At 63.6% G+C, this 57,520-nt stretch carries 51 protein-coding genes (2 of these 51 cut by a window edge); 16 read left to right on the top strand and 35 right to left on the bottom strand.

The annotated features are described in order from the left end of the window. Positions 1 to 254, bottom strand: the 5' portion of a protein-coding gene (locus tag VNH11_24390) for a hypothetical protein (protein HVA49528.1). 100 nt of this gene lie to the left of the window's left edge; only the first 254 of its 354 coding nucleotides appear in the window; its start codon is at positions 252 to 254; its stop codon lies beyond the left edge, outside the window. Between the two features lie 357 nt (positions 255 to 611). On the opposite strand from VNH11_24390, the gene VNH11_24395 reads away from it, so the two are divergent. Both VNH11_24395 and VNH11_24400 read left to right on the top strand, forming a co-directional pair. Beyond that, positions 612 to 1,412, top strand: coding sequence for a Mur ligase family protein (locus tag VNH11_24395; GenBank protein ID HVA49529.1), 801 nt, complete (start codon positions 612 to 614; stop codon positions 1,410 to 1,412). Positions 1,413 to 2,157: 745 nt separating this feature from the next. Continuing rightward, entirely contained in the window at positions 2,158 to 3,627 is a 1,470-nt protein-coding gene (locus VNH11_24400; protein HVA49530.1) for an ATP-binding protein, read from the top strand. Positions 3,628 to 3,719: 92 nt separating this feature from the next. On the opposite strand, the gene VNH11_24405 is transcribed toward VNH11_24400, so the two are convergent. Beyond that, positions 3,720 to 3,908: a hypothetical protein gene (locus tag VNH11_24405; GenBank protein ID HVA49531.1), complete on the bottom strand. Its 189-nt coding sequence runs from the start codon at positions 3,906 to 3,908 to the stop codon at positions 3,720 to 3,722. A gap of 487 nt (positions 3,909 to 4,395) precedes the next feature. Here VNH11_24405 and VNH11_24410 point away from each other — a divergent pair, with 487 nt between their 5' ends. Then, positions 4,396 to 5,940 (top strand): protein kinase, encoded by a 1,545-nt coding sequence (locus VNH11_24410; GenBank protein ID HVA49532.1) that lies wholly within the window; start codon positions 4,396 to 4,398, stop codon positions 5,938 to 5,940. Between the two features lie 10 nt (positions 5,941 to 5,950). Here VNH11_24410 and VNH11_24415 read toward each other — a convergent pair whose 3' ends face one another. Further along, the gene (locus VNH11_24415) at positions 5,951 to 6,616 is read right to left on the bottom strand and encodes an FHA domain-containing protein (protein ID HVA49533.1); all 666 of its coding nucleotides are present in this window, start codon (positions 6,614 to 6,616) and stop codon (positions 5,951 to 5,953) included. A gap of 82 nt (positions 6,617 to 6,698) precedes the next feature. After that, positions 6,699 to 7,637: an SDR family oxidoreductase gene (locus tag VNH11_24420; GenBank protein ID HVA49534.1), complete on the bottom strand. Its 939-nt coding sequence runs from the start codon at positions 7,635 to 7,637 to the stop codon at positions 6,699 to 6,701. A gap of 102 nt (positions 7,638 to 7,739) precedes the next feature. Here VNH11_24420 and VNH11_24425 point away from each other — a divergent pair, with 102 nt between their 5' ends. Together VNH11_24425 and VNH11_24430 are read left to right on the top strand one after the other, a co-directional pair. Next, positions 7,740 to 8,501, top strand: a complete 762-nt coding sequence (locus VNH11_24425) for a YdcF family protein (protein ID HVA49535.1) — start codon at positions 7,740 to 7,742, stop codon at positions 8,499 to 8,501. Between the two features lie 40 nt (positions 8,502 to 8,541). Next, complete coding sequence (locus VNH11_24430; GenBank protein ID HVA49536.1) at positions 8,542 to 8,802, top strand: DUF4339 domain-containing protein; 261 nt, start codon at positions 8,542 to 8,544, stop codon at positions 8,800 to 8,802. A gap of 50 nt (positions 8,803 to 8,852) precedes the next feature. Here the strand turns inward: VNH11_24430 and VNH11_24435 are convergent, their stop codons facing one another. Then, entirely contained in the window at positions 8,853 to 9,785 is a 933-nt protein-coding gene (locus VNH11_24435; protein HVA49537.1) for a GGDEF domain-containing protein, read from the bottom strand. Positions 9,786 to 10,069: 284 nt separating this feature from the next. On the opposite strand from VNH11_24435, the gene VNH11_24440 reads away from it, so the two are divergent. Further along, entirely contained in the window at positions 10,070 to 10,528 is a 459-nt protein-coding gene (locus tag VNH11_24440; protein HVA49538.1) for a PilZ domain-containing protein, read from the top strand. A gap of 16 nt (positions 10,529 to 10,544) precedes the next feature. Here the strand turns inward: VNH11_24440 and VNH11_24445 are convergent, their stop codons facing one another. From VNH11_24445 to VNH11_24485, 9 genes are all read right to left on the bottom strand, one after another. Continuing rightward, entirely contained in the window at positions 10,545 to 10,727 is a 183-nt protein-coding gene (locus VNH11_24445) for a hypothetical protein (GenBank protein HVA49539.1), read from the bottom strand. Between the two features lie 780 nt (positions 10,728 to 11,507). Continuing rightward, complete coding sequence (locus tag VNH11_24450) at positions 11,508 to 11,774, bottom strand: hypothetical protein (GenBank protein ID HVA49540.1); 267 nt, start codon at positions 11,772 to 11,774, stop codon at positions 11,508 to 11,510. Between the two features lie 108 nt (positions 11,775 to 11,882). Beyond that, positions 11,883 to 12,608, bottom strand: a complete 726-nt coding sequence (locus VNH11_24455) for an NIPSNAP family protein (GenBank protein HVA49541.1) — start codon at positions 12,606 to 12,608, stop codon at positions 11,883 to 11,885. 122 nt (positions 12,609 to 12,730) lie between these two features. Beyond that, positions 12,731 to 14,521 carry an Hsp70 family protein gene (locus tag VNH11_24460; GenBank protein HVA49542.1) on the bottom strand — a complete coding sequence of 597 codons (1,791 nt, stop codon included), beginning with the start codon at positions 14,519 to 14,521 and terminating at the stop codon, positions 12,731 to 12,733. Continuing rightward, positions 14,518 to 15,057: a DUF2760 domain-containing protein gene (locus VNH11_24465; GenBank protein HVA49543.1), complete on the bottom strand. Its 540-nt coding sequence runs from the start codon at positions 15,055 to 15,057 to the stop codon at positions 14,518 to 14,520. The genes VNH11_24460 and VNH11_24465 overlap by 4 nt, the downstream gene beginning before the upstream one ends. 94 nt (positions 15,058 to 15,151) lie before the next feature. After that, a complete protein-coding gene (locus tag VNH11_24470; GenBank protein ID HVA49544.1) occupies positions 15,152 to 15,922 on the bottom strand; it encodes a lysophospholipid acyltransferase family protein in 771 nt (256 codons plus the stop codon). Continuing rightward, a complete protein-coding gene (gene dapF / locus VNH11_24475; GenBank protein HVA49545.1) occupies positions 15,894 to 16,754 on the bottom strand; it encodes a diaminopimelate epimerase in 861 nt (286 codons plus the stop codon). The genes VNH11_24470 and dapF overlap by 29 nt, the downstream gene beginning before the upstream one ends. 8 nt (positions 16,755 to 16,762) lie before the next feature. Continuing rightward, on the bottom strand, positions 16,763 to 17,011 hold the full coding sequence (locus VNH11_24480) for an FHA domain-containing protein (GenBank protein HVA49546.1): 249 nt from the start codon (positions 17,009 to 17,011) through the stop codon (positions 16,763 to 16,765). A 280-nt stretch (positions 17,012 to 17,291) separates the two neighbouring features. Beyond that, entirely contained in the window at positions 17,292 to 18,959 is a 1,668-nt protein-coding gene (locus tag VNH11_24485) for a sigma-70 family RNA polymerase sigma factor (GenBank protein HVA49547.1), read from the bottom strand. A 710-nt stretch (positions 18,960 to 19,669) separates the two neighbouring features. On the opposite strand from VNH11_24485, the gene VNH11_24490 reads away from it, so the two are divergent. Continuing rightward, positions 19,670 to 21,091 carry a hypothetical protein gene (locus tag VNH11_24490; protein HVA49548.1) on the top strand — a complete coding sequence of 474 codons (1,422 nt, stop codon included), beginning with the start codon at positions 19,670 to 19,672 and terminating at the stop codon, positions 21,089 to 21,091. Between the two features lie 180 nt (positions 21,092 to 21,271). Here the strand turns inward: VNH11_24490 and VNH11_24495 are convergent, their stop codons facing one another. Then, a complete protein-coding gene (locus VNH11_24495; GenBank protein ID HVA49549.1) occupies positions 21,272 to 23,188 on the bottom strand; it encodes a hypothetical protein in 1,917 nt (638 codons plus the stop codon). Positions 23,189 to 23,471: 283 nt separating this feature from the next. Here VNH11_24495 and VNH11_24500 point away from each other — a divergent pair, with 283 nt between their 5' ends. Together VNH11_24500 and VNH11_24505 are read left to right on the top strand one after the other, a co-directional pair. Next, on the top strand, positions 23,472 to 25,523 hold the full coding sequence (locus tag VNH11_24500; GenBank protein HVA49550.1) for a response regulator: 2,052 nt from the start codon (positions 23,472 to 23,474) through the stop codon (positions 25,521 to 25,523). 35 nt (positions 25,524 to 25,558) lie between these two features. Next, complete coding sequence (locus VNH11_24505) at positions 25,559 to 25,873, top strand: hypothetical protein (GenBank protein ID HVA49551.1); 315 nt, start codon at positions 25,559 to 25,561, stop codon at positions 25,871 to 25,873. A gap of 126 nt (positions 25,874 to 25,999) precedes the next feature. On the opposite strand, the gene VNH11_24510 is transcribed toward VNH11_24505, so the two are convergent. The 5 genes from VNH11_24510 to VNH11_24530 all read right to left on the bottom strand — a co-directional run bounded on the left by VNH11_24510 (position 26,000) and on the right by VNH11_24530 (position 29,344). Beyond that, entirely contained in the window at positions 26,000 to 26,992 is a 993-nt protein-coding gene (locus VNH11_24510; protein ID HVA49552.1) for a PDZ domain-containing protein, read from the bottom strand. Positions 26,993 to 27,044: 52 nt separating this feature from the next. Beyond that, a complete protein-coding gene (locus VNH11_24515) occupies positions 27,045 to 27,179 on the bottom strand; it encodes a hypothetical protein (GenBank protein ID HVA49553.1) in 135 nt (44 codons plus the stop codon). A 97-nt stretch (positions 27,180 to 27,276) separates the two neighbouring features. Next, on the bottom strand, positions 27,277 to 28,674 hold the full coding sequence (locus VNH11_24520; protein ID HVA49554.1) for a DUF1501 domain-containing protein: 1,398 nt from the start codon (positions 28,672 to 28,674) through the stop codon (positions 27,277 to 27,279). Positions 28,675 to 28,727: 53 nt separating this feature from the next. After that, positions 28,728 to 29,150, bottom strand: a complete 423-nt coding sequence (locus VNH11_24525; GenBank protein ID HVA49555.1) for a type II toxin-antitoxin system VapC family toxin — start codon at positions 29,148 to 29,150, stop codon at positions 28,728 to 28,730. Continuing rightward, positions 29,147 to 29,344: a hypothetical protein gene (locus tag VNH11_24530; GenBank protein ID HVA49556.1), complete on the bottom strand. Its 198-nt coding sequence runs from the start codon at positions 29,342 to 29,344 to the stop codon at positions 29,147 to 29,149. Before VNH11_24530 ends, VNH11_24525 begins: the two co-directional genes overlap by 4 nt. A 129-nt stretch (positions 29,345 to 29,473) precedes the next feature. Between VNH11_24530 and VNH11_24535 the strand changes: the two genes are divergently transcribed. Next, positions 29,474 to 29,719 (top strand): hypothetical protein, encoded by a 246-nt coding sequence (locus tag VNH11_24535; GenBank protein HVA49557.1) that lies wholly within the window; start codon positions 29,474 to 29,476, stop codon positions 29,717 to 29,719. Positions 29,720 to 29,729: 10 nt separating this feature from the next. On the opposite strand, the gene VNH11_24540 is transcribed toward VNH11_24535, so the two are convergent. Both VNH11_24540 and VNH11_24545 read right to left on the bottom strand, forming a co-directional pair. Then, positions 29,730 to 32,684, bottom strand: a complete 2,955-nt coding sequence (locus tag VNH11_24540; GenBank protein ID HVA49558.1) for a PSD1 and planctomycete cytochrome C domain-containing protein — start codon at positions 32,682 to 32,684, stop codon at positions 29,730 to 29,732. A 50-nt stretch (positions 32,685 to 32,734) separates the two neighbouring features. Next, positions 32,735 to 33,367: an HNH endonuclease gene (locus VNH11_24545; GenBank protein ID HVA49559.1), complete on the bottom strand. Its 633-nt coding sequence runs from the start codon at positions 33,365 to 33,367 to the stop codon at positions 32,735 to 32,737. 329 nt (positions 33,368 to 33,696) lie between these two features. On the opposite strand from VNH11_24545, the gene VNH11_24550 reads away from it, so the two are divergent. Further along, positions 33,697 to 33,996, top strand: a complete 300-nt coding sequence (locus VNH11_24550; GenBank protein HVA49560.1) for a hypothetical protein — start codon at positions 33,697 to 33,699, stop codon at positions 33,994 to 33,996. A 35-nt stretch (positions 33,997 to 34,031) separates the two neighbouring features. Here VNH11_24550 and VNH11_24555 read toward each other — a convergent pair whose 3' ends face one another. From VNH11_24555 to pgk, 6 genes are all read right to left on the bottom strand, one after another. Beyond that, a complete protein-coding gene (locus VNH11_24555; GenBank protein HVA49561.1) occupies positions 34,032 to 35,636 on the bottom strand; it encodes a hypothetical protein in 1,605 nt (534 codons plus the stop codon). Between the two features lie 83 nt (positions 35,637 to 35,719). Beyond that, positions 35,720 to 36,043, bottom strand: a complete 324-nt coding sequence (locus VNH11_24560) for a hypothetical protein (protein HVA49562.1) — start codon at positions 36,041 to 36,043, stop codon at positions 35,720 to 35,722. Positions 36,044 to 36,192: 149 nt separating this feature from the next. Next, positions 36,193 to 37,215 (bottom strand): LamG-like jellyroll fold domain-containing protein, encoded by a 1,023-nt coding sequence (locus tag VNH11_24565; protein ID HVA49563.1) that lies wholly within the window; start codon positions 37,213 to 37,215, stop codon positions 36,193 to 36,195. A gap of 2 nt (positions 37,216 to 37,217) precedes the next feature. Continuing rightward, complete coding sequence (locus VNH11_24570) at positions 37,218 to 38,207, bottom strand: hypothetical protein (protein HVA49564.1); 990 nt, start codon at positions 38,205 to 38,207, stop codon at positions 37,218 to 37,220. 9 nt (positions 38,208 to 38,216) lie between these two features. Next, on the bottom strand, positions 38,217 to 38,645 hold the full coding sequence (locus VNH11_24575) for a hypothetical protein (GenBank protein HVA49565.1): 429 nt from the start codon (positions 38,643 to 38,645) through the stop codon (positions 38,217 to 38,219). Between the two features lie 549 nt (positions 38,646 to 39,194). Then, the gene (gene pgk / locus VNH11_24580) at positions 39,195 to 40,589 is read right to left on the bottom strand and encodes a phosphoglycerate kinase (protein ID HVA49566.1); all 1,395 of its coding nucleotides are present in this window, start codon (positions 40,587 to 40,589) and stop codon (positions 39,195 to 39,197) included. A gap of 123 nt (positions 40,590 to 40,712) precedes the next feature. Between pgk and VNH11_24585 the strand changes: the two genes are divergently transcribed. Both VNH11_24585 and VNH11_24590 read left to right on the top strand, forming a co-directional pair. Further along, a complete protein-coding gene (locus VNH11_24585; GenBank protein ID HVA49567.1) occupies positions 40,713 to 41,156 on the top strand; it encodes a DUF393 domain-containing protein in 444 nt (147 codons plus the stop codon). Between the two features lie 5 nt (positions 41,157 to 41,161). Next, entirely contained in the window at positions 41,162 to 42,613 is a 1,452-nt protein-coding gene (locus VNH11_24590) for an amino acid permease (GenBank protein HVA49568.1), read from the top strand. Positions 42,614 to 42,622: 9 nt separating this feature from the next. On the opposite strand, the gene VNH11_24595 is transcribed toward VNH11_24590, so the two are convergent. The 4 genes from VNH11_24595 to VNH11_24610 all read right to left on the bottom strand — a co-directional run bounded on the left by VNH11_24595 (position 42,623) and on the right by VNH11_24610 (position 46,398). Next, on the bottom strand, positions 42,623 to 42,925 hold the full coding sequence (locus VNH11_24595; protein HVA49569.1) for a hypothetical protein: 303 nt from the start codon (positions 42,923 to 42,925) through the stop codon (positions 42,623 to 42,625). Between the two features lie 81 nt (positions 42,926 to 43,006). Next, on the bottom strand, positions 43,007 to 44,401 hold the full coding sequence (locus VNH11_24600; GenBank protein ID HVA49570.1) for a HEAT repeat domain-containing protein: 1,395 nt from the start codon (positions 44,399 to 44,401) through the stop codon (positions 43,007 to 43,009). A 16-nt stretch (positions 44,402 to 44,417) separates the two neighbouring features. Beyond that, positions 44,418 to 45,122 (bottom strand): HEAT repeat domain-containing protein, encoded by a 705-nt coding sequence (locus tag VNH11_24605; protein ID HVA49571.1) that lies wholly within the window; start codon positions 45,120 to 45,122, stop codon positions 44,418 to 44,420. A gap of 28 nt (positions 45,123 to 45,150) precedes the next feature. Then, positions 45,151 to 46,398, bottom strand: a complete 1,248-nt coding sequence (locus VNH11_24610) for a Gfo/Idh/MocA family oxidoreductase (protein HVA49572.1) — start codon at positions 46,396 to 46,398, stop codon at positions 45,151 to 45,153. Positions 46,399 to 46,676: 278 nt separating this feature from the next. Between VNH11_24610 and mutS the strand changes: the two genes are divergently transcribed. Beyond that, positions 46,677 to 49,277 carry a DNA mismatch repair protein MutS gene (gene mutS, locus VNH11_24615; GenBank protein ID HVA49573.1) on the top strand — a complete coding sequence of 867 codons (2,601 nt, stop codon included), beginning with the start codon at positions 46,677 to 46,679 and terminating at the stop codon, positions 49,275 to 49,277. Positions 49,278 to 49,422: 145 nt separating this feature from the next. On the opposite strand, the gene VNH11_24620 is transcribed toward mutS, so the two are convergent. Together VNH11_24620 and VNH11_24625 are read right to left on the bottom strand one after the other, a co-directional pair. Next, entirely contained in the window at positions 49,423 to 50,175 is a 753-nt protein-coding gene (locus tag VNH11_24620) for an ATP-binding protein (protein HVA49574.1), read from the bottom strand. A gap of 50 nt (positions 50,176 to 50,225) precedes the next feature. Beyond that, positions 50,226 to 53,060: a DUF499 domain-containing protein gene (locus tag VNH11_24625; GenBank protein HVA49575.1), complete on the bottom strand. Its 2,835-nt coding sequence runs from the start codon at positions 53,058 to 53,060 to the stop codon at positions 50,226 to 50,228. Positions 53,061 to 53,259: 199 nt separating this feature from the next. Between VNH11_24625 and VNH11_24630 the strand changes: the two genes are divergently transcribed. Together VNH11_24630 and VNH11_24635 are read left to right on the top strand one after the other, a co-directional pair. Next, positions 53,260 to 56,346: an N-6 DNA methylase gene (locus VNH11_24630; protein HVA49576.1), complete on the top strand. Its 3,087-nt coding sequence runs from the start codon at positions 53,260 to 53,262 to the stop codon at positions 56,344 to 56,346. Positions 56,347 to 56,525: 179 nt separating this feature from the next. After that, positions 56,526 to 57,050, top strand: coding sequence for a hypothetical protein (locus VNH11_24635; GenBank protein HVA49577.1), 525 nt, complete (start codon positions 56,526 to 56,528; stop codon positions 57,048 to 57,050). A gap of 94 nt (positions 57,051 to 57,144) precedes the next feature. Here the strand turns inward: VNH11_24635 and VNH11_24640 are convergent, their stop codons facing one another. After that, positions 57,145 to 57,520, bottom strand: partial view of a hypothetical protein gene (locus tag VNH11_24640; GenBank protein HVA49578.1) — the final stretch only. Its footprint extends 410 nt past the window's final position; 376 of the gene's 786 nt are visible here — the last part of the coding sequence; its start codon lies off the right edge, out of view; its stop codon occupies positions 57,145 to 57,147.

Here is a 57,520-nt window from a genome sequence, read left to right on the forward strand (position 1 = left end):
GGTGCGACACTCGGCGCGGGCGCCGCCGCGGGCGGCTTGCGCATGGCAGGCTTGCGGGCCGGGGCTTTCTTGACCTTTTTGACCGGGGCTTTTGCAGCCTTTTTGGCCGGCGCCGTCTTGCGGGCCGCTTTTTTCGCGGCCTTCTTGACCGTTTTCTTGGCTTTCTTGGCCGCTTTCTTCGTCCCCTTTTTGCCAGCCGCCTTTTTGGGTGCCTTGACGGCCCTCTTGGCCGCCTTTTTCTTCGCCTTCGCCATTGAGTTTTCTCCACAAGATGTGTGCGCCCCGCAATAAGCTGAGTGGCAGTCTAACGACGAAGCTGCCGGCATGCAACTTTTTTGCGAATTTCTCGGCGAGCGCAGGCGGCCACGTCGTTGCCGCGCCGCAGCCACAGGAAAAGCGAAGGCCGCCGGGTTACAAGAATCCGCCTTGACAGGCGGCGGAAATTCGCGACAATCCCGCCCGCAATTCAACCAACCGGCACACCCGTCCGGCGGAACCGCTTCGCCAGAGTGAGGGTGTGCCGCAGTGGCACATCGCGTCGCCGCCTTGGTCGGCCTATCGGAGGCTTTCAACGGCGAGTTTTTTGGACAGTGGCATGGAGGCCGCAGGCCATGGATGGCACCGCTTATCACGACTACGCTCTCGGCCGAGATTGCCCGAGCTTGGGCGGCCACCCCTCACGGCACCTGAAAACCATCGGCGTGAGCGGCGCCGTGGGCCAAACGACCACCAGCTATTTGATTCCCGGCGTGCTGGCGGCCGGTGGCTGCGCCACCGGAGTGCTGGGCAGACTGGGTTACTTCGACGGCTGCCGCTGGCGCACCGCCCCGGACGGCACGCCCTCGCCCGATTCGCTCGCCCAGTGGATGGCGAAGATGGTCGCCAATCGCTGCTCGCACGCCGTCTTGGAACTTGCCCACGACGCGTTGGCCGGACAGCTCCTGGCCAACATCGAGCTGGACGTGGCCTGCGTCACCGATGCGGGCCTTGGAAACGGCTTTGGCCCGCGGCCGAGGCGAGACGAGCGGACGGCGGCCGACCTGCTCGACTGCCTGGCGCCCGAGGGGTTTGCCATCGTCAACATCGACGACCCGGCGGCCGAAAGCGTGCTGGCGCGAATCGACGGGCCGGTGCTCACGGTGGGCATGACGCGACCGGCGGAGGTGACGGCCGAGGTCGTCGAGCGGTTTGCCGGCGAGCAGACGTTTCTGCTCTCGATCGAGAACGAAACCGTCCCCGTGCGGACGCGGCTGACGGGCAAAGAGAACGTCGTCAGCTGCCTGGTGGCGGCGGCGGTGGGGCTGGTGTACGGCATCGATCTGCCGGCGATCGTGCGTGGGCTGGAAGCCATCGAGCGCATCCCCGCACGCCTGGAAGGACTGGAACGCGATCGGACGAAGCGGGCAGCGTGAATGAGAACCAAGGAAAGGAACCATGTGAGAAGCTCCATCGTCAGCGTGCGGGTTTGCGGGAACCCAAGCGCTACCCTCCCTCCTGGGTTGGAGCATAAGCTTGTCGGGCCAGCGGTCTCTGGGTCGGCCGCTCCGGCAAGTGCTTCGCGATGGAGCTTCATTGACTGAGCACCGGAGCGGCGCTCGCCGCCGCTCCGGTTGCTCAGGGAACACCGCTGCCTCCGAGAGGGCGCACCGACGCCCTCTCGGACGGCGGCATTAGGCGAAAGGCGCCTGTCCCGTGTCGCGCACCTTTTCGTTGACAGGGTTCGCACCTGGGAGTGGGCGGCGAAACCACGGATGGCAGTTGCGCGCGAAGATACTTAGCCTTGCCGGAGAAAGCCCAAGCGGCCCGCGCCAAGCCGCCCGCTGGGAAACCGGTGAATCATCCGGGCGACGCCGGCCGCCGACCGCGACGAAGTGTTTTGACGCCTCTATCGGGTGGTTCTGCGACAGATTCGTCGCAGAATCACCCATAATGGGTTGATTTCGGCGGATCGAGCCGGAAGCGACTGCGTGCCTTCCCGTCGCAAGCCTCTCCGCAGTTGCGCATCTTCGGTGTTGATTTCGGGGCTAAGGCTGGGTTGATTGTGGAAGTCATCCATGTCTCAAGGCATTTAGGGATAGTCGCTTGCGTTATGAAAACAGCTAAGGTAAGGTGGCTTTATCTCTTTTTGGTAAAACTGCTTTATCTCACGGAAATAGTATGGCCGATTGGAAGTTCTACGGACGAAGGGAGCAGCTTGCGGATTTGGAGCGAATGCTCGACCGGAAACGCTGGTTCTTTGCCAAGGTCACGGGTCGTCGCCGGATCGGCAAGACGACGCTCATTCAACAAGCAATGAAGGAACTCGGCAGCAAGCAGCCCGTGTTCTACGTTCAGATACCCGATTCTGAGCCAGCCGGTGTCCTCTCCGCAGTGAACGACGCCTTGGAAACATTCCAAGTACCTGTCGACCGGCATCCCCGCCCAAACGACCTTCTACAACTTGCGAAGTTGCTGGAGGCAATGGCTGAAGGCGGCTACATCCTCATCCTTGACGAGTTCCAATACTTCAATCGCAAGGGGTACGAGGAGTTCTGCTCGTACTTGCAGGCAAGCGTGGATCGGCTGGCAGCGAAGGCAGAACAGGTTCGAGGCGGGTTGCTCGTCCTTGGCTCCATCCACACGGAGATGGTTGCCTTACTCGAAGGTCGAACGGCTCCGCTCTACAACCGAGTCACCGATGCCATCCACCTCACCCATCTCGACATCGGCTCGATTCTGTCCATCCTTCAAGATCATGCTGAGCCGACCCCAGAGCGTCTGCTGTTCCTTTGGAACCTCTTCGAGGGAGTTCCCAAGTTCTACCGTGACTGTTACGAGCAAGATGTGCTTGCCGCCGAACGAAAGACTCTGCTGCGCCGCATCTTCTTTGAAAGTTCGTCGCCGCTTCGGTCGGAAGCTGAGAACTGGTTTCTGCGTGAACTGCGTGGCCGGTACGATGTGGTCTTGAAGTTCGTGGCCCGCAATCCGGGGCGAAGGCACAAGGAATTGGTTCAAGCAATTCGAGAGGCCAGCGGGACCGCCGACACGCAAGTCGGCGGCTATTTGAAGGTTCTCATCGAGCGATTCGGGCTGATCGAACGCAAGTTGCCGGTGTTCGCCAAACCAGAAGCGAAGCGCAGCCGCTACTATGTCACCGACAATTTTCTCCGTTCGTGGCTGGCGGCCTTGGCGAATCCCGTTTCTGCGATCGCGTTTCGACCACTTGACGATCTGATTGATGAAGCCGATCAGCGACTCGAAGCTGTCGAAGGTGGCTCACTGGAGAAACTGGCCGGCCAACTTTACGAGGAACGGAGCCGCAAGGGAATTGGCGATTTTCCGATCACGCATCGAGTGCAAGGATTCTGGGACAAGGCCGACACCGAGATTGATCTTGTGGCCTTCAATGAAACGACCGAATCCATTCGCTTCGGCTCGTGCAAACGGTCCCCCAAGAGGCTGATGGCCGACGTGAACAACTTTAAGCGGCACGTTGAGCGTTTTCTTCGAACGATGCCCAAATATCAGGGGTGGACGAAGCAGTTCGTTGGCATCTCACCTGTCTTGGACGCCGAACAACGGGCGTTCCTGACCGACCACGACATCCTTCCACAGGATTTGAGTACGCTAACACTCGGCTTGAATTGAGCGCAGACCGTCATTTCCGGTCAAAGCCCTTAAAGTGAACCGGGAAGATGGAAAAAGTCCAATTCTCACGAAGCCGGGCGCGGGCCGGTGAGTCATCCGGGCGACGCCGGCCGCCGACCGCGACCACAACCGTTCTCCAAGATATTCCCGTCCGGTCCGATCAGCATGTAGTCGAGATAGCCTTGAAGACCGAGTTGCCGGTAGGCGTTGACGATTCGCCCGTCCGGATGGTCGACGACAATGGGAAACACAAGCCCCTGCTGCTTGCAGTGTTCGCGCACGGCTTCGGGCGTCGGTGTTGAGCCATGCGGCGCCGTCCAATTCGAGGGCCGGCTGACCGCGCATGCCGGCGGGATACTTCGCCTGCCGTCGGGCGGCGGATTTCTGGTGCAAGGCAGCGGTCGACCGGTTGTCTTCCATGCTCAGCAGCTCGTCGGCCGACGACGTTCGGTCCGGACTGCAAATCTATCCATCTCCGCCCGATGCTCAGGGAACTTGGCGAGGAGTACGGAATTTCCTTGACCTTGCGGAAATCGCGGCTACGATAAGCAAATGCTCGCTAGCTTGCGCTCTGTCAGCCGTCGATTGACTGGTTCGGGGTGAGTGCAGGGTGGGACGGGTGGGAGCGAGCTTGCGAGCGCCGGCCCACCACGGAGGAAACCGACCATCGGTGGGCCGGCGCTCGCAAGCTCGCTGGTCCCACCCTACGATAGGGGCCAGGCACATGGGCTGCCGAGCGGGTCCGGCAGCGTGGACTGGAGCTAACGTATGGCACGCCGCACCTCTTCGATCGTCGAGCAAATCGAACAGAGCCGACTGCTGTCCGACCGCGAACTCTCCGAGGCGCAAGTCGAAGTGGCCGGCCTGGCAAGTCTTTCGGACGCCGCCTACGTCAACCGCCTGGTCGAGTTCGGGCTGTTGACGGCCTGGCAGGGGCTGCAGTTGCTGGCCGGACGCACGTCCTTTTTCGTGGGCCCCTACAAGCTCCTGCAGCGGATCGGGCACGGCGGCGCCGCGGCCGTCTACAAGGCCCAGCACACCACGATCGGCCAAATCGTGGCCCTGAAGGTGTTTCCCACGTCGTTGTCGCAAGTCCGCGACGCCGCCGCGCGGTTCCGCCGGGAGACCGAGGCCTCGGTGCGCGTCAACCACCCGCACGTGGTTTCAGGCTACGGCAGCAAGTGTTTCGACGGCCGCGGCGTACTGATCATGGAGTTCGTCAACGGCGACGACCTGTCCCGCTGGCTGAAGCGCTGCGGGTCGCTGCCGATCGACTGGTGCTGCGAGGCCGCCCGGCAGGCCGCCTTGGGGTTGGGGCACATTCACCAGCGAGGTCTCGTGCATCGCGACATCAAGCCCAGCAATGTTTTGGCCGTCGGCGCCTCCGGCCGCGAGACGCCGCACGTCAAGGTCGCCGACCTGGGAGCCGCCAATATCAAGTACAACGAGGCGTTGTCGTCGCAGACGCAACTCACCGCGCTGGGAACCCTGCTCGGCACGCCCAACTATATGTCGCCGGAGCAGATCGAAGACGGCCACGGCGCCGATCCCCGCTCGGACATTTTCAGCCTGGGTTGCACGCTTTTCAAGCTATTGAGCAACGAACTGCCCTGGACGGGAGCGACGCTTGAGGAGCGTCTGAAGGCCAGGATGAAGCAACCTCCCTTGCGCGTCCGGCAATTCCGCCGCGACATACCGCCGCGCATCGAGCAAATCATCGAGGCGATGCTGGCGCGTCGGCCCGAAAACCGTCCTGCTTCGGCCGACGAGGTCGCCGGCGAGCTGGCGGCTTTTGCGCGGTCGAAAGGGGCTGAGTCGCCGACGGCAGCCGTGGCCAATCCCGCGGCACCATCACCGGCGGAACCGTGGCCGCCGATTTTGCGCATCCGTGGTCGCGAACCCGAGACGGTGGTGCTCCCGCCCGCGCCGCCGGTGACGGTGCAGACGCCGCTGGAATGGCGGCTGCTGCGCGAGTCGCTGCAGGGGCCGCCGCAGACGTCCGTCATGCGCGAGCAGGACACGGTCGTCGTGGGCCGGGGGCGCGACTGCCATATCCGCGTCCGCGATGTCCAGGTGTCGCGACGCCACTGCCAGTTTGCCTGGCGCAACGGAGGCTGGCAGATCGAGGATCTGGGAAGCCAGAACGGCACCTATGTGAACGGGCTAAGTGCCACGACCTGCGAGCTGAACAGCGGCGATCAGATCCGCATCGGCTCGACCCGGCTTTGGATTGTGGCCGTTTGCGCCGTCGATGCGGTGGCCGCCGCCGGCAGCGCCAGGCCCGGCCGACGCGGGGGCCCGGCGACGGCTTAGCCCGGATGATTCAGGCTTTCCCGGAGGGCGATTTGCCGCTCTGCGCAGGACGCTTCAACCAGCCGACAATGTCTCCGCGGCTGTGCAGGCCCAGCTTGCGCAGGATGCTGTTGATCTGCGTGCGGACCGTGTGCGGGCTGCGGTGCAGGAAACGGCCCAACTCCTCGTTGTCCAGGTAGCCCCGGCTGATCCAGACCATCAACTCGAGTTCGGCCGGCGAGATATGTTCGCAGAGCACCTGCCGCCGGCTGGCCTGGGGCACCAGGCCGATCGTCGGGTCGTCGCTGGGCAAGCCGCTCAGCAAATCGTCCTCCTCCCTAGGAGATTCGTCGGCGAGCTGCCCCGCGACGACCTGAATCTCCACGTTGCCTCCCAGGTTGATCAGGTCGCCCGGCACGAGCTTGACCTGGGGAAGCCGATCGACCCACACCAGGTTGATGCGGGTCCCCACGCGCGAGCCAAGATCGCGGATCCAGAAACCGCGATGATCGCGCCAAACTTCGGCGTGTTTGCGCGAGACCGACCGGAACTGCGCGGGTACCGGGATGTCGACGTCGTCGGCCCGGCCAATCACCTTAGCGCGCTCTTCGATCGCGTGGCACCAGCCGCCCGTGGGGTGATTGGTCAGAATCAAGGACGCGCTGGCGGTGGGTGGAGTGGCTTTGACTTCTGGCACGCGTATTCCCGCCGCCAAATTCCGGTGAAACAGCAACCTCGAACGCGCCCGCCAGTATACCTAAAAGTGGGGACATGGCAAGCTAGCCGACGATTTGCCGGTAATAAGCCAGCGACCGCTGCAGGCCTTCCTGAAAGCCGACGCGGGGCTGATAGCCAAGGATGCTTTGCGCGGCGCGGATATCGGCCAGGCTCTCGCGAATGTCACCGGCGCGGGGCGGCGCGTGGAGCGGTTCCACCGCCGTGCCGAGCAGGCGGTTCAACTCGGCCAGCAGATCGAGCAAGCTGGTGGAGCGGCCATTGGCCACGTTGAACACGCGGCCGCTGGCTCCCGCCGCATCCGCCGCGCAAAGGTTCCCTTGCACCACATTGTCAACATAGGTGAAATCCCGCGACTGATGCCCGTCCCCGAAGACCGTCGGACGCCGGCCTGCCAGCAATGCCGTGATGAACAGCGGAATCACGGCCGAATAGGGGCTGTTGGGATCCTGCCGGGGCCCGAAGACGTTGAAGTAACGGAGAACCACCGTTTCCAGTCCGTAGGTGGCGGTGAACGCCTGGCAATAATACTCGCCCGCCAGCTTGGCCGCGCCGTAGGGCGAGATGGGAGCCGGAAGATCGCCCTCCGACTTCGGCGACTTGACCTGTTCGCCATAGGCGCTGCTGGAGCCGGCGTAAACCACGCGCCGCACGCCCGCTCGTCGGGCGGCATCGAGCAGCGCCACGGTGCCCGTCACACAGGCCGCATTGGTGTCCAGCGGGGCTTCGACGCTGCGCGGGACCGAGGCCAGGGCGGCCTGGTGGAAAACGCAGTCGACGCCCGCCACGGCGCGGGCCACCAACTCGCGGTCGTTCAGATCGCCGTGCAGAAACTCCACCCGATCGCCGCCGGCGGGCAAGTTCTCGCGATGACCGGTGCTGAGGTTATCGAGCACGCGGACCCGATCTCCGCGCTCGACCAGGGCCGCAGCGATATGAGAACCGATGAAGCCGGCACCGCCGGTAACCAGGAATGTTCGCATACGGGAAAGTGTACGCCGGCTCTTTGCGCTGTCAAACGTTGTTGGGCAGACCGGATGCCGCTCGCCAGGCGGGGCTGCTAGACTGAAGGGAAGAGCCCGCACATGTACCGACTCCTCAATGAGCTGTTGCGCCCTTACACGCTGTTGCTGATCGTCGTGGCGTTCAGCGCAGTCTGGGCCTGGCGGCGGCGAGCGAGTCGCTGGGCTCCGCGGGTGCTGCTGGCGGCCGTGGCCGGATTGCTGTTGCCGTCGATTCCCGCCGTCAGCGACCTGGGCTTCGCCAGCTTGGAAGCTCAAACCGTTCCGCTGACGGTGTTGCCCGCCGACACGGCGGCGATGGTGGTCCTGTCGGGAGGGATTTTGCCGCCGACGGCCAAGCAGCCGCGCGCCCTGCCTGGCGAAGACACGCTCTACCGCTGCCTGAGCGCGGCGGAACTCTATCGCGGCAAACCATGCCTCGTCGTCGTCAGCGGCGGGACCGTCGCTCCCGAGGACGGTGCGCCCCCCGTGGCGGAGGTGATGCGGGAGTTTCTCGTGCGGCTGGGCGTCAACTCCGACGACCTCCTTGTGGAAGACCGTTCGACGACCACCTATGAGAATGCCGTCGAGAGCCGGCGCGTGCTCGAGCGTCTGGGGCGGCGACGGATTGTATTGGTCACCGACGCGCTGCACATGCCGCGGGCCGCCGCCTGCTTCCGCCACGTCGGCCTGGAAGTGACCGAGGCCCCCTGCCGTTTCATCACCGGCAAGTCCGACTGGTCGCCAGGCCGTTTTCTGCCCAGCTCGGGCGCGGCACGCGGCAGCGAGCGCGTGATGCATGAATGGCTGGGGGTGGTCTGGTATTGGCTGCAAGGCAGAATGTAAACTGAGGTCAAAGCGTTCGTCGTCGTTCAGGATGTCCACGATGGAAAACTGGTACTGTGAAGTGCTGTTCACGGAGCTCGGCCCCTTGTCGTGGGACCAACTCCGCGAGTGGGCGTCGCGCGGCACGCTGCGGCCGAAGGACCGCGTGCGGCAGGCAAGTGGCGGCTGGCGCGTGGCCGCGGACGTCGAGGGTCTGTTCATTGCGCCCTCCGCGACCGACTCGACCGATTTCGAAGTCGATGCCGCAACGCCGCCCAAGCCGGCCGACGACGATTTCGATTTCGACGTTTCCACGCCGTAGGCCAGCCGCGCGTCAGAAGCGGACCGGTCTGCGCCGAGGTGGCGCCCGCCTTACGGCGCGGCGACCGCTGGTTCGGCGCAGGAAGCAGCGATGCCGGTCCCGTCGTGGAACCGCGCGCAATTGCGGCCGGAATCCTTCGCCGCATAGAGCGCCCGGTCGGCCCGCTCTTTCAGATCGCAGGCGTTCTCACCGGGCAGCACCTCCGCGGCGCCGAAGCTGGCCGTGACGCACAACCGTTGGCCGTTGGTCTGCACCGTCGTAAACTCAATCGCCTTGCGATACCCCGCGACGCACTGCTCGGCCTTTCCGAGCGTCGTGTGCGTCAGCAGAAGGGCGAACTCTTCGCCGCCGATACGGGCCACGAAATCCGTGCTGCGGCGCCGCTCGGAGACCACCTTGGCGATGGCTGCCAGTACGGCGTCGCCCGCGGCGTGACCGTAATTGTCGTTGAACGACTTGAATTTGTCGACGTCGAAGATCACCATCACGAACTCTTCGCCGTAGCGTTGGTGACGCCCGAAGAGTTCGACGAGACGCTCCTCGAATGCGCGGCGGTTCGGCAATTGGGTGAGGCAATCGTGGCGGGATTCGGCCGACAACCGCTGGAGCGTGGCGCACTGGACTGCCAGCCGCTCCTGGGCCGAAGCGAGATCGCGACGGAGACCGCTGTTGGCTTCGACGAGCTCGTTGACTCGGGCCGTCAGCTCCGTCCTGAGCACGGCCGTCATGTCGTTCTCGCGCTCGGTGAGTTGCGCGCCCATATCCGCGATGTTCGCGCCTTCGATGCCGACCCGCGCCAGCGTGTCGCTCAGGACGCCCTGATAATCACCCAACAGCCCGTCGCGCGACTTGACGGCGTCGGATTGCTCGTCGCCGGAGGACGGTTTTGAAACACCGAACCGGCAGTAGCCCAGCGCGGCGGCCAAAAGGACGCTTTGAATGACGACGATAGACGCCAGCACCGCGATGATCATGTCAAGCATCGGCCCTTTCGTAGGGCCCCTCGTCGCATTTTCGAACGTCCGATGGCTCGTCGCCAAACCGCGCCGACTCGCCCTCTCGGACGCGATGCCCACTCGTCAGCGTTAACCGAACTGTAGGTTATGCCTGGGAGGCTGGGACCTCGGCACGTTGCCGTGTTTCCGCCCGTAGCGATTACAACGGTCAGGGCCGCACGGCGGCGTTGAACCGGCAACCTCCGCGCGGCGGGAAGCGAGCTACACTCTTGTTAGTGGTACCTAGTCCCAAGCTCCATGCGGACCGACCGATGTTGCCGGGAACCGAGAAGCAACCGCCCCCGCTGACGCCGGAAAAGGACACCCTCGACGCGCTGGACCGCATCTCCGAGTTCGAAACGGAGAAGCTCCTGCGCCCGCCGGCGGCGATCGCCGCGTTCGTACGCAGAATCGTACGCGGGGCCGAGTATTACGTCGGGCCCGAGCTGCGACGCGAGCCGCGGTATGCGGTGAGTCTGCCGGTGGCCGGGGTGCCGGTCGATGCCTCGCTGAAAAAAGCGGGCGACGCGTTCATCGCCTTGACGCGCGACATCTCCAGCAGTGGGATCGCCATGTACCATACCCGGCGCGTCTCCGAAGGGTTCTTGGCCTTGGAAATCAAATCGGCCTCGGGTGACAAGCTCCGCGTACTGGCGGAAGTGCTGCGATGCACTCCGGTCGGTCTGTTTTACGAGATCGCAGCGAAGTTCGTCTCCCGGCTCGACGACTGATGGCGACGGCTGCCAGTCAGGATGCCGCAGGACAGGGCGAGTTGTGCCAGCCGCTACGGACCACTTCCGCCGACGTTTCATAAAGCTCGCCGATTTTCTTGGAGCGGCCGATGGAGAGCACAAACCGGAGCGTTTCGCCTCCGGGCGAGTCGATTTCGACGTCCATCTGCAGCGCCCGCAACGGTTGGGCATGGATCATCCGGACCTGCCAATCGGAGATGCTGTGGAGAATGGCCCAAGTAGGCTTTCTGGCAGGTCTTGCGGCGGGGGATTGCGGCTCCGACGCGGCCTGGCCCAGCCTCGCTGCGTCGCGATGAGGAGCGATGGATGCGATCAAGGGCGCACAGCAGCGCGCGCGTGGCGCGGCTGCCGGGGCCAGTCGATATGCGAGGTCGCCGAATGTCAGCGGTTGCCGTTCCATAGACAAGCTGTTCTCAGTAAAAGGGTTGGGATTTCCGTAGCCAAGTTGCTCCCCATACGTGGACCTGGGGGCTTGGTCGCTCTGGAATCGAGCGAGCGAACCCTCGTGTTGGCGCAAGGGCCTGCCCGCCTAGGTCGCTTTGGGTTGCGCGCCGCGACGAGCCGGCGCCGGCAGGGCCCCTTGCGGCTCGCGCCTTCATTGCGCACAAGATCAAGAGAGGAGTATTCGCGGTGCGCGCCCTGCGCTGCGGTCTCCCGATCGGGACCAAGCCAACACGAGTGTGGGTGCCGTTACAGGTCATCCGGTGACCAAAGCCTCGCCGAAATTAAAACTCATTTTTCGGCGGCAGAGAACCCGGACAGCCCTCCACCGCGGTCAGCAGTCGTCGCCACGAATTCGCAAGGACGCGGCCAATATAAGATAGCCGGCCCGCTCATGCAAGCAGAATCCGCCGCAAACAGAAGCTGAATGTTGGCTCGGCCCTTGGAAATGGGCTACGGCGTCTGACGGCAAGCCTGTGGAAAACTTGTGCGGACGCCCCGCCTGGGCGAGCTTGGCTCAGGAGATGAGCGGTTCCAGCAGCCGCTCGTCGATTTCGAGAGTGACGCCTTGGATATTGATCTCGACGTCGATGATCAGCCGGGAGCCGGAGCAATACGAGGCCACCGTCCCTTCGACTCCGGCAAACACGCCGCTCCCCACGCGGACACGACTTCCGCACGAGAAGCGCGGCCGCGCCACCTGCGTGGCCCGCGGCATGCTCCTGACAAGCGTGTCACCGCCGTCGCGCGGCGGCAACAAGCTGGCAATCCGGTTGGTACTCATAGCGCTGCCTGTTTCTTCTTTCGCTCGCGGGCTGCCCTGGCCGTCCGCAGCATCCGATAATCATAAAGCGCCGGGAGTCAGACGCAATACGCCATAAAGCTGAATCCGCTACCGGAGCGGCGAATAATCGGTGGCCTGCATGAACAGCGATTTCACGCCGTCTTTTTCCGTGAGCGGCCCGCCCGCTTTGTCTTCCGACGCTTCGCGGGCCGCGATCCAGTCAGGGTCGGTGCGAAAGCCGGCGAACGATTTTTCGGCCGCGGCCTTGCTGGCGTGCGCCAGAATGTAGACCAGCGTGCGGCCCGAGCCTTGCTGGTCGGGAAGCACCGTCCAATAAGCGATGTTCGTCATGCCGTGCTTGGCAAACAGCTTCATCGTGTGATTTCGGAAGCGGTCGGCGAGCGCGCCCAAGTTGCCGGGCGTCGTCGTGTAGATGCGCAGCTCGAAAATGCGATTGCCGTCGGTCGAGGGCTTGATGGCGGGCGAGTAGTCGGTGGCCCGCAAGAAACGCGACTCGACCTTTTCAACCAGCTTGCCGTTGACCTCGCTTTCACGCTGCGCTCGCTGCCATTCGGGGTCGGCGACGAACGCCTTCCAGGCCTGCTCGCCGGCCTCGCGGCTTGTGTACGCCAGAAAATAGATCAACTTGTTGTCGGGGTTCTCCAGCGGCACCCAGTAGCCCACGTTGGTCATGCCGTGCTTCTCGAAGATTTTCGTCGTGTGATCGCGAAACCGGGCGTGCAGAGCGTCGAGCTTGCCCGGCGCCGCCCAATAGGTGCGCATTTCGAACACGCGTGGATCGGTCTCGGCGGCGGAAAGCGTGGTGGCGAGCATAGCGACCCATCCCCATAGCAACGTGCGGCACAAAAGCATGAAGGCGTCTCCCTGAAGCATTGGCGTGCGGTTTGCCCGATTGTAGCCGCTGGCGCGGGCCGCCGCCACGGTTCGGCCGCGTGCTACGCCCCTTCTTCGCGCACGCTGAATTCCAGCTTCCAGCGGTGATCGGAGATCGTGCTCTGACACCACAGTTCGAACATCCCCAACTCGGTGATCTTCGAGTGGAACTTCACCGGTGCATAGCCTTCTTCCGTGTCTTCGCCCGCCGGCAGCGTGGCCGTGAGCGGATCGGTTTCCACCAGTTCGGCTTCGGTCCAGGAGCTGAGCAGCGTGCCCGGCCGGTCTTCTTTACGCACCGCGGAACTGAAGAAGCGGAACTGCGCCGGCTCGCCGACGATCAGGCCGATCTCGTCGCTGGCCACGTCGGTCTCTGTGCCTTCTTCCATGCCGAAGGGCACGACGCACAGTGCCCGCAACGGCCGCGGCGCTCCGGGGATGGCCAGCCCCGCCGTTTCAATGCCCACGTAGTACGACCGCGCCGTCCCGCCGCGAATCCGCACCGCCTTGCGCTGCTTGGCGAAGCCGTAGTAGGCGGCGCCGCGGGCCACGGCATAGTCGAGATCCTGGTTGCCGGCCATGCCCTGCGGCGGCGATTGGTCGGCGAACCAGCTCGCCATCACGCCGAACAGCTGCTCGCGCAGCAAGGTCGACTTGAACACGCCGCCGTTGAAGAGCACGTGCGTCGGCCGCACCGCCCGGCCGCCTTCGCCTTGCGACCGCAGGAAGGCCGCCAGGTGGCGCGTGATGGCCGTGTCCGATTCGAACGGCAGCCCCAGCTCGCGGAATCCGCTGGCCCGCCGCGGCGCCGGGCCATCTTCCAGCCCACATTGCGGAAAGAAGCCGTCGGCCAATAGCGTGCCGGCCGCCTCGCGCTCGACCTCGACTGACACGGTTCCTTTTATCAGCTTGCTGCCGCGGCCCAGCACGGCGATGGGATGCTTTTTGGGTCCGTCAACGGCGAGCAGGGTTTCTTTGGCATTGCGGCAGGAGTGCCACAGGGCCACCGATTGCCAGGGGTCGAGCTGCACGCCCTTTTCTTGGAAGGCCGCCGCCGCGAAGTGAGCCAGGGCCAGATCCATGTTGTCGCCGCCGACCAGGATGTGGTTGCCCACGGCCAGCCGCTCCAAGGCCAGCTCGCCCGACTCTTCGGTAACGCCCACCAACGTGAAATCGGTCGTTCCGCCTCCCACGTCGCAGACCAGCAAGCGGTCGCCGACCTTCATTTGCTTTCGCCAACGATCGCCTTGATCGGCCAGCCAGGCATACACGGCCGCCTGCGGCTCTTCCAGCAGCACCACGTTTTCGGGCAGGCCGGCGGCCAGGGCCGCTTCGCGCGTCAACTCGCGGGCGGCCGGATCGAACGAGGCGGGCACGGTGAGCACCACATACTGCTCGGCCAGCGGCGCGCCGCGAAAGGCCGCCTGCCAGGCCGATGCCAGATGCGCCAGGTAACGCCTGGAGGCTTCCACCGGCGAGACTTTGGGCACATCGGCCGGCGCGTTCCAGGGCAAGATGGCCTGGTGCCGGTCGACGCGGCTGTGACAGAGCCAACTCTTGGCGGCCGCCACGGTGCGCGTGGGTACCTCGGCCGATTGCCGCCGGGCCAGCTCGCCCACCGCGTATTCGCGCTTCTTCTCCCAGGGCAAATCGAAGTTCTTGGCCTTGGCGTCGGCGTCGGTGCCCAGGTACATGAACGACGGCAACAGCGGCCGCTCTTCCACAGTGGCCGGCGCCACAAGCTGCGGCACGGGCAGCAGTTCCACGCGCGGCTCATCGGCCTCCAGGGCGCAATAAGCCAGCGCGCTGTTGGTGGTGCCCAAGTCGATGCCCACAACGTATTTCGCGGTCATGCCACCTCCAACACGGCCGGTGCGATCACCAAGGCGGCGTCTTGCGTGCCGGTCCATTCGGCGAGCGCGCACCGCGTGGCTTGCCAGCCATGATGGGCCAGCGTACCGCGAAACGGCGGCTGCTCCGGCACGCGGCCCGCCAGGCGATAGCGCGCGGCGTCGAAATCGCCCGACAGCTCGACGGGGGTTCCTTCAGCCTCCTCGCGGACCGGCTTGAGCGCGAACACCCGTTCGAGCAGGGCGGCGCAATCGCGGTGGACGTCGCGCACCGCGGCCCCGATCTGTTCGTCGCTGTATCCGGCGATCGGCTCCTGAAGGAAATCGACCAGGCGGGCTTCGCGTTGCAGCATGGCCAAGAGGTTCAGCGCATCGCTGCGGGCGGGGGCAGGTTTGGGCTTCGCCGCGATCTTCGGCGCGGCGACCGCTGCCGCAGGGGCCGGCGCGGCCTGAGCGAGCAACGGCCGCAGGCGTTCGGCCAGCGCGGCGTCGAGCAGGACGCGGAAAAACAGACGGAAAGCCAGACCGATTCGTCCCACAGTGTTACCTCGTGCCGGAAAGGGGCAATCCCGTAATCGAACCCGTAGACCCCCGAATTGTCAATTGGCAAGGTTTGCTTGCACATTCGGGTTCTTACGCGGCCTCAAACATCCGCAGGGGCGGCGCCAGGTCGTACGCTGCCTGCGCGTTGCCGCCGGGCCTGGGATGCTCGCGGCGGACGGGGCTGTCGTCAATTTTTCGGCTGCCCGACTCGGCCCAGGCTTCGGCTTCCAGCGTCAGGCGGTTCAACAGCCGCTCGACCTGCAGGCGGTAATGCTCCAGGCCGTCGCGGTCGAGGTCGGGCGGCAACTGAATCTCGGGACTCACCACGCCGCGGGCACGCGAAAACGGACGCGGCACGGCAAACTTGTCCCAACTCCGCACGCGCCAAGGGCGGTCGTAGCCCAGGCCCAACAGCACCAGCGGCATTTGCAGCTTCGAGGCCAGATATACCGGTCCCGGTGCCAGCACCCGCCGCGGTCCTTTCGGACCGTCGGGCGTGATCGTCAGGTTCATGCGCTGGCTTTTGGCCAGCAACTCTCGCAGCGCGGCCGCGCCGCCCCGGCGGGTCGAACCGCGCACGCACTCGAAGCCGAAGTGGTACGCCACGCGGCTCAGGATCTCGGCGTCGCGGTGCCGGCTCAGCAGCATCGCCAAGTTGCAGTGCCCGCGCATCACCAGCGGAATCAGAATGTACTCGTGCCAGAAAATGTAAATCTTCCGGCCCGAGCAGTCCGGGTGTACGGGGTCGACCGCCGGATCGTAATAGGCGACGCGGTAATCCAGCGTCGACATCCAGCCGCGAATGGCCGAGGTCGCCAACAGTCCGGCGAACTTAACGGCGAGCGGGTTGCGAATTTTCATGTGGCGTCCATTCCCCGGAAAACACTTCGACCGCCGGCCCGGTCAGATACACATGGTCGTTGTCGGCCCAGTCAAGCTCCAAATCGCCGCCGGGCAAGTGGGCCAGCAGCTTGCGGCCCGTGACGCCCGCCAACACGCCGGCCACACAGACCGCGCTGGCCCCCGTGCCGCAGGCCAACGTTTCGCCCGAACCACGCTCCCAGACGCGCATCCGCACCTCGCCGGGCGAAATCACCTCCACAAACTCGGCATTCACGCGCCGCGGAAAGTGCGGATCGACCTCGATCTTCGGCCCGATGCCCAGCACCCACTCGTCGGTAAGCCGATCGACGTAGGTGACGCAATGCGGATTGCCCATCGACACGCAGGTAACTTGCATGTCGCGGCCGGCAACGTGCAGTGCCGCCCGCACAACCGGGTCGCCCGGCAAGCTGGTCGGTATCTCGGCCGCCTTGAGAATCGGCCGCCCCATGTCGACGCGGACCCGTTCGACCAGCCCGTCGGCCAGTTCCAGGTCGAGTGTCAGCACGCCCCGCCCGGTTTCGATGGCCAGCGTCTTTTTTTTCGAGAGCCCGTGGTCGTAGACGTATTTCGCCACGCACCGCACCCCGTTGCCGCACATTTCCGATTCCGAGCCGTCGGCGTTGAACATGCGCATCCGCGCATCGGCCTCGTTCGACGGGCAAATCAAGATCAGGCCATCGCCGCCCACGCCAAAATGGCGGGCGGAAATGGCCACGGCCAAGGCGGCCGGGTCGGGAGGCAGCGGCTCGACGAAGCAGTCAACATAGACATAGTCGTTGCCCGCCCCTTGCATCTTGGTGAAACGCATGCTGTGATTCATCGGCTGGAACCGACCGTCTTTCTGTAAACGCCCGATCTTAAAGGGTTTGGCGTCGCGGAGCAAATGCAGTAATGAAGGGCGTTCGACGATGGGCGACTCACTTCGAGGAGCATGAACGACACCTCGCCCAGCCGCAATCGCTGCGACGGGCGAAGTTCGGCCGATTCGATGCGCGTCTCGTCGATGAAGGTGCCGTTGCGGCTGTTGAGGTCGACCACCTTCACCCGCGTGCCTGTTGACGGCACAAAGCGGAGATATTCTCCCTCGGAGAGAGCGAATCCCCGGTGACAAGTCGAAAAGATTCGGTCCCACGCCAACGGCGCGGTAGAACACAGGGAGCCACGCAGGCGGACGACTGCAACCGATCCAACCCAAGCCAATCGCGAGATAGAACAAAGGATGTCTTGGTTCCGAGCCTCTTAGCCTCTTGGTTCCGAGCCGGGGCCATGGCATCCGCCGTTCCATCACGGCGGAGCGTGACGCCTACGTTACGCCGGGACGCGAAACACCCCAAGCGCTGTTCGATCACAGTCCGGGAATCTCGATCTTTTCTTCCTGGGCCGCCTTGCGGAGCTTGCTCAAAGCTCGCGCCTCGATCTGACGCACGCGCTCTTTGGTGACGCCCATTTCCGCTCCCACTTCCTTGAGCGTCAACGGTTCTTGTCCGCGCACCAGCCCGAAACGGCTGATGATGATCTTCTGCTCGCGGTCGTCAAGCCGCTCCAGGATTTTGCCGATCTGCTGCTCGCGCTGCTCCTGGGCGTGCTCTTGCTCGTACTGGTCGGTACGCACGTCTTCCGTGGCCGAAAACATCTCTTCGTTGCTGGTGCGGAACCGGTCGCGCCGCCGCAGCTCGTCGGGAATGGTCCGGGCAAAATTCTTCATAATGGCCCAGCTTGCATAAGTGCTGAACTTGTTGCCGCGGCCGAAATCGAATTTTTCCACTGCCCGCATCAGCGACATATTGCCGTCGCTGACCAACTCGAAGAAGTTGTCGACCGGCCCCACGTGCCGTTTGGCGATCGAAACCACCAACCGCAAATTGGAGCGAATGAGCAGGTTCTTCACCGCCACGGCTTCTTCATAAAGCTGCTCGATCTGGTCCATCAGGCCGCTCTTGGGCCGCGTCGGGTCGAGCTCTTCACGCAGTTTGCTGGCCTTATGCTTCAGAAAGTTGAACTTGCGGAACAAGTAGACTTCTTGCTCGCGGGTCAACAGGCTGACTTCGTACAGGCTGGCCAAATAGGGGGGCAAGCCGGTGGGCAGCCGGCCCTTTTTGGCCGGGCCGGGGGCTTCGGGCATCTCGCCCAGGCAGACCGCGTCGGCGTTGGCCTTGCGAAACAGGTCGTTGTCGATGTAATCCAGCGGCAGCTCCATGATCCGCGCCGCCCGCATCTCGTTCAGGATGCGATAGATGCTCGTCTTCGTGCGGCCATATTCCTTGGCCAGGGCATCAACGGAAACGCCGCGGCGATACTGCTGGTCGATCCGCCGCTTGGTCTCGTCCGAGAGCGGGCCGCTGTTTTCCGGGAACACCGCCAATTCGGGATGCTCGGCATCGAACGCCTTGAGCGTGTAGCGGATCGTTTCGACGCTGCGACCCATCCGCTCCGCCAGGCGACGAGTGACTTCGGCGGGCTGACCGCCGGCACGGGCCAGACGTCGGGCACGCTCGACGATGTTCATCCGCTCATCTTCGCTAAGCTGGCTGAATCGCGCACCGCGGCTGACCCGCTGCTCGTTCTTCTTCACGAAGCGGTCGACCGAGCTCTGCAAAAAGCCGAGACGCTTGCGGCCGTCGAACATGAATCGCCGGCTCACCAGGCCCTGCTGCCGCCAACGCGAGATCGTCTTGGTCGAGACTTTGAACTGCTGGCTCAACTCTTCAACGGTCAGTACCTTCTCTCCCACCGCGTCGGCGGGAAGATTGGCGGCGTCCGACACGTCCTCGACGAAGAGCCGCAGGTCGTGCTTGGCGTCGTCACCCGACATCTTCGCCGCAACCGGCGAGTCGGGGCGGAAGTCGGTGATGCGGAAGCAGAGATACTCGTAGGTGTAGGTCCGCTTGGGATCGAGTTCCGCCAGCAATCGCTCGGCGCGATTGGCCTGCTCGACCTTCTTCTCGCGAGGCGCATAGCGCACCTGTTGGTCGCAAAGCTCGCGAATCGTGGAATTGATGTAATCTCGGTGCATGTTTTGAATCTCCATCCAGTTTCGCGGCGTTCCCTGCGACGTGCGCTCGCCGTGGCCCTGACTCTGTTCCTTACCCGCTCTCGTTTCTCTCTTTTCCCCTCAAGTAATACCGGCCGACTTGCCGCAGTCTTACAGCTATCTTTTTCCCCGCTTGGGCCCGCCTGCCACTTTGCATTGGCTGCCACCCCTTGGGCATGTAGCGCAGCTAAAAGCGGACCAATGAGAAGTCAAGGGCCAAAATTCCCGTTCGGGGCCTGAATTCTCGCCCTTGGCTAACCACAACTTCTACGCAAATAAGTGTCTCGTGGACTAAAGATGTTCGCTCAGACTGCCGAGATTCTTGCGCTTCGGGCACCGAAACGACCCGCTCTTTATATCACAACGCCTTGGTATTGAACAGTTTCCGCTCGCAAATCGAACTAGCGGCAAAAGGACGACCGTGTCGCGCGCCGTACAACCGCCATCGCCGGTTATGGCAGCCGGACGCTCAGCGGCGCCCGCTCGCGACAGCCCGCCCGTCAAAGCGAACCATCGAAGGCGGCGCGCGCCTGTTGTCGCGTTCTGGACATGACCTGTGTCTTATTCTGAGACACTCGCTCGTCTGGGGCGGTTCGGCAGCGACACGGCCGCGTCGCAGCTTTCAATTCAATTCTACCCTTTTTGCGGCCGATGTAGCCGGAGATGCCAGGCAATCTGACCGGAGCCATCGCATGCCCGAAAGCCGCGTCCCAATCGTTCATTCGCTGTTGACTTTGTTCGCCTTGTCGTCACATGGACTTGCCGCCGATGGCACGCACGACCTTCGACCCAGACCGGCCGATGGCCAGATGGCTCGTGTGGAAGTGCAACTTGACGTGGGCGGTGATGTGAAGCTGGCCGACGAGGGCAAAACCCGCACGCTCAAGATGAGCGTATCCGCACAGCTTGTTTACGACGAGAAGTGGCTGCCGGTTCGCGCGGGCCTCAAAAATGCCGGCCTTCGCGGCGTGCGCTACTATCGCCAGGCGAAAGCCGCTATAAAGATCGACGCCGGTGGCATCGAGCCGAGGTTGCGCGACGCCAGGCGGTTGATCGTGGCCGACGAGGCAAACGGCCAGGTCGCACTGTTCAGCCCGACCGGCGCATTGACCCGCGACGAGCTGGATCTGGTCGACCTGCCGGCCAATAGCCTGCTTTTGGACCGTTTGTTGCCCGATCGGCCGGCACGCGTTGGCGACCATTGGCGACATGGCGACGTGCTGGTCGGGGAACTGCTGGGCCTCGACGCGGTCAGCCAGAACAGCCTGGAGAGCGAGTTGAAGGAAGTGGCGGGCGGCCGTGCCCGGCTTGAACTGGTCGGCCGCGTGCTCGGCGCCGTGGCGGGCGTGGCCACGGAAATCGAAGTGAAGGCCAAATATCGCTTCGACATGAACGAGCGTCGCGTCACCGGACTTGGGTTGCTGATCAAAGAAAAGCGGGCCATTGGGCTGGTCAATACTGGCCTGGACGTGGTGGCCAAGCTGCAATTGGCTTTGGCGCCGGCCGACGACGACGGCGAGCTGAGCGAGGCCGCGCTGGCCAGGCTGCCGCTCGATCCCCGGCCGGAGTTATTGGCGCTGGCCTGCGAATCGCCCACGAAAAAGTTCCATATCTATCACAGTCGCGATTGGCATCTGATGACCGACGCGGGAGACCTCTTGGCCCTGCGCTATCTCGACCGCGGCGAGTTGGTGGCCCAGTGCAACATCTCGTCGTTGGCCGACGTTGAGCCGGGCAAAGGACCGACCCTGGCCACCTTTCAGCACGATCTGGAGCAGTCGCTGGGCGACAGCTTTGAGCGGTTCGCGGAGGCCAGCGATGCCACGAACTCTCTGGGCCATCGCATTTATCGCGTGGTGGCCGAGGGCCGCGTGTCGGATTTGCCGATTCAGTGGCACTATTATCTGATCTCGGACCGCGAAGGGCATCAGGCCGTGTTCGCCTTCACGGTCGAGTCGGATTTGGTGGAGCGTTTAGGCGATGCCGACGAGGCGCTGGCGGGCACGATCGAGTTCGCGCGCAGCCGCAAGTCGGCCGCGCCGACGCCCGCCGCTCGCCGCCCTCCCGCTCGCTCCGCGAGCCAGCCACGTGGTGGCCCAACGGCGACGCGATAGACAGCCGATTCTCCCCATTCGGCCGAGTCTCCGGGTAAAGCTTCGCCGAACCCGGTACGCAGGCGCCGTACACCAACCCGAAGCGCCAGCGAGGAGCGTGAAAAAGGCGGCAAAACCTCGCTTGCGCTTCGGGCTAGTGTGAAAATGGGAACGGGTTCGGCGAAGCTTTACGTCTCCGGTCTACTTCTTCGTCTTCGCCGCCCGTGCTTCGTTGGCAAGCTGGGCGCCCTCGCTCACCGTGAACCCGACCAGGAACCAACCCTCTTTCTCGCTGGTCGAAAAGCTGCCGCCGGGGCCAAGATAGTGCTGCACCAACTTGTAGTCAGGCAGCTTGCTGCCGTCCAAACGCGGCTTGCGAGTCACGCCCTCCTTCTCTTCGCCCATCAAGAAGTTGATGAAGTGGGCCATGAAGGTGTCGGCCTCGGGCAGCCTGCCCTGTTTGAACAACTCGTACATCACTCGATACTGCTCGTCGGTGCGGGCAAAGCCCTGAGCGCAATCGTTGCCGGACCCCAGCTTGATCGCTTCGGCCTGCACCTTCTGGTAGTCTCGATCGTCCACCAGCCGGTCGGCCTTGGCCACGCCGGCCAGCACTTCGCGCAACAGGTCGATGTGCGAAGCCACCATGAGATGTCCTTTGGCTACGGTGACGGCCGAGTTCGCCAGCTTGACCTGCCGCGGCCGCTCCTCTTCGTCTTCGTCGGTCGACCGGCGCTTGCTGCCGCCCGCGGCGTCGTCGATTTCCAACGCCGGCATGCTTTCGTCCTCCGGGATGATCTCCCAGACGTCGTGCCCTTCAATCTCGAGCTTTCGCACGCGGTCGTCGCCGCTCATCGACTTTTCGATCGCCACGGCCAACGCTTGTGCATTCGTGGTCTCGATGGCCAGCAGCTTGCGCTGGCTGGTGGGCGTGATCGGCAGCTCGTAGTCGGCGATGATCGTCGCTCGCTGGCCGAGGTGCTGGACGATGTCATTGCGCAGGTTGATTTGCGGCCCGTTGGGATCGTCTTCGATTCCTTCCAGCGTGTCCTTCCAAACGCCTTCTTCGCCGTAGACCTCGTCGAACAGCGTGTCGAATCGGTCGAAGGCGCTGACGATGTCGACCTCGAACGAGAAGTAGTTTGCCACGTCGCGGGCGACCCAGTCCTGTGGAGCGAAGGATCCGCCGTTGGGAAACACGGCCATCCGCATGGCCAACTCATAGGGCGGCGGAGCGTAGACGAACGTGCGGTGCAACATGCCGTAGCGGCCCAGCCCCAAGTGTACGACGCCACCAACTCCTTTCACCGCCATAAAACCCTGGTTCTTGGCGACTTTCAGGTAATCGGTGCCTCCCTTGCGGCGGGCCGTCTCCCAGGTGCGCAAGGCCTCGGCCAGACCGATCGGGTCGATAAACCAACGTACATCGGGCGACAGTTCCTGGTCGGACTTGCCGCAGCGCTCGATGACGGTCCGGTAGGCTTCGACGCCGGCCAGCGTGTGCTTCTGCGGCTTGTCGAGCCTGCCGGCCACGTCGCCGGCAATGGCCAGGTTGTCGCTGGCCACGAACAGCCCGTCTTTGATGTAATGCACGGTGGTGAACCCGTGATCGCGGTGATCTTTGGGGGCAGTCTCGAACACGCTCATGTCGACGCCGTGTTGCTTCTGCCGGGTGGCTCTGGCGCCTTGCGCTTTGAGGTTGGCGGCGATCTTGGCCAACGTGGCTGCGGCTTCTTTCTCTTTGCCCGTAACGTCGGCAAGAATGACCAGCGTCGCCCGGCCCTCTTTGGGCGTGACGACGGCCAGCGCCACTTCGCCGGTCGCCAGGCCCTGCAGGTCGGCGATCGAAATGCCCAGTCGGGCGTGCGACTTCGACCACTTCTCCTTAAGCTGCCGGCGGAGGTCGTCAGTGAACGGCTTCATCGCGGGGTCGTTCAGCAGCTTGCCCAGCGGCGTTTGGTCCCAGCGTTCGACAAGCGCATCCACGTCGGGGACCGAGAGGTAACCCTTGGTGGATTCGGGCAAAAGGGTGTCGGTGGGCGGCACGGCCAGGGCGGATGTACCCGCCAAACTGACTAAAACTGCCGCCAACAGTCGCCGGAATGAAGCGTTGAGCACGTTTGCTCTCCTTGAAATGCCTGCACGGGCCGCTCGATTGGACAATCTCAAACGAGCGGAAGTTTAGCCGTGCAGGAAGTTTTGTGCCAGACCGCTCGGGCCAAGAAACGAAGGACTTTTGCCATCCAGCGGGGAGACGCGCCTCTCCATTCGGGGTGCTTTGGCCGCTATGACGCGTGCAGCCGGCCGCTTCGCTCGCTGAAAGACCGGTTGCTCGCTGTTTGGAAGCTATATTGTTGGGGCGGAAGCGTTTCGGTCGTGGGCTTTCAATAGGCGGACCACCATGAGCCATGAAGAGCTCTATGACAATCGTCGAATCCTGATCGTCGACGACAATTGCGATATCCATGCTGATTATCGCCGCGTTCTCGGCGACGGCCCGGCCAGCGATCCCCTGGCTGCCGCCGAGGCCGAGCTGTTTGGCGATGCGGAGGTTGCGGCGCCCCGCCGGCTCGACTTCGAGCTGGCCCACGCTTCGCAGGGCGAAGAAGGCTATGAGCTGCTGCGGCGCGAAATGCGCGCTCGCCCGTTTGCCTTGGCGTTCGTCGATATGCGCATGCCGCCCGGCTGGGACGGCCTCGAAACGATCAAGCGGATGTGGGAGGCCGATCCGCGGTTGCAGGTCGTCCTGTGTACCGCCTACTCCGATTACTCCTGGTCGCAAATCTGCGACGCGCTCAGACCCTGCGACCGTCTGCTGATCCTGAAGAAGCCGTTCGATGCCATCGAGGTCCGCCAGCTTGCGGCCAGCCTGGTCGCCAAATGGAACCTCGGCCGCGCGGCCGACCGCTCACAACGCGAGCTGCAGCAGGCCGTCGATCAGCGCACCCTGCAACTGCGGGCCGCCAAAGAGGCCGCCGATCGGGCCTCACGCAGCAAAAGCGAGTTCCTGGCCAACATCAGCCACGAGATTCGCACGCCGCTGACCGCCATTCTCGGCTTCACCAGGCTATTGATGAACGGCGGCGATTCTCCCGATGAGCGAAACGAATATCTCCAGATCATCCGGGCCAGCGCCGAGCACCAGCTTGTACTGATCAACGACCTGCTGGACATTTCGAAGGTCGAAGCGGGGCAAATGCAGATCCACCGCGTCTGGTGTTCCGCTCGCCGGATCATCGACGAAGTGCTGCAAACGTTGCACTACCGAGCAGACGAAAAAGGGCTCACGCTGGCCAGCGACTGGCCCGGCGCAACCGACGATCAGGCCTACACCGATCCCTCGCGTTTGCGACAGTTGCTCATCAACCTGGTACACAACGCCATCAAATTCACGGCGTCGGGTTCGGTGCGCGTCGTGGCGCGCGTCGAAACGCTCGACGGCCGCCGCACGCTGCGCATCGACGTGATCGACACCGGCATCGGCATCGACACGGCCAAACAACAGGCTATTTTCGAGCCTTTTGTCCAGGCCGACAGCTCGATCGCCGCACAGTACGGCGGCACGGGCCTGGGCCTGGCCATCAGCCGCAGCATCGCCGGTCTGCTCGGCGGAACGCTGACGGTGACCAGCCGCGTCGGTGCGGGCAGCACTTTTACCCTGACGGTCGACGCCGACCCACACACCGGCGAGTCTACGCCACGGCTGGCAACCGAAGAAGCGAACACGTCCGACGTGGAACGAGAATTATCCCTTCGCGGCCGCAGGATCCTGGTTGTCGAAGATAATCCCTTCAACCGCAAACTGCTGAGGCTGACCCTGTCGCGGGCCGGCGCAGAAGTCGAATTGGCGGAGAACGGTCAGGTGGCTCTCGACAAGGCACGCCAGCACGACTTCGAGCTGGTGTTGATGGACGTGCAGATGCCGCTCATGGACGGCTACGCGGCGACCGCCCGGTTCCGCCAATCGGGCTATCGCGGACCGATCGTGGTGTTGACCGCCCACGCCTTGTCTGCCGAGCGTGAAAAGTGTCTGGCCGCCGGTTGTGACGCCTTTCTGAGCAAACCGATCGATCTCGACCATCTCACCGAGGTCGTCACCCAGTTGCTCTTATCGACCCCGCCCCCGGCGGGCCAACGTTTGCCGGCGTCCGGTTCGGGCGAGACGGAAACGGAGACGGACGATTCGCCGGAGTTCCAGGAAGTCTTGCGGCAGTACCTCGAATCGCTGCATCCGACCGTCGTCGAGCTGCGGGCCGCCTTGGCGGCGGGCAATTATGGCGAGTTGGCGTCGCTGGGCCACACGTTGAAGGGGACGGGCGGCACCATCGGCTTTCCGACCGTCAGCGAGATCGGCGAGCGGCTGGAGCGTGCCGTCCAGCAGCGGCTCGACGGCCCGATCGGCGACGCCATTGCGCAGCTCGCGGATTTTATCGGGCGGCACCAGACAGCTTGAACGCACGCGGGGAGACTGTTATCGTAGACGTCGGTATGAAAGTCAAAACTTTTTCACTCATTCGGTATCTCGAATACTCCCTGCGGAAGGCGGAATATACGTCCGACGAAGGCGGGCTGATCGTGGCGCGCGTGGTGGGCGCCAGTGGTTTCTTTGCACAAGGCGGCAATGTCGAAGAGGCACGTGAAAATCTACGTGATGTAATCGAAGGCAACGTCTTGTTGGCTTTACAACTCGGCCTGCCGATTCCCCAGGTCGAAGGCGTGGAAATCACCGAACGCAACGTCGCAGCGCCGCAACGAAAAGATGGCAAAGCCGACGCCGCTCAAACCACGCGAAGTCGTGCGTAAGCTGCAACCCCTCGGTCTGCTAATTCGCGAGATCATTCGAGAGCTGGGCATCGCACGAGAGGAATGGATGCGACTCTGACGCAAGGCGTCGGTGCGAGTCGCTAGGCTCGCTGGCCCCCCTTTCAACTACTCGCCGTCCTCGCCCAGTTCTCCCAGCACCACGTCTTTCTCCAGCGGTTGATCGCCCCGCAGCAGGCTCACGCGAATCCGGTCGCCGGGCTTCTGCTTGGCGATGATGGCAATCAAGGCGGGCAGATCGGCCACGGCCTGCCCGTTGACGCTGGTGATGACGTCGCCGCTCTCAATGCCGGCCCGTTCGGCGGCCGTGCCCGGCTTGACGCTGATGCGACAACCGGTTCCCGGCGTTCCCATCACGCCAAGCAGCGCGCCGTGGCGGCGATCGATCTGCGTGCCGGGCAGGGCCTCTTCGAGCCGCCGCTGGCCATCGTCGCTGATGTCGGTGGCATAGAGGACCAGCGTTTGCACGCCCGACAGCGCAGCGAGGTGTCCCAGCCCCTCGTCGGTGAACTGCGGGCCGTAGAGTTTCAGTTGCTCGATGCGGCCGAGCTTGGTCAGGTGCTGGAGTCCTTCGTCTCCGGCTTCCCATCTGCGGCCCAAAAGAAGCGATCGCACGTGGAGTTCTCCGTCTTCAATACTGGCGGCGCCGATCGTGCCCCCTAAGCGTTGAATCTCGGTCAACGCCGCCCACTGCCGCCGCAGCCGCTGGCCGCGCAGCACGACCGAGGCGCGGTGCGCCGCCAATCGGCGCGTCGAATCGGCCAGCTCTTCCAGGGCCTGGCGCGCGGCTTCGGCAACGCCGGCGTCGTCGGAATCGCAGAGCGCGTCGAGCACCTCGATCGCGCGGCGCGTCACCTCGCTGCGATTGCCGTCGGCCGCCGCGGCCAGCGGCCGCACGGCCTCCTTGCCCGCCTCGCGCAGCTTGCGACTGGCCGCTTGCCGCACGGCGAATTGGCCGTCGTCGAGCTCGGCGATCCATTGAGCGATGGCCGCCGCCTCCGTCTGCTGGTTTTGCTTCTGCGCCTGCTCGTCCGCCAACGCTTCGGGCAAATCGGCGGCAACGCACGCCAAAAGCCCGAACAGCACGATTCTGTTAGACATGGTTCTCCCTGTCGCTTGTCAAACCTGCGACCCAGTTGATTATACCCGGATCCTACTTGCCGATGCAGTCGAGATTTCGGTCGGTGCGGAGGAAGATTTGCCCGTCACTGACGGCGGGTGAGGCGTTGGTGCGGCTGTCGTCGTCGGCAAACACGTTGTGGGCCACCCGGAGATTGCCGATTTGCAATTTGAAATTCGCAATTTGCAATCCCCCGTTTACCGTCTACTGTCTACCGCCTACCGAAACAAGGTGGGCCGGCGCTCGCAAGCTCGCTGGTTCCACCCTACGTTTGCAAAATGCCGGTGACCACGTCCCCCGGCTGCCCGTCGAGCAGCGTTTCCTGGCGGCCGTTGCGGCGATAAACGAGTCGCGCCGGGTCGAGGCCAAACAAGTGCAAAAGCGTCGCATGATAATCGTAATGATTCACGATGTCGGCGACGGCGCGGTGGCCGAACTCATCGGTTTCGCCGTAAGTGCCGCCGCGGCGAAAGCCGCCGCCGGCCAGCCATAGGCTGAAGCCATAGGTATTATGGTCGCGGCCGACCGATGCGGGGCCGGCGTCGTTCTGGATCACCGGCAGCCGGCCCATCTCGCCGCCCCAATGCACGATGGTTGTGTCGAGCAACCCGCGTTGCTTGAGATCGGCCACTAACGCCGCCGCGGGCTTGTCGGTCTTCAGGCAAGCGGCGGGCAAGGCCGTGCGAATGCCGCCATGATGGTCCCAGAACTGGTTGCGCGTAAAGACCTGCACGAACCGCACGCCCCGCTCGATCAGCCGTCGGGCGATCAGGCACCGGGCACCGTACTCTTGCGTGGCCGGATCGGTGAGGCCGTACATTTCTTGTGTGGCCTTGGTTTCCTGGTTGATGTCGAGCGCTTCGCCGGCCGCCGTCTGCATGCGGGCGGCAAGCTCGTAGTTGGCGATCCGCGCCGCCAGGTCGCTTTCGCCGGGCCGCTCATCGAGATGCTGGCGGTTGAGCTGCTCCAGATAGCTCAGATAATTCCGCTGCACCGCGCCCCGCAGCTCGGCGGTCGGCTCCAGATTCAAGATGCGCGGTTCGCGCGGGCGGACCACGGTGCCTTGGAAGAGCGACGGCAGCCAGCCGTTCGACCAGTTCAGCACGCCCTCGACCGGCAAGCCTTGCGGGTCGGTCATGGCCACGTAGGCCGGCAGATTCTGTGATTGTGAACCGAGAGCGTAGGTGAGCCAACTTCCCAAGGCCGGCCGGCCGCGCTGAATCCGGCCGCTGTTCAGGGCGTGAATCGCCTGGCCGTGGTTGTTGACGCCCGAGTGCATCGAGCGGACGACCACAATATCGTCCACGACTTTGGCCAGGTTCGGCAGCAGCTCCGAAACGTCGGTGCCGCACTCGCCGTGCTTGGCGAACTTCCAGGGGCTGCCGAGGATTTTCGAGCTGGCCTGGGCGGCGTTGTCGTATTTGATGTCGCCGGGAAACTTTTGGCCGTCCAGTTGAGCCAGGATCGGCTTCGGATCCAATAGATCGACCTGGCTCGGCCCGCCCTGCATGAACAGCGAGATCATGGCCGTGGCCCGTGGCGGCGCGTGCGGCCGCTTCGGCAGCAGATCGAACTTTTCGGGTTCCAGGCCCGGCTTGATCGGCTCGGCCAGCAGGCCGTCTTCGCCCAACAGCCAGGCCAGCGCAATCGGAGCGAGGCTCATGGAGCTCGTGGCGAGGAAGTGGCGGCGGGATGAAACTGAATTCATGGGGCGGTTTACGGCAGTACCAATGAACTAAGCAAGATGGTCTGGGCGGGCAACAAATTCACGAGACGCTGGTCCGCAGTCACGAGCTTACACTGTTCGCGCTCGACAAGCGCGATATAGAGGCAATCGTATACGCCGATCCGCGCTTGTGAAGACAATTCGGCGGCACGCGGAAGCAATCGAAGGCCGGGGTGCAGCGTTGGAAGGAGCGTCAGTGATTCCCCGACAAGTTGCAGTGACTGTTGGGAGGGGATTCGTCCCTGTCGCTCGGCACGAGTTAAGGCGTGGGCGATTTCGAACGGAAAAACGTCGGGCGACATGAGCTCATAAACGCCCGCAAGAAAGTCGTCGCAGAGGCGAAGTGCTTTGTCGCTATCCGTCTCAGGAACGAACCACTTGAAAGCGACCGAAGAATCAAGGCCGTCTTTCATGAGTCGCGGAGTTCGCGGATGGCAGGAAGTCCGATATCCAGAATTCCGTGTTTCGCGAAGATTTCTTCGCGAATGCGATCGATCCTCTCGCGCGCCCGCCGCATCGCTTCAGGGTCTCGAATGCCTTTGGCTGCGCGGTCAGCCGCTTCTTGCAACTCGGCCATAATCTCCGCCGGGATTGTTTCGATGCTCATAATTGAATTGTGGAAGGCGTCTCGGCATCGGTCAATGGGGCGGTCGTGCGAGGCAACCGTTGCTGACGGCTCTGCGCACCGGTAGAATGACTTTGATCCTTACTCCCCTCGCGAGGTTCGACCGCACCGATGACTATCGACGAAGTTCGAAGGTTTTTCAACGCTCAGCCTTTCACGCCGTTCACGTTTTTCTTGGCCGACGGCCGGCAGTTCCCTGTCGTCAGCCGCGAGTTCATGGCGTTATCGCCGGTGGGCCGGACCGTGGCCGTGTACCAGCCCGACGGCTTGGTCGACGTCATCGACCTGCTCTTGGTCACCAGTTTGCAAGTGAGCGTCCCAGGCAATGGGTCGCCCAAACGTCGCGGAAAGCGATGACCATTCAGCTTCAGTCCACATACAAGAACGCATTGGCACTCAACAACGCCTGGCAAAAGGTCGCCAACGCTTGATGATTCCTTGCCGTGGGATCATTCTCCGCCGATTGGCCCTTCACCGTCTCAAGCTGACGATTCAAAAAGGTCTCGGCCCCGTTCAGCTCGTCATCCGTCGCTCGGCGTCCCAAGGCCAACATCCAGCCGCGGGCAAGCTGGTGGCGCCGGTCGGCGCCGGCTTCCCGCTCCAGCCGTGCCGCGAATTGCTTCGCCGATTCGATCACGAACGCGCTGTTCATGAACACCAGCGACTGCGAGGCCACGGTCGAAATGTTGCGGCATTCGCAGTTGGGCGACATGATCGGCGCATCGAACGTTTCCAGCATGCCCAACGGCCGGCTGCGGCGCATTTGCACGTACAGGCTGCGTCGGTATTCGTCGCCGCCCAGCGACACCGGACCCGTCGGCTTGCGCTCGCCGTCGAGGTTCTCGCGGCCGATGACGATTTGCCCGACTTCGTCTTCCATTACCGGCACCGGCGGGCCGAACATCTTGTCGTGCCGTTGGCCGCCGATCGAGAGAATCGCGTCGCGCACGGTTTCTGATTCCAGCCGGCGGACCGACATACGGGCATAAAGCCGGTTTTCAGGATCAACCGCATCCGCCTTTTCGTTGCGGCGCGACGACTGTCGATAGGCCGCCGACGTCATGATCAGGCGGTGCAGGTGTTTCACGCTCCAGCCGTGGTCCATGAACCCGGCCGCCAGCCAATCGAGCAGTTCGGGGTGCGTCGGCCGCTCGCCCAACACGCCGAAATCGCCGGGCGTGCCGACCAGCCCGCGGCCAAAATGGTGCAGCCATACGCGGTTCACAATCACGCGGGCCACGAGCGGATGCCGGCCGTCGGTCAAGTGCCGGGCAAACGCCAATCGGCGGCCCGTCGTCGGCAGATTCGCATCGTCGGCCGGAATGTCGGTGGCGGTCGCTGCAGCCAGGATCGTCAAATCGCCGGGCGAAACCTGCTCTTTGGGCTGCTGGAAGTCGCCGCGATGAAAGACGAACGTCGGCGACGCCTGGCCGGGAACTTCCGTCAGTGCCCGGACGAATTCTTCCGGCGGAATCTTGGCCCGGATTTCGGCGGCCTTTTCGCTGTAGCGTTTGAGGTTGTCGGCGGCTTTGGTGGCCCGCAGCTCGGCAGCCGTCTCCGCGTCTTTCGCCAGTTCCGCCGCAGCGTCAGCGTTGAATTGACCGAGCGTCGCGGCCGTGACCAGCACGCCCGGATACTTCTCGATCATTGCCGTTTGTTCCGCAGTGCGCTTTTCGACCGGCGCGGCCGCCGCGGTTTCGACAGCCGCGCGCTCGGCTTCAGGCACTTTGGCCAGCTCACGGGCCCTCGTTTCCGTGACGAACTGCTGCTCATCCTGCTTGCGTTTCGTCTCAATCTGGCGGGCCTTGACGTCGCGCCGCTGATCGTACAAATAGAGCGAACCGACGCTGATGTTGGCCACACTGGGGTATTCTTTGAGCACCGCTTTTTGCTCGGGCGTGCGGTCCTTGTCGGCCGTTTTGTAAGCGATCCTCAGACCTTCGCGCAGCTTCTCCGGCACCAGCAGCAGTTCTTCTTCCAACGTGCGATCGATGAACTCCTGGGCCTTGCGTGCCCGCTCGGCATCGACCTCGGCCGCCTGGGCCTGAATCTTCTGTGCCAGCGCCCGATCGTCGTCGGTATAAAGCGAGACCTCACGGGCGGGCGGCGATCGCCAATTCTTCCAGTCGAGCGCCGGCTCGAAGATCGCCCGCAGCCGGTAATAGTCGGCTTGCGGAATGGGATCGTAACGATGGTCGTGGCACTGCGCACAATGCAGCGTCATGCCGAACAGCGACGTGCCGACGATCTGCAGCGTGTCGGCCACGACCTGATTTCGGGCAACGTTCTGGTCGACGCCGCCCGACGCCGTGCCATCCGGCGACATCCGCAAAAAGCCCGTCGCGGTCAGCTTGTCGATCGCCTCGGCCGACAGGTTTTTGTAAGGCGGCGGCACCAACTCGTCGCCCGCAAGTTGCTCTTGAATGAACTGGTCGAACGGCTTGTCGGCGTTGAACGAGCGGATGACGTAATCGCGATAGCGAAAGGCCGATGCGCGGGGCGTGTCTTCGTCGGTATAGCCTTCCGAATCGGCGTAGCCGGCCACATCGAGCCAATGCCGGCCCCAACGCTCGCCATAGTGCGGCGAAGCGAGCAGGCGGTCGACGACACGCTCCCAGGCATCGGGCGAAGTGTCGGCAACGAAGGCTTCGACTTCTTCCGGCGTAGGCGGCAGGCCGACGAGATCGAAATATGCCCGGCGGATGAGCGTGGGCCTGTCGGCTTCCGGAGAGAACGTCAGCCCCTCACGTTCGAGCCGGGCCAGCAGAAAGGCGTCGATCGTCGTCCGCACCTGTTCGTTGTGGTGTAGGCGTCCCGCCTGCCCGATGTTCGGCGGCGTTGCGGCAGGCGAGACGCCCGCACCACAAATCGGCACGGCCGGTCGGCGGACCGGCTGGAACGCCCAATAGTCGCGTTCTTCCAGGCTGAAAATAGGGCCTTCGCCAACTTGTTCCGGCTCAGGCCGCGCGGTCTTGGCTCCCGCGGCGATCCAATGCACGATGGTCTCGACCTGCGCGGCCGAGAGCTTCTTTTCGACCGGCGGCATCTCTTCGGAGCGAATCTTTTCGGCGAGCAGGCTTTCGTCCGGATTGCCCGGCACGATGGCCGGGCCGGATTCACCGCCTTTTTCGATGAACCGCTTTAACCGCAGGTCGAGTCCACCCTTGCGCTGGCCCTCTTCTCCGTGGCACTGAAAGCAATGGGCCTTCAAGATCGGGCGGACATGCTGCTCGTAGGTCAGCTCGGCGCTGCCGCCCTCGGCAAGGGCAGCGCGGCCTGCGAACAGTAGTGCGGCGAGAACAAGGCAGTTTGCAGGTCTCATCGGCGTCCAAGGCGGGGTAAAACGGGAGACCACCGGGGGGTGAATCGATGCTACTTCAAATCCACCGACCAATAGGCATTGTCCAAGAACGTCTTCCAGCTTTCGTACTTGGGGTTGCCGAGCTTGATCGACAAAAGCGGGCTGCGCTTCGGTCGCACGGGCGCTTTGACGAGCTGCATGTTGGCCTCGTGCGGCGTGCGGCCGCCCTTCTTCACGTTGCACTTCACGCAGCTACAAACGATGTTCTCCCAGCTTGTTTCGCCACCGCGGCTGCGAGGGATGACGTGATCGAGACTCAGCTCGCTGGTCGGAAATCGCCGGCCGCAATACTGGCAGCGGTTGGCGTCACGGGCAAAGATGTTCCGCCGGTTGAAGCGAATGGTCTGCTTCGGCAGCCGGTCGTAGAACAACAGCCGAATGACCCGCGGCACCTGGATCTCGAAGTTCACGGAGCGAATCCAATCGTCGTGCTCGGTCTTGAAGCTGGCCTTCAGCTCGCTGATCTCGCGCCACGACTCGAAGTTGTAGTTGGCGTATTGGCCCTCCTCGATGTGAACCACCTCGGCCAGCTCGCGACACAACAGCGCGAACGCCCGGCGCACGCTCACCACATGCACCGCCATGTAGAAGCGGTTCAAGACCAATACGCTGGCGGAGAGGGCCTCCGTCGACGCTGCCGACATATCTTGTTCTCCAGGAGCTGTTCACCGGACCGACACCTCGACCGCCGCAAAACCGACGTGCGAAGCGGCAATCCGTTGCCGTCACGCCCCGCGAAACGTTCGCTTGATTCTAACCTCGCCGCGTCGCAACGACCAGATGCGGCCGCATTTGTCAACCGTGGCTGCGCTATTTTGCGGCGCAGGCAAGCTCTACGGTGGTCGACTCGAAAGAAATTTCAAAACATGGCTTGCTACCGTTTGCGAATCGGCATTAGGATGAAACGTAGTCATCGCGCGCTCATCTGGAGTGGAGACGCGACCTGTTTCCTGTACACCGGGAAGACGAAACCATGATTCAGTATTCGTGTGATTTGTGTAAACGGCCTCTCGATTCCGAGGACGACCTGCGTTATGTGGTGAAAATGGAGGTCTATGCCGCCTTCGATCCTGTGGAGATCGACGATGACACCGACAACCTGCACGAGATTCACGAGATACTCGAACGCATCGACGACATCGGCAGCGAGCAGGTGGGCGACGACGTCTATCAGCAGCTCCGCTTCGACCTTTGCCCCGAGTGCCGCAAAAAGTTCCTTCGCAACCCGCTCGGCCGCAAGCTGATCGAGCAGTTCGATTTCAGCCAGAACTGACGGTACGGGAGGATGGCCTTCCCAGGCCGTCCGCCTCACCGCGACCGCGCGTGTACTTCCAGCGAGCCCGCGTTGTCGGCCAGCTCGGCTGGTGAATCGTTGATTCGCAGATAAAGCGTGCCGGACTTTTCGGGCGAAAGCTTGCCGCCCAGGCCAATTGCCACTGGCGCGGGCCAGTTTGGTTCGTCGTCGGCCAGCACGGTGGCCAGCAGCATTCCCAAGGGCCGGCCCCGATAATACCGGAGCGTGACCCCGCCCGGCTCGCACCACCAGGGATGCGGCTGGTCGGCAACTTCGTATCGGCCGCGGCCCGCAATCTCATACTCGCTGCCCGCGGACAGCCGAATGCCGCTCGACTGCCAACCGCGGTCGGCGGCGATGGCGATCGTCTGGCCTTTTTCGGCCAGCGGCTTCGCCGGGCGGAATTCGATCGCGGCGCGCGCAAGGTCGTACCCATAGTCCAGTTCGTGGGTGAACGCCTGCCATTCCAGGTCCAAATCCTGGCGGTCGTCGGCAAACCGCGAGCGAAAACGGCCGTTGAAATCCTCGGCCCGCAGCTCCGCGACGAGCGACCGAAAGCGGTCGTGATACCGGGGGTGGCCATCGAGAAATGCGGCAATCGCCCAGCACCAGCCGTAGACCTCGTTGTTCAGGTTGGCATCGGGAGGATACGCCAGGATCTCATCGATCGTCAGCCCGCGACCCTCGCCGACGGCGTCGAGCACGATCTTGATACGGCCCCAGCCGGGCAGCTCGTCGCGGTGGGCGGGAAAGTAGGCCAGCCGGAGTCGGTCGCCTTCCATGCGATGGGTCGCCAGCAGCTCGGCGGTGGCTTCCATATACCAAGGCGGCCCGCAAGTGCCGAACCGGCAGTTGAGGAAAGCGTGGGTTCCCTCATGGATCATCAAGTGGCTGCGGTAATAGGTCCAGCTCGGCTCATACCACCAGATTTCGTTTCCGCGCGTGAAACCATGGGCGAAGGGCGGCAGCTCGTTCGGCAACAGTCCCGCGGTTTTGAACCGCTCGGCGTCGTTCATCAAGCAGCCCCGCACCTGCCACTTCGCCGCGTCGCTCTCGTCAACCGCGAAGTAGGCGCACCACAGCGGCACCGCCCGATCAAACAGTTGAGGCAGCGCGTCGATCGCATCGTCGGCCGGAAGGTCGGTGAAGAGCGTGAGATGATTTCCGACAATCGTGCGGATGCCCGCCGCTGCAATGCGTTTTTCATCGACCGCCGGTTGGACGTCCGGCGGCTTGGTGCCCGTGTCTGGTCTCGGGGCTTTGTCGAGGCCAGATACGACAGGTGCCGGTGTCGATCGTTCGTCGTTCTCGGTTTGCTCGACCGCGGGACGCTCGATCTCGCGCGAGCGATCGACGGTTGCTTCCTTGGTTGACGGAGAGGGCTTCGCGGCGACTTGACGAAGCGGAGGTTGTTCGCGGCCGCACGCGCCGCAGGTCGCAATGACGAGCCAGGCGATGGCGGACCATTTCTTTGCCCCAACGACATGATGGTAGGGTGGGACCAGCGAGCTTGCGAGCGCCGGCCCACCGATAGCGACGTCGTTTACGGTGGGCCGGCGCTCGCAAGCTCGCTGGTCCCACCCTACGCTCAATGGGCGAGTCGGCGCGTTGTTCCGCATTATGCTCCCTCCGCATTTGCCCGGATTATTCATGGCCGCGGGAATAAATATGCCTCCGGGAGGCTCTAAGGCATTGAGTACCGTCACCTTAAGGCCGCGCACGGAGGCATGTAGTGGATCAGCAGTCTGTCTTCCAGGTTACCCTCGATTTTTTCGGTGCCAAGCCCATCGTGGTTGAGCCCACAGCCGGGCAGTTGACGTCGGACGCGGGACTTCTGCCGTTTCGTCAGCTCGATGAGCAAATCGGGCTCACTCGCGGGTTCGCCGACGCGCTCACGGATGTCCGCGCCGCGGTTCAGGTGGACCACACGTTTCTGGAGATGGTCCGGATGCGGGTCTACGGCATCTTGGCGGATTACCCGGACCAAAACGATCACGACCGATTGCGGAGCGATCCGCGACTGCATCGCTCGCCGGCTGCGCGTGCCTGCTCACCAACGACGTCGCCTTCCGGCAGATTATCGTGCTGTCGGTTCTCCTGCTCGACGATGCATTGGTGCCATGATTGCCGGCTGCCGCGGCCGCTTGACTTCGGCTAGACTTGTGGCCGCCGCGTCTACCGCATCCAAGCGGTGTATTGATCGCGCTCGTAGGTGCGGTCGGGCTTGAACGGAGGGCGGTAACGAGCGATGGTCGAGAGCCGTACGCGGCAGAATCGCCCTTGGCCCTGCGAGTTGTTCCATGGCCGGTGGACGCCGAGTATCCAGGGCGACTGTGAACGAAACAACTCCAGCCCTTCGCCGCTGCCCGCCAGACGCCCATCGACCATCAGCCAGAGCGACTTGCCACGCTTGACGGCCGCCACGTGGTGCCAACGACCGTCGTCGATCGGCGCCGACGAGGCGTCGCGAATATCGAACCGTTGATACGGCCCATCGCTGATAAGGCTAACTTGGCCGCCGGACATATAGAAGGTGAGCGACTGGTCGTCCTCTCGTTGCCGCTTGGTCAATAGTGGCACGTCGCGTGCTTGCGTGTACGCCCAAAACTCAATCGTGGCTTCCGGCCCGATGTTGGCCTCGGCGCCGCCGAGTTCGATGCCCGATCCGGCCGTGTCCAGCTCGTGGATGGCCGTATTGCCGAAGCTTCGTTCTATCTTTTTCAGTACGGCCTGCCGGTCGGCCGGCGGAAGTTCGCCCGCCGCTCGCTCGTACCACCGGCAGGCGTGTTCCTCAATGCTGCGTTGACGCTGGCCCTTCTCGCCCTGCGCGGTTTCCGACCAATCGTCGGCTAATGGAACCTGTGCGTCGGGTGTCTTTGGCCCAGCCAATTCACGAGCGGCGATCGCGGCCACGTCGTCACCGCCCTTGGCAAGCAGCGGCAGCCCTTCGTCCCAATTGTCCTTGACCCATGCGACGTATCGCCCCCAAGCGGCGTTTGCTGGGGCGTTTGCGGCATCCGCCTCCAACTTGGCTAAGGCAGGCTTGGCCGCATTGAAGGCCGATCGCATCTCCTGGGCCTGCTTCGCACGGGCTTGCACGTCGGCTTGAAGTCCGCGGTCGCGCGTTTTGCGCGAGGTCTGCACCATCGTTGCTGCCAACCGGTTGGCGCGGTCGTAATCGTCCAGTTCAACCGCCATGTTTACCAACGACGCATATTCCAGGTCTGGCCGAGATAGAAGGGCTTGATCTTGCCATCGTCGCTTGCAGGGATCTTGACCAGCCTCATCTTGACGCCCGGCGCCAAGACAAGGTCCCAATGCTCACCATTATCGCGATGGTGTGAGTCAGCGACGTCGATCGCCGTACTTATGCCTCCGCCAGGCGCGCCGTTGTCAGCGAGGGCGGAATCACTCGATGCAGGCGGGGTCGGCGCAACGCTCGGAGGCGCAGGCGCCGGCTCGTTTACCGCAGTGCTGGCGGATCGTTTGGGGGTCGAATCGGCAACGGTAGTCTTCCGGTTATTTGTCGCGGCGGTTTTGAGTTGGCGATTTTTCAGGTCCGATGGACCAGAGGGTCGCAACGCGATCCACATCACCACCGCAATAGCGATCGCGCCGCCCACGCCGGCCGTAGCAATCAGCCACGCCGGCTTCTTCTTCCGTCGATGTGTGGAGAACCGACCGACGGGCGACGAGGCGCCGACATCGATCAGTGGGGCGGGTGTCGCCGCCTGCGATGGTTGTGGCTGCGGCAATGCCCTTGCGCGGGGCAAAGAGCGGGGCGAAACGCCGTCAGCCGCCGGAACGCCACCGAGGGCGTTCCCTACAGATGGCGGAGACGTTCGCCCAATCGCCATTTTCTCGCGCAACTGGCGGTCGTACTCGGCTTTTTTCTGCGGGTTGAGCAGCGTGACACGCGCGGCGGCGCATTCGTTGAGCAGCTTCTGCGATTCGGCCGAATGCTTGCCGGTCTGGTAGCTGCGCAGGTGCGACATCTGCCGGTCGGCCGCCGCTTCAATCACGTCGGGGTCGCTCTCGAACAGGTTGATCGCCAGCAGCCGATAGTGGTTCGGCGGTTGCTCCTTGGGCGGAATGCCCAGCCATTTGTAATAGGGATCGAATGTTTCGCTCATTGCATTCCCAAACCATGCGCCAACAGGCCGTATCGATGAGACCAACGGCGAAGGCACCGAAACTTTTCATCGCGAGCCCAGGTGCCGGCGCACATCATCCGCTGTCTTGGCTGTCTTTATGACCTTAGCCAAGCGGTGCAGCTCGGCAACGTCGCTGATCCTGCGCACTCGGGTCATCAGTTTGCGGCCTGGCTGGCCGAACTTCGCTTCCAGAGCCAAGGCAATTCCCTCGCGCAGCCCTTCTTCGCGTCCCTCCGCGCGCCCCTCTTCACGCCCTTGCTCCCGTCCTTGCTCCCGTCCTTGCTCCCGTCCTTGCTTGAGTCCCTCTTCCAATCCTCTTCGCTCCAGGCTCGACAGATACGGCATCCTTTTCTCCCTCTCGTATTGATAGATTTCTTCGTGAAACTCTTCTTCCAAATCGTCGGGCAATTCCAAGATCCAATCCTTGGGCGAAATGCCCAGCCATTTGCAATAGGGACCAAATGATTCGGCCATGATCTCCCAGACCGTGCGTCAGCAGGCAATAAGCGATCTTCGCCGATTTGAGCCAGCATCTCAAGGGCTCGTTATTGGCCCGGTGATAGTCTATTGGGGGTATTCCGCGCTGCGCCGCGGAGCGACTGCCCGGCCGCGCCGGGCGATCAAAAACCACGGATCGCCGCTCTCGGAGGCGCAGCGCGCCGCGCCTCGCGGATCGGCGATCCAGAGGCACCATCGCGCCATGCTGGCCGGCAAAAGGCGAGCCTGACAGAACGCGCAGCGCGCTGCGCATTTGGACAGCCAGTCAGCGCGCCATACGAGAAGATTCACGGCTCGCTTGGCGAAGGGCGATTGAGCGGGCGAGGACCCGTACTTCAAAATCTGGTGGACGTGTAGCTACTCGAATGATTCCGTGTGCGATGGCAGCGGCAGCCGAGAATTGCACCCAGTTGTTGCGTGGCTTGAAGAAAGAATTCGCCCGATCAGGGAAGAGATTGGGTTGGATCAATAACGATTGCACGGCGAATCTCCCTTATTCTGAAGAAGAACCTGAGCCAGACAAACTCACCTGCCCGCCGCCATCGCCAGCGCTTGCAAATACGGCACGGGGTTGCTCCCCAGGGCGTTCAGCACCGTGCCGCCGGCGGTGAAACAGTGCGTGACCCAGTCGGGCCGGCCGTAGCGCTCCAGCGCCGTGCCGCCTTCGCCGCCGCCCACGTAGACTTCGATGCCCGACTCCTTCATCCGCTTCAACTGGCCGACGAAGTGACGCGTCCCCTCTTCGAACCGCGGATCCTCGAACATGCCGAACACGCCGTTGTGAAAGGCCACGGCCGGCTTGCCCGACGCTTTCGCCTCGGCGATGAAGGCGCCCACCTGCTCGTCGAACAGCTTGTTGGTCAGGAGACCGACGTCGAACTGCTGGTCGCCGGGGCCGATCGTCTCGCTGGCCCGCCCGTCTTGCAGCACGAAATCGACGGGCAACACGAACCGAATCCCCTTGCGGCGGCCCTCGTCGAGCATCTTCTTGGCCTGCTCGATCCGCGAACGCTCGATGTAATATGGCTTGTCTTGATGGCCCGCGTCCTCGGCCACGCCCAACGAAAAGCTCTTGCCGTCCAATTCGGCGGCGGCCTTCTTCAAGGCCATCGCCAGCGAACCGGCCGTGAACACCCAACGGATCGTGCCGCGGTCGATCATGGCCTGCAGGTCGTCGAGCTTGTCGGTCTTCAGCCCGCTGAACACGACCAACTGGGCCGACAAGCAGCGCCGCATCGGGCCGTCGAACTCGCCTGCCACATAGCGGCCCAAGGCCACGCGGTCCATCGCCAGCGGCACCACCGTGGTCGATGCGTCGAGACTGCCGGCCGAGAGAGCTTCGTTGACATAGACACGGGCGATTTTTTCAGCCAGCGAATTGGCGAACCGGCTCAGCCGTTCGGCCACCTTAGTGGCTTCTTCGGGTTTGGCTTTCCAAAGCATACGCTCGATCTCATAGCGGCGCGTGTTTTCCAGCACCAGCACGCTGCCGGGCGCGGCGTCGGCCACGGCTTTCGCGGCCAGGGCGGCGATGGTCGGCGATGCCTCGTCGAGCCAATCGCTCACCAGCGGCACGTCGGTCTTCAACAGATCGCCGATGCGTTTGGCGACGGCTTTCAGGCTCCCTTCGGGCTTGCGGCCGATGTGGCCGAAGACGACCTGTTTCCAGCCATGTTGCCGGCCGAATTCGAGCGTTTCGACCATCGACCGCAGGCGGATATCGCCCTCGCCGATGATGGCTCCCGGCTTGGCATCGACATCGCCCCGCACAAGCACCGCCGTGCCGCGCGGCAAATCCACCAGCGAATCGAGACGCGGAATGGCATGCAGATAGTCTTCCAGGCTTCGCCGGGGCGATTCGCCGGCCGGGTCGAGCAACGCACGACAGAGCCGAGCGACCTTGTCGGATGTGACGGGCATTTCAACAACTCCTCGGGTTCAGGATTCCGCCGGCTTGCAGTTTACCGGGCGAGTGCCGGATTGGCTATGCAGCTATGCAGCCGCCCTATCTCAGGGCCGGCGATTACCGGGTATACTTAAGCCATGACCGCCAGCGACCTTGTAACGCATCTCGCCCCCTTGCCGACGCCCGAAGAGCGGCCCGAGGCCGACGTGGTGATCTACGACGGCCACTGCCGCATCTGCACCGGGCAAGTCCGGCGGCTCGCCTGGTGGGACGGGGGCCGCCGGCTGGCGTACCTTTCGCTGCACGACCCGCTGGTGGGCCGGCGCTGGCCCGATCTGACGCACGACGCACTGATGCAGGAGATGTATATCGTCGATCGTGTCGGGAAGCGCCATGCCGGGGCGGCGGCGGTGCGTTATCTTTCGCGGCGTTTGCCAGCCTTGTGGTGGCTGGCGCCGCTGCTGCACGTCCCAGGCACGTTGCCGCTTTGGAACTGGCTCTATCAGCAGGTCGCCAAGCGGCGCTATCGCTTCGGCACGCTGGCCACCTGCGACGACGAAGCCTGCCGGCTGCACCGATAGCCCCCGTGATTGACGCCCAAGCGTCGGACGCTTACCGTGTGGCGATGCCTGGCGACTTGCCTTCGACCGGTTCCGCAGCTCCCGTCGCACCGTCGGCCGGCGGCACGCTGCCGCGCGTGCTCGGTCCCTTCGACGCCGTCACGGTGGTCGTGGGCGGCATCATCGGGTCGGGCATCTTTCTCAAGCCGGGCGTCGTGGCACAGTATCTCGACCATTTCGGGCTGGGGCTGATTATCGGCGTATGGGTTGTCGTGGGGCTGATCACGCTGTGCGGCGCCCTGACGTTGGCGGAACTGGCCGCCATGCTGCCGCACGCGGGCGGCCCTTACGTTTATCTGCGCGAGGCCTACGGCCGGTTGCCCGCCTTTCTTTGGGGCTGGACCGAAATGACCATCATCCGGCCCGGTTCGCTGGGAGCGCTGACGGCCGCCACGGTGATCTATCTCAGTAAAATCGTGTACCTCGACCGCCATTGGCAAGAAGGCGTGGCCCTGGGCATCGTGCTGTTTCTTTCGGTCGTGAATGTCGTCGGCGCGCGGTGGGGCGCCGCGCTGCAGAACGTGACGGTCGTCGCCAAGCTGGGTTTTCTGGCGTTCATCATCGTGTTGCCGTTGGCGGTGTCGCGCGTTCCGCAACCGCCTGCGGAGTGGTGGCCCGGCCGCTGGACCCCGGACTTGTGGAAGGCCCTCGGCCTGGCGATGATCGCCGTGATGTGGCCCTACGACGGCTGGATCAATATCGCTCCGGTGGCGGAAGAGGTCCGCGAGCCGCAGCGCAATGTGCCCTTGGGACTGGCGCTGGGCATGGTCATCGTGATCGTGGTTTATGTGCTGGCCAACGTGGCTTATCATGTGGTGCTGCCGATCTCGACCGTGGCCAGCTCGGAAGCGGTGGCCCACGACATGTGTACCGCGTTGCTGGGCGAGGGCGCCGGCAAGTTGGTGTCGCTGGGCGTGCTTTGCTCGACGTTTGGCGCCGCCAATTCCAACCTGCTGACGGGCCCGCGGATTTATTTCGCCATGGCCCGCGACGGCCTGTTGCCCGCGTCGATCCGCCGCATCCACGGCCGCTGGCGGACGCCCGCCAACGCCATCTGGCTGCAAGCCGTTTGGACCGTGGTGTTGATCGTGGCCGCTTATGCCTGGAAATCGGATCCGCGCGACGCCTTCGACATGTTGACCGACTTTGTCATTTTTGGCGGCTCGCTGTTTTATGCTTTGGCGGTGGCCTCGGTGTTTGTCTTTCGCCGCGCTCATCCCGATTGGAGCCGGCCCTATCGCACGCTGGGCTATCCGCTGACGCCTTGCGTCTACCTGCTCGGTATAGGGGCGGCGCTGGCCAGCATGGTGTGGGACACCGACAAGCACGCACAGACGCTGGCCGGCACGGCGCTCATCGCCAGCGGCGTGGTGTTCTATTATTGGGCCCGCAGCCGGCGAGCCTGGCAGGTGCGATGAGCCGGCGGGCTACGGGCCAGAGTGGCTGCTCCAATGAGCGATGCCCCACAGGCTCGTATAGTCGTCGGTCCACAGCGGCAGTCCGGCGACGGGCGTCAGCATCTGCCAACGCAAATCCTCGATCAGCGGGCCGAAATCGGCTTCGTCCCTGGCCAGAATCACCCAGTGCGAGCTGGCTTTGCCCGCCGCCTTTTCCTCCGCGCTGACCGTTGTCTCGATCTCGTTCCATGCCACCAGCGAGGAGGCCGCGGCCAGGTTGCCGAGCACCGGCCCGAGGTCGAGAAACTGGTTGGAAATAGATATCCGATCCACCCCGCTTCTTCTTCTCAGCGAACAAACTTGATCGTTTCCATGTTCGGACCCTCTGACTTTCGAGCGGTTCCACAAGACAACTCACTTCTTCGCGCGTTGCCAGGTTTCGCCGCGCTTGTAACGCTGCGCGCGGTCGACAACCACGGGGTCCGCGCTGACCTTGATCACCCGGTCCAGCGCCTTGTCGAACTCGGCTTTGTGAGGATCGCGGATTTCGCGATGGTGGGCCAGTTCCACGATCGTTTCGCAGGCGATCTGCGCGAAGGGCGCCTCGTCGACGTAGGGCAGCACGAACCGCAGCGCGTCCACGCTGTAAGCGGTGCGGCAGCGGTTGATCACCAGCGACCGCTCCTCTGGCGTGCGCGCGGCTTTCATGGCCTGCTTCATCCGGTCGAGACGTTGCGTGTCCGACCGGCGGTCGCGCATGGCCGCCAGCTTGACGTAGCCCTGAAAAGCCCGCTCGCGCTGGGCCGCGTCGCTCGTCTTCTCGGCGATTTCCAGCAACTTGTCGGCCGGGCTGGCGTCGGGCCATTTGCTCAGCGCGTCGATGGCCAACGACCTGCGGCCCGCATCCGGGCCGGTGGCGATGTCGCCCACGAAGGCGATCAGCCGTTTGCCTCCCACCCGTCCGATCAGCGACAGGAGCTGATCGCGCTGGGCCGCGTCGACGCTGTTGATGGCGGCGATCAAGGCGTTGGCCCGTTGCTCTTCGTTTCCGATGCGCGCGCACACGGCGGCGACGTTTTTTTCGGCGGCGTCGCGCTCTCCGCCTTTCCGCGCCTTCAGCACGGCGGGGATCATGGCGGCGAGCTGATCGGGGCCGCCGAACCGGCCCAGCGCGGTCATGGCCGCCCCGCGGACGCGGGCGTCGTCGTCGACGCTGGCCGCCAGGAACAGCGGCAGCTCGCTGGTAGCGCGTCGCGCGGCGAGCACTTCGAGCAGCGCGGCCCGCGTTGGTGGCTCGGCCGTCTTCGCGTCGGCGGCCAACGTTTTGCTGATGGAGTCGCCGCGCATCCGGACCAGCGCCGTCCGGGCGGCCTGCTGCTCCGCGCCGGAAGAGGCGGACAACGCCTTCACCAGCGTCGGCAGATCGTCCGCCGTGCCGAGCTCGCCCAGCGCGGCCAGCGCCGCCGATCGGACTTCTTCGTTCTTGCCGTCCGCGAGCACGTTGACCACGGCAGGCCGGGCCGCAACGTCGCCGCGGTCGCCCAGCGCTCGGATCAACTCCGCCTGTGCCGATGGATCGAGTTTCGGCAATTGGGCGGCGAACGCCCGAGTGGCCGCCGCTCCGCGCGCGGATTTTCGCACCTGATTGAAGGCCGCCGCGCGGAACTCTCGATCGGGGTGGGCCATCAGCTTGACGATCTGCTCCACCAATTCGTCGCCGGCGTCAGCGGCCAGGGCGGGCGACGGCAACGTCGCCATCGCCGCCAGAAGACTGAGAGCCAACGAAGCCGGAATCGAACGTTGCCACATGGTTTCGTCTCTTCAATCAAGTCTGCTTGCTGAGGCACGCCAACAACCCGCGGTCGGCGGCCAGCCGCACCAGCCGCGGGTGCTGATCGCCCGCCAGCGACTTGTAAATGGCCGTGGCCTCGGCGACCTTGCGGCCGGACAACAGCGATTCGGCGCAGCACAACAGCGCGTCGAGCAGCGTCATGTTGTCGCCGGTCTGGGCCGGGACCGCGTCTTGGAGCACGCGGGCCGCCTCGCCACCGCCGATGACTCCCAGAGCTAGCGCGGCCGAACGGGCGACCGCCGGGTCGGTGTCGCCCAGCAGTCCCGCCAGCACCGGCACCGCGCCGGCTTCTCGCCGAGCGCCAAGCGAGCCGATCGCGCCGATCTTCAATTTGCCGCTCGTTTTGGCAAGTGCGTCCGTCAAGGCCGCGGCAGCCTCTGGGCCGGGAATCCGTTCCAGGGCGTGTCGCGCCAGGTGCGCGTTGGCTTCCTGCGTCAGCAAAGCGGCGACTGCCGGCACGGCCGCCGGCGAGCCGACCAACGCCAGCTTGCGACAGACGTAACCTTTGGCGTCCGCCGAGATATCCGTCGACAACGCGGCAATCAAGCGTTGTTCGAGATCCTGGCGGAGGGCCGAGTCGCTGTGCGACGCGACCACCGCGTCCTCGATCCCCGAAACCTCGCTCAGCGGGGTTCCCCAATCAAATTTCTTCAGTGCTTCGAAAGCTTGGGCGAGCATCGTGAAAGTCCTTGTGATGAATGTTCGGTTAGAGTTGCCACGGTTCGCGCCGGGCGCGGTCGACCATGCGGTTGGCTTCGGCGTCGTCGACGAACTGCTGCGCCGCGGCGTCCCACTTCAACGACCGCTTCAATTGATAGGCGATGTTGCCCAGGTGCGCCAGCACGCAGGTGTTCACGGCCCGTTCGATGTCGCGGAACGGCGTCTCGCGGGTCTTCACGCAGTGGATGAAGTCGCCGTAGATGCCCCCGCTTCCCTGATATTGCGGCACCGGCTTCGGCGGCAGCTTTTCGTCGGGCGTCCCCTCGATGTGCAAATTCTGGGTGTTGGGCCGATTGTGGTAGATCGTCAGACCGCTCTCGTAGTTGTATGCCAGGTACTTGCCCTCCGGCGTTTCGTGGTAGACGACTTCCTTGGGCTGCTGGTCGCGAACGTCGCAGATGAACGTCGCGCCGCCGAAGTGATGGGCGCCCCAGTCGGTCATGCCGCCGCCCGAATAATCGCTGAACGACCGCCAGCTCGAACCGTTGATCGAAAAACTGCCGCTGCAGCGTTTGGAGTTATATGGTCCCCAGGCCGCCGGTCCCAGCCACATGTCCCAGTCGATTTTCTCCGCCATTTCTTCGGCGGGCAGATTGCACAACTGCGGCAGCGGCCCGACGCTGACGTTGATCGACTTGATCGTGCCGAGCTCGCCGGCCCAGGCTGGATCGACGAATTTGCGATAGTCTTCCAGCACGCGCTGGCTGCCGCCGGAGACCACGCGGCCGTAGCGTCGCGCCGCCGCGATCATCAGCGGGCCTTCGCGAAGCGTCAGCGTTTCGGGCTTCTGGCAATAGACGTCTTTGCCGTTGCGGCAGGCCTCGATGACCATGATGGCGTGCCAATGGTCGGGCGTGGCGATATGCACCGCGTCGATGTCGGGCCGGGCCAACACTTCGCGAAAATCGTTGTAAATCTGGCAGTCCTTGTTGGCGTAGTGTTCGTCGATCTTGGCCTTGGACTGCTCGCGGTTGGCTTCGCGAACGTCGCACATGGCGATGTATTGCACATCCTTGCGGCCGAGGAACGCGCCCTGGTCGCCGCGCCCCATATTGCCGATACCGATGCCGGCCATGACAATGCGGTCGCTGGCCGCCGGCGTTTCGCTGTTGCCCAGCGCCGACGAGGGGACGAAATAGGGCACCGCCATCGCGGCGCCGGCGACTTTCAAGAAATCGCGGCGGGACCGGTTGCTTTTGCCGCCGGTCACACTGGGCCGTTCGTGCTGATTCATAGGACGCTACCTTGTGACGATCGTGGATTTGGGCATGACGATTCGAACCGGGCCTTGCCGCGGTCGTCATTCATTCGGCCGCGGCAATCTCGGCACAGCGTATTGTACTTTCAAGTCGCGGCACAATCTACCGGCGGTCGGTTCTCGCCGGCCGCTTTTCGCTCCCGCCGCGATCTGCTAGCATGCGCGGTCGCGCGACATGAAATCAAGCTATGGCGACCGTCAGCAACAAACCGTCCTCGACCGGCCCGGCGGCCCATGGCCCCGGCACGCGCGGCGTGACGCCGATGATGCAGCAGTATCTGGACGCCAAGGCGGCCTGCCCGGACTGCATCTTGCTGTTCCGCATGGGCGATTTTTACGAGCTGTTTCACGACGACGCCAAGCTCGCCGCCCGTGTGCTGGGCCTGGCGCTCACCAGCCGCGACAAGGGCGAAAACCCCGTGCCGATGGCCGGCTTCCCGCACCATCAGCTCGAAAGCTACCTCGGCAAGTTGATCGCCGCGGGCATGCGGGCCGCCATCTGCGAGCAGGTCGAAGACCCGCGGCTGGCCAAGGGGCTGGTCAAACGCGAAGTGACCCGCGTCGTGTCGCCGGGCACCGTCACCGACGACGCCCTGCTCGATCCGCAGGAGAGCAACTACCTGGCGGCGCTCGTGCCGGGCGAAACCGTGGGCCTGTCCTGGATCGATCTCTCCACCGGCCGCTTTCTGGCCGCCGAAGTGCCGCAAGCGCGTCTGGCGGATGAACTGGCCCGCATCAGTCCGGTGGAAATCTTGGTGGCCGAGGAAGCCGGTCCGCCGGCCGCCGCTTTCGACGAACGGCTGGTCGTGACGCGTCGCCCGGCCTGGGCCTTCGGCCACAAAGCGGCGGCCGACGCCCTGGCGCGACACTTCGGCACGCAGACGCTGGAAGGCTTCGGCTTCGACGGTGGCGAAGTGCCGGCCATTCGCGCGGCGGGGGCGGTTCTTGACTATCTCACTGAGACGCAAAAGTCGTCGCTCGCGCACATCGACCGGCTCATGCCTTATCGCCTGGGCCAGTCGCTGGAGATCGACGAAGCCACGCGCCGCAGCCTGGAGATCACGCGCACGCTGCGCGAAGGCCGCCGCGAGGGTTCGCTGTTGGAAGTGCTCGACCGTAGCGTGACCGCGATGGGCTCGCGCATGCTGGCCGACTGGCTGGCCAACCCGCTGACCTCGATCGAGGCCATCGACGAGCGGCTCGACGCCGTGGCCGAAATGGTGGCCCACCCCAAGCTTACCGAAGAGATCCGCGGCCAGCTCAAAGACATTTACGACGTCGAGCGGCTACTGGCCCGCGTGACCACCGGCCGGGCAAGTCCGCGCGACCTCAGTTTTCTCGGCCGCACGCTGCGCGCCCTGCCGACGCTCAAAGCCAAGCTGACCGCCCGCGCGTCGGTGCTTTTGACCCGCTTGGAAGGCGAGCTCGATCTTTGCCCGGAGATTCGCGGCCAGCTCGATGCGGCGCTGGAAGAAGAGTGCCCGCTGGTGAGCCGCGAGGGCGGCTTCATCCGCAGCGGCTTCAGTGCCGAGTTGGATAACTTGCGCGAGTTGGCGGCGGGCGGCAAGCAGTGGATCGCCCGTTACCAGGCCGAGGAGAGCCAGCGGACGGGCATACCAAACCTCAAGGTCGGCTTCAACCAGGTGTTCGGCTATTACCTGGAAATCACGCACACGCACCGCGAAAAGGTGCCAGACACCTATATTCGCAAGCAGACGGTCAAGAACGCCGAACGCTACATCACGCCCGAACTGAAAGAGTACGAAGAAAAGGTCCTGGCCGCCGACGAAAAGGCCAAGGAGCTGGAACACGAGTTGTTTCTGGAACTGCGCGACTTGGTGGCGGCGGGGGCGCGGCGGTTGCGGGGCACGGCGACGGCCCTGGCCCAAATCGACGTGCTTGCCGCGCTGGCCGAGTTGGCCCGCGACCGCGGCTATTGCCGGCCGACGATGGTGGCCGAGCCGGTGCTGCGGATCGCCGATGGCCGCCACCCGGTGCTCGACGTGCGGTTGGCGGCGGGGACGTTCGTGCCCAACGACGTGACGGCCTCGCCCGACGAGGGCCTGATGCTGTTGATTACCGGGCCGAACATGGCCGGCAAGAGCACCTACATCCGGCAAGTGGCGCTCGTCACGCTGATGGCCCAGATGGGCAGCTTCGTGCCGGCCCGCGCGGCGACGCTGGGCGTGGCCGATCGCATCTTTGCCCGTGTCGGCGCCAGCGACGAGCTGGCCCGCGGGCAAAGCACCTTCATGGTCGAGATGACCGAGACGGCCCGCATCCTGAACACGGCCACCGAGCGGAGCCTGGTGATTCTGGACGAAATTGGCCGCGGCACGAGCACCTACGACGGCGTGTCGCTGGCCTGGGCGATTGTGGAGTACCTGCACGACCGCGTGGGCTGCCGCACGCTGTTCGCCACGCACTACCACGAGCTGACCGACCTGGCCACGTCGCTTTCGCGCGTCAAGAACCTGAACGTGGCGGTGCGCGAGTGGCAAGAGGACGTCGTCTTTCTGCACAAGATCGTGGAGGGCGCGGCCGACAAGAGCTACGGCATTCACGTCGCCCGCTTGGCCGGAGTGCCGCGCGACGTGCTGGAGCGGGCCAAGCAAATCCTGGCGCGGCTGGAGCAAGAGCACGTCGATGCCGACGGCCGTCCCAAGCTGGCCCGCAAGCGTCTGCGGGTGGGCGGCGACTTGCAGCTCACGCTCTTCGCGGCACCGGAGAATCCGCTGCTCGGCAAGATTCGCCAGACCGACGTCAACAGCCTCACGCCGCTGGCGGCATTGGCGTTGGTCAAGCAGTGGCAGGATGAGCTTTCGGCCGAAAAAGGCAACGCGCCGGCCATGTGACTCCAGTCGCCTTTCAGGCCGGCATGCCGAGAATAAACACGCATTCCGCGTTTCCGAAACACGGAATCCGTGTTTTTACGTGTTTACGGCACGCGGTAATACGCTCCGCGGCCTCTGCCCACGAGCTTTAACTTCTTCTCTTGACTCAATTTACGGAGCAGGTAACTCGCCTGGTCTTCGTTCGTCCCGCACAAATCCAGTACGTCTTTCCGGGCACCTGGAAGGCGACCTCGTGGGTCGGCAGGTGCCGTCGCAAGGCCGCCTCGCGACCGATGAGCAGCAATCCCGCCACAGTCGGCTGACCGGCGTCGCCGTCGAACGAGACCAGTCCCAACGCACCGTCAAGCTCTTCGTCGGGCAAGCCCATCAGCGACCGATCGCCGCCGTAGCGCTCGACGAACTGTCGCAGCCGCTCGCGCTCCAAGGGATCGAAGTCGCGCGGACCGGCGCCGGCGACGGGCAAGGCCGAGTAATCGAGCCGCCCCAGGTCCGACTGCCGTTGGGCGATCTCATGCGGGTAAAGCGGCACGCACTCCGGCAGCCCGTCGGCCTTCAGGCGGCGGCGTTGCAGCAACCCCTCGGCGGTGGCGACGAGCTGCCGCGATTTCGGCACCGCGATTTTGACGATCCGAGTGCCCTCAATGTCGAGCGCTTCCACGCGGACGCTCAATGGCGGGCTGGTCTGGTTGGCAATCAAGGCGCTCAGACGCGCTGGATTTTGATGCGACGCGTGCAGTCCCGTGACGGTGCCATCGTCTTCGACGCCGACGAAAAGGTCGCCACCCTCGGTGTTGGCCACGCAGACGACGGCCGCCACCAACTCACGATCGGGCAGCCGGCCCCGGTCGCTTTCGAATTCGACCGTCAGGCTTTCGTGTTGGGGAATAAGGCGTGTCATGTTAGCGGCCGAGGCCGATATTTGTCGCCGTGCTCGCTTGATCCTCATGCTCAAGTTGAGTCGCCATTCTCGACAACTTCCAGGCCCAACTGCTGCGCGGCTTCACGCATCGCCTTGAGCGTGGCGTCGTTCGCGTCGAGCGGCTGATCGTCGCGGGCAATGAGGTTGATGTCGATGCCGAGTTGCAGGGTTTTCAAATTCAGCCGGGACGCGGCCGGGCTGATGAGGCAGCGGAATAGGTCTGTCCAGGATTCCAGCGGCACTTGCCCGGCAATGCGTAACGATCGTACCAAGCTGCCGGCCTCCGCCTGCGCAAGGACGCTACCGCCGGACGGCATCGCCGCCGGCGCCATTCCCGCTGTCGTGCCCACTGGCACGGTCGGACCGACAGAGCTTGCACCGACGGGCGACGCGCCGCCTGCGGCGGGCTGCGCCATCGGCTGCTCAACGATCGGCGGAATGATCCAAACTCCATCCTCAGCGCGGTCGAGGGCGACAAACTCGCCGCAACGCTTGGTTTGCAGGTTCTGCGGCGAAGTGCCGCGGCCGATGCCAATCAGGCGGTCGCGGCAGGCTTGCGATAAGCCCTGCGTGACCGCGTCGGCCGTGGCGACGAGAGGCTTGTCGGTATAACGCAAAAACGCCTCCACGGCGTCGCGCACGCGAATGCCGGCCTCCGTCGGCACCATGCCGGCCTTTTGGAGCGTGACCGTGCCGACCTTGCGTAACACCCATTCCTCGTCGTCGGTCACTTGCCGCCACACGGCCTGCAAGTGGTTGGCCGGACTGTTGCCGATTTCCATCATGTTCGATACGGCGACCGTCTTGCCCTCGACACGGGCGACGTGCGGATATGCCCCGCCCAACACTTCCGACACCGTTTCTTTTTGCCGGGCCAGCTTCGTCTTCAGCTCGTCAAGCTGCTCCGGATCGAGCTGGCTGCCGTAGTCGCGTTTGATTGCCTCCAGCGCCGCCGCCTCGCGCAGCTCTTTTCGCAGCCGATTCAGCCCCCGCTGGTTCGGCAGCAGATAGAGCAGCGTGTTGCCATAGATGCGGTCCTTGCTGCCGCACTTTTCGCTCAGCAGTTTGACGCGCTCCGCCGCGCCGTCCCAAAGCTGGCCCTCGTCGCTCCACGCGCAATCCGGCGGCATGATCAACAGCGACAGCACCTTTTGCTCCGGCAAGTCGGGCTGCGGATTGACGATCACCCGCCACGTGGCCGGCTCCATGCGCAGGTTCTTTGTTTCGGCCTGCCACGTTTCGACGATCTCGTTGTCGAAATCGAGCGCGGCGAATTGTCCGCGATACTGAACGAGCAGTTTGGTGAGCGTGGGCTTGGTGCCGAACCAGTAGCGTTTGCCCTGATTGCCCGCGGCCGCATTGTGCAGATAAAACGCCCGATCTTCGAGCGCCAACAGCGCGCCGTCGGTGTAGCCCCAATTCAATTCGGGCCGGCCAACGCACCAGCGGACTTCCTTGCTCGAAAACCCCGCGCGTTCGCCCTGGCCGCCAAACGACCCGAGCAGTACCGTCGCCGCGACGCCCTCGGCCACGCGCTCGTCGGCGTACTCGCCGGCCCGTTCTTCGTCGAGGGCGGCGGCGTTCGCTTTTTCGCCCACCACGTCGGCCGCGACCACGGAATCGTAGGCCGCTCCCCACAGCCGCGTTAGCGCCGCCCGAAGTGCGTCGATCGTCCAGCGCACGTGGCAGGGCTGGATCAACGGCTGGGTCTGGCGGCTCGTTTCGCGGTCGCGCCACAAATCGCCGACGATGTTGGCCAGCATCCGCAGCACCCCGCGCGTGCGTTGAAAATCGTCGTGGCTCCCCCAGCGCAAATAAAAGGCGTCGATCAGCGAGGGATGAAATGGATAGGCCGCGATCATCCGCTCGCGATAGGTCTCTCTCGCCGCTTCGGGCGGCACCTCGTTCTTGTGCGCGCGATAGAGCGTCAGGTACTCGTCCGCCACGCGCGCGTGTACCGCTTCGTCGCCGAGTTTCTCGAACAGCCGCCGCCGCACGACCTGGTTGATCTCGTCGTCGGCCACCGGCTTCATGTCGGCCGACATCCGCCCAAACCGCAGTTCGAGTCGCGGCAAGATCTCTTGTCCTTTTTCGCTGCCCGCGACCTGCATCTGGCTCGCCGGGAGTGTGGCGACGACGGCGGCGCCGGGCACCAGCGCGGTCGCCTCGGTAAGCTGCTGCACGAAGCTGATGGTCTGATCTGCGAGCGTGCCGGCCCCCGCGGCCACGGTCATGGCCCCGACGCAATAGTCGGCCAGCTCGTCGAGCAGTATCAAGCACGGCGCCGCCTTGCGGAGCACCTCGGCAAAGAGGCCCTGTGGCACGGCGCGGGCCTGATCGTTAGGCTCGATCAGCTTATAAAGCTCGACGCCGCCCAACTGCACGGCCAACTCGCCCCACAGCGTACGCGTGTGAACGCCTTCCGGCGTCTGGCGGCCCTGCGTGGCGTCGCACGAATGGTTGGTGAACACCGCCACGTTGCACGGCTTGCCGGGAATGACATTTCCCAGCGCCTGACGCAGCTCGGCGCAGTCAGCCGAGCGAAGCAGCACGTCGGGATGCCTGGCAAGGTGCCAGAGAGCGACCTGCGCGTGGGTTTTGCCACCGCCGAAGGCGGTTTGCAGGCTGATGATGCGGTCGCCCGCATCGCTGGCGCCCGATAGCGCCCTCCCGACCTTGGTCAGAACTCGCTTCAGCCCCGCGGTCAAAAACGTCTTGGCGAAGAACTGTTCGGGGTCGAGATAGGTGCTGGGCGCGTCGTTTTGTCGGACGGCCCAGATATTGGCGGCGAACACCGCTTCATCGAGCCGCCCCTCGCGAATATCGCTATGCGGCAAGGCGATCGTGTGCCAGGGTGGAAGCATGGGCGAAACTCGCGCGAAGGGGACTTGTCCAAGGGGCTGCGTCAGGCAGCCATAGGTGGAAGCTCATTGTAGAAGGCGAACGGCGAAACGCCAGCCGTTATACGGGCCACGCGTTACGCAACTGCGGCAGTCGGCTGGCGTCGCAACACGGACTGCTGCCTGTTATACTCGCCGCAAACGCAGGTGGCGGGTGTCATCAATGGACGAGGCAAAGTCCGAATATATCGAGCAGCTAGAAGCGCTGGGCTTCTATGCCGACGGGCACCCCACGGAGGGCGTCCTTGGCGGCGAACTGCTGCGCAACGCGCGGAAGGCGGCGAGCGACGCCGGGCATATCGACCGCTCCTTCAAGTACAGCGCCGTCCTCAATCCTGACAAGCTTGGCGTCACCGACGTCTACGAACTCGACGACTCACCTTGCATCTACTTCAAATCGTTCGGGAGCGATCCATCGCCCGACCAACTGGCCGGCTGGCATAAGGCTGCCTGGAACCACGGCCTGGGCCGAATGCTCTGGATCTGCACGCCGACCGAGATCCGGGTTTTCAACGCCTTCGCTCCGCCGCCCGAAAGCCCCGAAGGCCTCAGTTCGCCTGAGCTGCTGCTCTTTAAGGGGCTGGCGAAACGGCTCGATACAATCAAGGCGAAGCGACTGACTCGCCAGCAGATCGAATCGGGCGAATTCTGGTTTGGCCCGCTGGGCAGAAGGATCGACCGCAAGAACCGCGTCGATGAGCAACTTGTCGCCGATTTGTCGAACGCGGCGGTCAAGCTGGGCGAGCGAGGGCTGAAGGGCGTCGAGGCCCACCGCCTGCTGCTGCGGACGATCTTCATTGCCTATCTCGAGGCGAAAGGAATCCTGCCCAAAGAGCTGTTCGATGGTTTGAACGCCGAAACATTTGAGCGAGTCCTATCGAGTGTGGCCAAGACCCGGAAGTTCTTCGCTCGGATGGCCGACACGTTCAATGGTGATCTGTTTCCGCCGCCTCCGCGCGACGCCGCACTCGTCGATCAGTTGACGGAAGAGCGGCTGGAAATCGCGCAGTGCATCCTGGCCGGCACGGAAGTGGCATCGGGTCAAACAAGCCTCCCCTTCTGGCGATACGATTTCAGCGTTATCCCGATTGAGGTCATCAGCTCGATCTATGAGCGGTTCATTCACACGGCAAAGCAGGATGAAGCGATCAAGGCGGGCACGCACTACACGCCGGTCAATCTAGTCGACTTCGTTCTGACGCAGGTTTTCGACGACGGCCTGTTCGACGACAAGTTGCGCGCCGACGCCAAGGTCTTGGACTTGGCTTGCGGTTCCGGCGTTTTCCTGGTCGAGGCACTGCGCAGGCTGATCGCCAGGAGGCTCGCGGGGGGCGAGAAGTTCACTCGCGACCTTGTCCGCGATGCCCTGTACAACCAGGTCTATGGAATCGACATCGAGCCGACGGCAATCGAAATCGCTGCCTTTAGCCTCTGCCTTACCGCATTCGAGCTCGACCCGACACCGAATTCCCGTTACCAGCTTAAGTTCAAAGAACAGCTCAGCGGCCGTAATCTCTTCGCGGCTGACGCCTTCGACGTTGAGGCGCCGTTCAACAGCGCGCCCGCCTTCCGCGACAAGCGGTTCGATGTTGTCGTGGGCAACCCGCCCTGGACGCGCCCTAAAGGCAGCTTGTCCATAAGCCCGAGTGGTCAACAGCGCTACTTAGAATACTGCCGATCGAAGGAGCCGGAACCGATTCCACTGCCTTTCCGCGATCCTCCCGAGCAGGCGTTTGTATGGCGGTCACGAGATTTCGCACGGCCGACGGCTCGCATCGGCGTGGTCCTCGAAGGCAAGCGTTTTTTCAGCCAAGAGACGCAGTCGCTTGTCGCCAAGAAAGCGCTTCTGAGCCAATTCGAGCCCAAGCTCTTCGTTAATTTCGCCGGCCTTCATGACCAAAAACTGTTCCCCGCAACGAAGCAACCGGCAATTGTTCTTATTGCCGCAAATCGAGTCGCCGCAGAAGGCGCCGCTTTTCCGTTCGCGTCCGTCGAATTTTCTCGCACCTTCCGCAAGCACGGCATCCTGCAAATCGGCACCGAGCACGTCCACAGGATGTCCGTTTCGATTGCCGCGTCAAGTCCCTACGCATTGAAGGTCGCCACGTGGGGATCGGCGCGCGACAGGGCGCTCATTGAGCGCCTGATGAAGGAGCACAATTCGCTTGAGAAGCTGCTGGCGGAGCGCGGCATTGAGATGCACCAGGGCTACATTGAGGGAAATCGCGAACTTCCCGTCCCGCCCGAACTGCATGGCCTTCCGTGCCTTACCGGCGGTGGAATGCCACCATTCGAACTCGCCCTTGACGGACTCCCGCCCTTCACGGAGAAGTTTCTCGAAAGGCCGCGCGATGCAGCGACGTATCGCGGGCCGCTGCTCCTTTGCGCAAGCGGCCTCCGAGGCAACAGGATCATCGCAGCTTACTGCGATGACGACGTTGTTTACTCGCGTTCGCAGCACGGTGCGTCTTTTGCCAAAGGCGATCGCTCCCTCGCCTTTTATCTTAATGCCATAATCAACTCCGCACTTGGCACCTATATGACGTTTCTTACCTCTACGCATTGGGGGGTCGAGAAGCAGGAACTTCTTCCGAATGACGCGCTCCGGCTGCCGGTCCCCAGCCCTGAGACCGCCGACCGTGAGATTATTGAGCAGCTACTGAGCGTCGAGCGCGTCCTTCGCAAGGCGGCTCGAGCAGGGCGTTATGACGAGGCGCACTTGGTCCAACTGGACCAACTGGTCTTCGCCCTTTACGACCTCGATCCCCACGAGCGCGTGATCGTCGAGGATATGGTTGACACCACGATCGATTTCCAGCGCAATCACGAAAAATCGCACACCATGCAGCCTGCATCGCTTGCCGATCGCGAAGCATACGCAGAGCACTTCATGGCGGTCATCCAACCGTTTTTCGAAACGCTGAAAAAACGGCGCATCATCGCTGATGTGATTGATGTAGATGCGCCGCTGAGGGTTGTTCGCTTCCAGATTGTGCCCTGGTCGCGAAATGAACGACCAGCCCTACTCGTGCGAAGCGCGCCAGAGTTCCAAAGCGTGCTTGACGAAATCGCGAACAGCCTCGACGAGCCTCTGACTTTCGACATCAGCACTCGTCGTTATCTCCGCGTTTACGCCGACGACATCGTCTACGTCATCAAGCCCTCGCAACGGCGGTTTTGGACGCGGTCGGCCGGATTGGCCGATGGAGACAGGGTCATGAAGGATTTTCTGGAACAAGGGGCCAGATGAACGACTTTAGAACACACTCTCGGGCCGGCCGAATCCGGCCCTCGAAAGCGCCGCCGGTTACCGAAGATGTCGTTGCGACGGTGTTGGATATCATCGTCGCCGCGTGGCCGCGAGTTTGCGCCACGGGCATCTCGCGAATGACTTCGGAGGACGCAATCACTGACAAGCTTCGGTGGGCAATGGTTGCTGAGAAGCGCCGGCGGAAACCGCCGCCACCGGTGCGGTTCGAGCGAGAAACGCAACGCGACGACCCAGAGGGCGCGTTCGCGACCGGACTAGTCGACATCTTCGTTACCTACAGCAACGACGAGACCGTCTATCTCGCCATCGAGTGCAAGAAGGTCAACGACCGTCATGAGACGCCCGCAAGAAAATACATCGAAGAGGGCGTCTGCCGCTTCAGCACCGAAAAGTACTCGCCGAACCATCCGTTTGGCGCGATGGTCGGCTACGTGACCGACGGAACTCCCGAATCAACGGCCAAATTCCTGGGCGATAAGATCATTGCCTTCGACAGCTCCGCAACCGGGCTCGTCGCCAAGTGGGGCTGGCGGGCAGAGACGCGGTTCGGCGCGATCCCCAATCTTCACTCGACCCAGCACAGGCAGCACAAGACGAAAAACACCATCCTGTTGGTCCACTTGTATTTGGCGTTTTCGGGTAACAAGGCTTCCTCGGCTGGCACGCCAGCGCATTCCGGTTAAACTACTTTCGGCGTGACCGAACCGTGCCTTACGCGCGGGCCAGGGAAACCTGGCATCGGCCACGCTTTTGCAACTATGGACGTTGCTGGCGGTGCTACTGGTGCCTTGTCAACTCTGCTTGGATTCCGCCGCCGAGGGCAAATGCCTCTGAAACCGCCGCGTCCCAGATCGGGCATGAGGCCAGAAGGTGCTTAACGCACCAGGCGAACAGAGACCGAAGGAACGCACAGCAATCGTGCCTTGACAAAACATAGGCGACATCGAGCTTCTGCACAATTGACGCCCCATCTTGACGCTCTTTGAATATCGTGCCGGCCGCACGCGCCGCTCTCTCCAATTCGTGTTTTGGATGCGGGATGTCCTCCACGTCGCCGGCATGGTCTGACGGCAAAACCGCTGTCCCAAGGGCGGCATTAACCGCCTCGTAGTTCGCAAAATAATATGCCTCCAGCATATTCGCGAAGAAGTGG

The organism is Pirellulales bacterium (assembly GCA_035533075.1).
Classification (GTDB): Bacteria; Planctomycetota; Planctomycetia; order Pirellulales; family JAICIG01; genus DASSFG01.

Excerpts from the sequence above, each read along its gene's own strand:
- VNH11_24630 (HVA49576.1), top strand. The coding sequence starts at position 53,260 with ATGGACGAGGCAAAGTCCGAATATATCGAGCAGCTAGAAGCGCTGGGC.
- VNH11_24545 (HVA49559.1), bottom strand. The coding sequence starts at position 33,367 with ATGTCGGCAGCGTCGACGGAGGCCCTCTCCGCCAGCGTATTGGTCTTG.
- VNH11_24500 (HVA49550.1), top strand. The coding sequence starts at position 23,472 with ATGAGCCATGAAGAGCTCTATGACAATCGTCGAATCCTGATCGTCGAC.
- VNH11_24490 (HVA49548.1), top strand. The coding sequence starts at position 19,670 with ATGCCCGAAAGCCGCGTCCCAATCGTTCATTCGCTGTTGACTTTGTTC.
- VNH11_24565 (HVA49563.1), bottom strand. The coding sequence starts at position 37,215 with ATGGCGGTTGAACTGGACGATTACGACCGCGCCAACCGGTTGGCAGCA.
- VNH11_24400 (HVA49530.1), top strand. The coding sequence starts at position 2,158 with ATGGCCGATTGGAAGTTCTACGGACGAAGGGAGCAGCTTGCGGATTTG.
- VNH11_24410 (HVA49532.1), top strand. The coding sequence starts at position 4,396 with ATGGCACGCCGCACCTCTTCGATCGTCGAGCAAATCGAACAGAGCCGA.
- VNH11_24575 (HVA49565.1), bottom strand. The coding sequence starts at position 38,645 with ATGGCCGAATCATTTGGTCCCTATTGCAAATGGCTGGGCATTTCGCCC.
- VNH11_24560 (HVA49562.1), bottom strand. The coding sequence starts at position 36,043 with ATGCAGTCGCGGATCGCTCCGCAATCGGTCGTGATCGTTTTGGTCCGG.
- VNH11_24610 (HVA49572.1), bottom strand. The coding sequence starts at position 46,398 with ATGAATCAGCACGAACGGCCCAGTGTGACCGGCGGCAAAAGCAACCGG.
- VNH11_24530 (HVA49556.1), bottom strand. The coding sequence starts at position 29,344 with ATGAGCATCGAAACAATCCCGGCGGAGATTATGGCCGAGTTGCAAGAA.
- pgk (HVA49566.1), bottom strand. The coding sequence starts at position 40,589 with ATGCCCGTCACATCCGACAAGGTCGCTCGGCTCTGTCGTGCGTTGCTC.
- VNH11_24395 (HVA49529.1), top strand. The coding sequence starts at position 612 with ATGGATGGCACCGCTTATCACGACTACGCTCTCGGCCGAGATTGCCCG.
- VNH11_24625 (HVA49575.1), bottom strand. The coding sequence starts at position 53,060 with ATGCTTCCACCCTGGCACACGATCGCCTTGCCGCATAGCGATATTCGC.
- VNH11_24555 (HVA49561.1), bottom strand. The coding sequence starts at position 35,636 with ATGCGGAACAACGCGCCGACTCGCCCATTGAGCGTAGGGTGGGACCAG.
- VNH11_24505 (HVA49551.1), top strand. The coding sequence starts at position 25,559 with ATGAAAGTCAAAACTTTTTCACTCATTCGGTATCTCGAATACTCCCTG.
- VNH11_24430 (HVA49536.1), top strand. The coding sequence starts at position 8,542 with ATGGAAAACTGGTACTGTGAAGTGCTGTTCACGGAGCTCGGCCCCTTG.
- VNH11_24445 (HVA49539.1), bottom strand. The coding sequence starts at position 10,727 with ATGATCCATGCCCAACCGTTGCGGGCGCTGCAGATGGACGTCGAAATC.
- VNH11_24420 (HVA49534.1), bottom strand. The coding sequence starts at position 7,637 with ATGCGAACATTCCTGGTTACCGGCGGTGCCGGCTTCATCGGTTCTCAT.
- VNH11_24520 (HVA49554.1), bottom strand. The coding sequence starts at position 28,674 with ATGAGCCTCGCTCCGATTGCGCTGGCCTGGCTGTTGGGCGAAGACGGC.
- VNH11_24435 (HVA49537.1), bottom strand. The coding sequence starts at position 9,785 with ATGCTTGACATGATCATCGCGGTGCTGGCGTCTATCGTCGTCATTCAA.
- VNH11_24510 (HVA49552.1), bottom strand. The coding sequence starts at position 26,992 with ATGTCTAACAGAATCGTGCTGTTCGGGCTTTTGGCGTGCGTTGCCGCC.
- VNH11_24525 (HVA49555.1), bottom strand. The coding sequence starts at position 29,150 with ATGAAAGACGGCCTTGATTCTTCGGTCGCTTTCAAGTGGTTCGTTCCT.
- VNH11_24485 (HVA49547.1), bottom strand. The coding sequence starts at position 18,959 with ATGCACCGAGATTACATCAATTCCACGATTCGCGAGCTTTGCGACCAA.
- VNH11_24535 (HVA49557.1), top strand. The coding sequence starts at position 29,474 with ATGACTATCGACGAAGTTCGAAGGTTTTTCAACGCTCAGCCTTTCACG.
- VNH11_24440 (HVA49538.1), top strand. The coding sequence starts at position 10,070 with ATGTTGCCGGGAACCGAGAAGCAACCGCCCCCGCTGACGCCGGAAAAG.
- VNH11_24635 (HVA49577.1), top strand. The coding sequence starts at position 56,526 with ATGGTTGCTGAGAAGCGCCGGCGGAAACCGCCGCCACCGGTGCGGTTC.
- VNH11_24470 (HVA49544.1), bottom strand. The coding sequence starts at position 15,922 with ATGAAAATTCGCAACCCGCTCGCCGTTAAGTTCGCCGGACTGTTGGCG.
- VNH11_24460 (HVA49542.1), bottom strand. The coding sequence starts at position 14,521 with ATGACCGCGAAATACGTTGTGGGCATCGACTTGGGCACCACCAACAGC.
- dapF (HVA49545.1), bottom strand. The coding sequence starts at position 16,754 with ATGCGTTTCACCAAGATGCAAGGGGCGGGCAACGACTATGTCTATGTT.
- VNH11_24620 (HVA49574.1), bottom strand. The coding sequence starts at position 50,175 with ATGACACGCCTTATTCCCCAACACGAAAGCCTGACGGTCGAATTCGAA.
- VNH11_24585 (HVA49567.1), top strand. The coding sequence starts at position 40,713 with ATGACCGCCAGCGACCTTGTAACGCATCTCGCCCCCTTGCCGACGCCC.
- VNH11_24540 (HVA49558.1), bottom strand. The coding sequence starts at position 32,684 with ATGAGACCTGCAAACTGCCTTGTTCTCGCCGCACTACTGTTCGCAGGC.
- VNH11_24550 (HVA49560.1), top strand. The coding sequence starts at position 33,697 with ATGATTCAGTATTCGTGTGATTTGTGTAAACGGCCTCTCGATTCCGAG.
- VNH11_24425 (HVA49535.1), top strand. The coding sequence starts at position 7,740 with ATGTACCGACTCCTCAATGAGCTGTTGCGCCCTTACACGCTGTTGCTG.
- VNH11_24605 (HVA49571.1), bottom strand. The coding sequence starts at position 45,122 with ATGCTCGCCCAAGCTTTCGAAGCACTGAAGAAATTTGATTGGGGAACC.
- VNH11_24450 (HVA49540.1), bottom strand. The coding sequence starts at position 11,774 with ATGAGTACCAACCGGATTGCCAGCTTGTTGCCGCCGCGCGACGGCGGT.
- VNH11_24600 (HVA49570.1), bottom strand. The coding sequence starts at position 44,401 with ATGTGGCAACGTTCGATTCCGGCTTCGTTGGCTCTCAGTCTTCTGGCG.
- VNH11_24455 (HVA49541.1), bottom strand. The coding sequence starts at position 12,608 with ATGCTCGCCACCACGCTTTCCGCCGCCGAGACCGATCCACGCGTGTTC.